Source organism: Bradyrhizobium sp. Leo78, from assembly GCF_059512425.1.
Window position 1 is genome coordinate 1 of the sequence record NZ_JCAMOT010000030.1, and the last position, 57671, is coordinate 57671.

At 62.5% G+C, this 57671-nt stretch carries 48 protein-coding genes (1 of these 48 running past the window's edge); 25 read left to right on the forward strand and 23 right to left on the reverse strand.

Annotation, left to right across the window (positions count from 1 at the left end; genetic code table 11):
* The 5 genes from AC5ZG1_RS30105 to AC5ZG1_RS30125 form a co-directional block, all read right to left on the reverse strand.
* Nucleotides 1-265: hypothetical protein (locus tag AC5ZG1_RS30105; RefSeq protein WP_496134969.1), on the reverse strand; the 265-nt coding region annotated here is incomplete at its 3' end.
* A 134-nt stretch (nt 266-399) separates the two neighbouring features.
* Entirely contained in the window at nt 400-1932 is a 1533-nt protein-coding gene (locus AC5ZG1_RS30110; protein WP_496134970.1) for a L,D-transpeptidase family protein, read from the reverse strand.
* Between the two features lie 228 nt (nt 1933-2160).
* The gene (locus tag AC5ZG1_RS30115; RefSeq protein ID WP_496135024.1) at nt 2161-3123 is read right to left on the reverse strand and encodes an acetyl-CoA carboxylase carboxyltransferase subunit alpha; all 963 of its coding nucleotides are present in this window, start codon (nt 3121-3123) and stop codon (nt 2161-2163) included.
* 208 nt (nt 3124-3331) lie between these two features.
* Nucleotides 3332-4294: a site-specific tyrosine recombinase XerD gene (gene xerD / locus AC5ZG1_RS30120; protein ID WP_496134971.1), complete on the reverse strand. Its 963-nt coding sequence runs from the start codon at nt 4292-4294 to the stop codon at nt 3332-3334.
* Between the two features lie 16 nt (nt 4295-4310).
* Nucleotides 4311-4457: a hypothetical protein gene (locus AC5ZG1_RS30125; protein WP_035690322.1), complete on the reverse strand. Its 147-nt coding sequence runs from the start codon at nt 4455-4457 to the stop codon at nt 4311-4313.
* 140 nt (nt 4458-4597) lie between these two features.
* On the opposite strand from AC5ZG1_RS30125, the gene AC5ZG1_RS30130 reads away from it, so the two are divergent.
* From AC5ZG1_RS30130 to AC5ZG1_RS30140, 3 genes are read left to right on the forward strand one after another with little or no spacing between them, the layout of a single operon-like run.
* Nucleotides 4598-5227: a shikimate kinase gene (locus AC5ZG1_RS30130; protein ID WP_496134972.1), complete on the forward strand. Its 630-nt coding sequence runs from the start codon at nt 4598-4600 to the stop codon at nt 5225-5227.
* Nucleotides 5224-6369, forward strand: coding sequence for a 3-dehydroquinate synthase (gene aroB, locus AC5ZG1_RS30135; RefSeq protein WP_496134973.1), 1146 nt, complete (start codon nt 5224-5226; stop codon nt 6367-6369). The genes AC5ZG1_RS30130 and aroB overlap by 4 nt, the downstream gene beginning before the upstream one ends.
* A gap of 23 nt (nt 6370-6392) precedes the next feature.
* The gene (locus AC5ZG1_RS30140) at nt 6393-7700 is read left to right on the forward strand and encodes an HlyC/CorC family transporter (RefSeq protein ID WP_496134974.1); all 1308 of its coding nucleotides are present in this window, start codon (nt 6393-6395) and stop codon (nt 7698-7700) included.
* Between the two features lie 123 nt (nt 7701-7823).
* Here the strand turns inward: AC5ZG1_RS30140 and AC5ZG1_RS30145 are convergent, their stop codons facing one another.
* Together AC5ZG1_RS30145 and AC5ZG1_RS30150 are read right to left on the reverse strand one after the other, a co-directional pair.
* Nucleotides 7824-8270, reverse strand: a complete 447-nt coding sequence (locus tag AC5ZG1_RS30145) for a hypothetical protein (protein WP_130231177.1) — start codon at nt 8268-8270, stop codon at nt 7824-7826.
* Between the two features lie 177 nt (nt 8271-8447).
* The gene (locus AC5ZG1_RS30150; protein WP_130231181.1) at nt 8448-8723 is read right to left on the reverse strand and encodes a BolA family protein; all 276 of its coding nucleotides are present in this window, start codon (nt 8721-8723) and stop codon (nt 8448-8450) included.
* Nucleotides 8724-8832: 109 nt separating this feature from the next.
* Between AC5ZG1_RS30150 and AC5ZG1_RS30155 the strand changes: the two genes are divergently transcribed.
* Nucleotides 8833-9483, forward strand: coding sequence for a J domain-containing protein (locus AC5ZG1_RS30155; RefSeq protein ID WP_496134975.1), 651 nt, complete (start codon nt 8833-8835; stop codon nt 9481-9483).
* A gap of 47 nt (nt 9484-9530) precedes the next feature.
* Here the strand turns inward: AC5ZG1_RS30155 and AC5ZG1_RS30160 are convergent, their stop codons facing one another.
* Complete coding sequence (locus tag AC5ZG1_RS30160) at nt 9531-10625, reverse strand: citrate synthase/methylcitrate synthase (RefSeq protein ID WP_496134976.1); 1095 nt, start codon at nt 10623-10625, stop codon at nt 9531-9533.
* A gap of 75 nt (nt 10626-10700) precedes the next feature.
* On the opposite strand from AC5ZG1_RS30160, the gene AC5ZG1_RS30165 reads away from it, so the two are divergent.
* Nucleotides 10701-11924, forward strand: coding sequence for a citrate synthase family protein (locus AC5ZG1_RS30165; RefSeq protein ID WP_464348671.1), 1224 nt, complete (start codon nt 10701-10703; stop codon nt 11922-11924).
* A 61-nt stretch (nt 11925-11985) separates the two neighbouring features.
* On the opposite strand, the gene AC5ZG1_RS30170 is transcribed toward AC5ZG1_RS30165, so the two are convergent.
* Entirely contained in the window at nt 11986-12648 is a 663-nt protein-coding gene (locus AC5ZG1_RS30170; RefSeq protein ID WP_496134978.1) for a DedA family protein, read from the reverse strand.
* A 281-nt stretch (nt 12649-12929) separates the two neighbouring features.
* On the opposite strand from AC5ZG1_RS30170, the gene cobS reads away from it, so the two are divergent.
* From cobS to AC5ZG1_RS30220, 10 genes are all read left to right on the forward strand, one after another.
* Nucleotides 12930-13928, forward strand: coding sequence for a cobaltochelatase subunit CobS (cobS, locus tag AC5ZG1_RS30175; RefSeq protein WP_028164232.1), 999 nt, complete (start codon nt 12930-12932; stop codon nt 13926-13928).
* Nucleotides 13929-14075: 147 nt separating this feature from the next.
* The gene (cobT, locus tag AC5ZG1_RS30180) at nt 14076-15977 is read left to right on the forward strand and encodes a cobaltochelatase subunit CobT (protein ID WP_496134979.1); all 1902 of its coding nucleotides are present in this window, start codon (nt 14076-14078) and stop codon (nt 15975-15977) included.
* Nucleotides 15978-16154: 177 nt separating this feature from the next.
* Nucleotides 16155-17225: an esterase-like activity of phytase family protein gene (locus AC5ZG1_RS30185; RefSeq protein ID WP_496134980.1), complete on the forward strand. Its 1071-nt coding sequence runs from the start codon at nt 16155-16157 to the stop codon at nt 17223-17225.
* 91 nt (nt 17226-17316) lie between these two features.
* Entirely contained in the window at nt 17317-18273 is a 957-nt protein-coding gene (locus AC5ZG1_RS30190; protein WP_496134981.1) for a Bug family tripartite tricarboxylate transporter substrate binding protein, read from the forward strand.
* Nucleotides 18274-18344: 71 nt separating this feature from the next.
* The gene (locus AC5ZG1_RS30195) at nt 18345-19457 is read left to right on the forward strand and encodes an NADH:flavin oxidoreductase/NADH oxidase (protein ID WP_456641450.1); all 1113 of its coding nucleotides are present in this window, start codon (nt 18345-18347) and stop codon (nt 19455-19457) included.
* Nucleotides 19458-19607: 150 nt separating this feature from the next.
* Nucleotides 19608-20708, forward strand: coding sequence for an LLM class flavin-dependent oxidoreductase (locus tag AC5ZG1_RS30200; protein ID WP_028164237.1), 1101 nt, complete (start codon nt 19608-19610; stop codon nt 20706-20708).
* A gap of 317 nt (nt 20709-21025) precedes the next feature.
* Entirely contained in the window at nt 21026-21445 is a 420-nt protein-coding gene (locus tag AC5ZG1_RS30205; protein ID WP_028164238.1) for a hypothetical protein, read from the forward strand.
* A gap of 113 nt (nt 21446-21558) precedes the next feature.
* Entirely contained in the window at nt 21559-21879 is a 321-nt protein-coding gene (locus AC5ZG1_RS30210; RefSeq protein ID WP_496134983.1) for a hypothetical protein, read from the forward strand.
* A gap of 288 nt (nt 21880-22167) precedes the next feature.
* A complete protein-coding gene (locus AC5ZG1_RS30215) occupies nt 22168-25587 on the forward strand; it encodes an acyl-[ACP]--phospholipid O-acyltransferase (protein ID WP_496134984.1) in 3420 nt (1139 codons plus the stop codon).
* Nucleotides 25588-25827: 240 nt separating this feature from the next.
* A complete protein-coding gene (locus AC5ZG1_RS30220) occupies nt 25828-26790 on the forward strand; it encodes an alpha/beta hydrolase (protein WP_496134985.1) in 963 nt (320 codons plus the stop codon).
* A gap of 3 nt (nt 26791-26793) precedes the next feature.
* On the opposite strand, the gene AC5ZG1_RS30225 is transcribed toward AC5ZG1_RS30220, so the two are convergent.
* Complete coding sequence (locus tag AC5ZG1_RS30225) at nt 26794-27447, reverse strand: winged helix-turn-helix transcriptional regulator (protein ID WP_496135025.1); 654 nt, start codon at nt 27445-27447, stop codon at nt 26794-26796.
* A 258-nt stretch (nt 27448-27705) separates the two neighbouring features.
* On the opposite strand from AC5ZG1_RS30225, the gene AC5ZG1_RS30230 reads away from it, so the two are divergent.
* Nucleotides 27706-28863 carry an acyl-CoA dehydrogenase family protein gene (locus AC5ZG1_RS30230; protein WP_496134986.1) on the forward strand — a complete coding sequence of 386 codons (1158 nt, stop codon included), beginning with the start codon at nt 27706-27708 and terminating at the stop codon, nt 28861-28863.
* A 352-nt stretch (nt 28864-29215) separates the two neighbouring features.
* On the opposite strand, the gene AC5ZG1_RS30235 is transcribed toward AC5ZG1_RS30230, so the two are convergent.
* Nucleotides 29216-30544, reverse strand: a complete 1329-nt coding sequence (locus tag AC5ZG1_RS30235; protein ID WP_496134987.1) for an OpgC domain-containing protein — start codon at nt 30542-30544, stop codon at nt 29216-29218.
* Between the two features lie 81 nt (nt 30545-30625).
* Complete coding sequence (locus AC5ZG1_RS30240; protein WP_496134988.1) at nt 30626-30826, reverse strand: hypothetical protein; 201 nt, start codon at nt 30824-30826, stop codon at nt 30626-30628.
* Nucleotides 30827-31305: 479 nt separating this feature from the next.
* Here AC5ZG1_RS30240 and AC5ZG1_RS30245 point away from each other — a divergent pair, with 479 nt between their 5' ends.
* Complete coding sequence (locus AC5ZG1_RS30245) at nt 31306-32286, forward strand: helix-turn-helix domain-containing protein (RefSeq protein WP_496134989.1); 981 nt, start codon at nt 31306-31308, stop codon at nt 32284-32286.
* A gap of 327 nt (nt 32287-32613) precedes the next feature.
* Here the strand turns inward: AC5ZG1_RS30245 and AC5ZG1_RS30250 are convergent, their stop codons facing one another.
* From AC5ZG1_RS30250 to rpmB, 5 genes are all read right to left on the reverse strand, one after another.
* Entirely contained in the window at nt 32614-33813 is a 1200-nt protein-coding gene (locus AC5ZG1_RS30250) for an ABC transporter substrate-binding protein (RefSeq protein ID WP_496134990.1), read from the reverse strand.
* Nucleotides 33814-34226: 413 nt separating this feature from the next.
* The gene (locus AC5ZG1_RS30255) at nt 34227-35510 is read right to left on the reverse strand and encodes a T6SS phospholipase effector Tle1-like catalytic domain-containing protein (protein ID WP_496134991.1); all 1284 of its coding nucleotides are present in this window, start codon (nt 35508-35510) and stop codon (nt 34227-34229) included.
* Nucleotides 35511-35747: 237 nt separating this feature from the next.
* Nucleotides 35748-37892 (reverse strand): hypothetical protein, encoded by a 2145-nt coding sequence (locus AC5ZG1_RS30260; protein WP_496134992.1) that lies wholly within the window; start codon nt 37890-37892, stop codon nt 35748-35750.
* Nucleotides 37892-38971: a hypothetical protein gene (locus tag AC5ZG1_RS30265; RefSeq protein ID WP_496134993.1), complete on the reverse strand. Its 1080-nt coding sequence runs from the start codon at nt 38969-38971 to the stop codon at nt 37892-37894. The genes AC5ZG1_RS30260 and AC5ZG1_RS30265 overlap by 1 nt, the downstream gene beginning before the upstream one ends.
* 245 nt (nt 38972-39216) lie before the next feature.
* Nucleotides 39217-39522, reverse strand: a complete 306-nt coding sequence (gene rpmB, locus AC5ZG1_RS30270) for a 50S ribosomal protein L28 (RefSeq protein WP_028164248.1) — start codon at nt 39520-39522, stop codon at nt 39217-39219.
* Between the two features lie 440 nt (nt 39523-39962).
* Here rpmB and AC5ZG1_RS30275 point away from each other — a divergent pair, with 440 nt between their 5' ends.
* From AC5ZG1_RS30275 to AC5ZG1_RS30295, 5 genes are all read left to right on the forward strand, one after another.
* On the forward strand, nt 39963-40742 hold the full coding sequence (locus tag AC5ZG1_RS30275) for a DUF3108 domain-containing protein (RefSeq protein WP_496135026.1): 780 nt from the start codon (nt 39963-39965) through the stop codon (nt 40740-40742).
* Between the two features lie 414 nt (nt 40743-41156).
* Nucleotides 41157-44624, forward strand: a complete 3468-nt coding sequence (locus AC5ZG1_RS30280; RefSeq protein ID WP_496134994.1) for a helicase-related protein — start codon at nt 41157-41159, stop codon at nt 44622-44624.
* A 27-nt stretch (nt 44625-44651) separates the two neighbouring features.
* Complete coding sequence (locus tag AC5ZG1_RS30285; protein ID WP_496134995.1) at nt 44652-44921, forward strand: RNA-binding S4 domain-containing protein; 270 nt, start codon at nt 44652-44654, stop codon at nt 44919-44921.
* A 153-nt stretch (nt 44922-45074) separates the two neighbouring features.
* Complete coding sequence (fdxA, locus tag AC5ZG1_RS30290) at nt 45075-45413, forward strand: ferredoxin FdxA (RefSeq protein WP_496134996.1); 339 nt, start codon at nt 45075-45077, stop codon at nt 45411-45413.
* A 404-nt stretch (nt 45414-45817) separates the two neighbouring features.
* Nucleotides 45818-46603, forward strand: a complete 786-nt coding sequence (locus AC5ZG1_RS30295; RefSeq protein WP_245287293.1) for a CarD family transcriptional regulator — start codon at nt 45818-45820, stop codon at nt 46601-46603.
* Between the two features lie 68 nt (nt 46604-46671).
* Here the strand turns inward: AC5ZG1_RS30295 and AC5ZG1_RS30300 are convergent, their stop codons facing one another.
* Nucleotides 46672-48114 (reverse strand): FAD-binding oxidoreductase, encoded by a 1443-nt coding sequence (locus AC5ZG1_RS30300; protein WP_496134997.1) that lies wholly within the window; start codon nt 48112-48114, stop codon nt 46672-46674.
* A gap of 634 nt (nt 48115-48748) precedes the next feature.
* On the opposite strand from AC5ZG1_RS30300, the gene AC5ZG1_RS30305 reads away from it, so the two are divergent.
* The 3 genes from AC5ZG1_RS30305 (at nt 48749) to AC5ZG1_RS30315 (ending at nt 52174) form a co-directional block, all read left to right on the forward strand.
* The gene (locus AC5ZG1_RS30305) at nt 48749-49504 is read left to right on the forward strand and encodes an outer membrane protein (protein WP_456641434.1); all 756 of its coding nucleotides are present in this window, start codon (nt 48749-48751) and stop codon (nt 49502-49504) included.
* A gap of 561 nt (nt 49505-50065) precedes the next feature.
* Nucleotides 50066-50725, forward strand: a complete 660-nt coding sequence (locus tag AC5ZG1_RS30310) for a hypothetical protein (protein WP_496134998.1) — start codon at nt 50066-50068, stop codon at nt 50723-50725.
* 114 nt (nt 50726-50839) lie between these two features.
* Nucleotides 50840-52174, forward strand: a complete 1335-nt coding sequence (locus tag AC5ZG1_RS30315; RefSeq protein ID WP_496134999.1) for a TAXI family TRAP transporter solute-binding subunit — start codon at nt 50840-50842, stop codon at nt 52172-52174.
* A gap of 51 nt (nt 52175-52225) precedes the next feature.
* On the opposite strand, the gene AC5ZG1_RS30320 is transcribed toward AC5ZG1_RS30315, so the two are convergent.
* From AC5ZG1_RS30320 to AC5ZG1_RS30340, 5 genes are all read right to left on the reverse strand, one after another.
* A complete protein-coding gene (locus tag AC5ZG1_RS30320) occupies nt 52226-53563 on the reverse strand; it encodes an ABC transporter substrate-binding protein (RefSeq protein WP_496135000.1) in 1338 nt (445 codons plus the stop codon).
* Between the two features lie 396 nt (nt 53564-53959).
* Nucleotides 53960-55588, reverse strand: a complete 1629-nt coding sequence (locus AC5ZG1_RS30325) for a GMC family oxidoreductase (RefSeq protein WP_463328205.1) — start codon at nt 55586-55588, stop codon at nt 53960-53962.
* Between the two features lie 172 nt (nt 55589-55760).
* Complete coding sequence (locus AC5ZG1_RS30330; RefSeq protein ID WP_496135001.1) at nt 55761-57011, reverse strand: adenylate/guanylate cyclase domain-containing protein; 1251 nt, start codon at nt 57009-57011, stop codon at nt 55761-55763.
* Nucleotides 57008-57397, reverse strand: coding sequence for a response regulator (locus AC5ZG1_RS30335; RefSeq protein WP_028164261.1), 390 nt, complete (start codon nt 57395-57397; stop codon nt 57008-57010). The genes AC5ZG1_RS30330 and AC5ZG1_RS30335 overlap by 4 nt, the downstream gene beginning before the upstream one ends.
* A 2-nt stretch (nt 57398-57399) precedes the next feature.
* Nucleotides 57400-57671, reverse strand: the 3' portion of a protein-coding gene (locus AC5ZG1_RS30340) for a GAF domain-containing protein (protein ID WP_496135002.1). 2776 nt of this gene lie beyond the right edge of the window; only the last 272 of its 3048 coding nucleotides appear in the window; the start codon falls outside the window, past its right edge; the stop codon is at nt 57400-57402.

Below are 57671 nucleotides of genomic sequence, written 5' to 3' on the forward strand. Positions count from 1 at the left end.
GTGCTTTTTGTTGCACGGGACCCACGGGTGCAACCAGCACCCGGCTTTCCCTGCGCCCTCTGATATCGAGGAGGGTGGAACGTGACGCAGAGCTCGGGCAGCGAATGCCGCGAGAACGCGAACTCACGTCCTCACGCTGTTTGAAAGTTGAATCAGAATCCATCCCCGTCATTGCGAGCGCAGCGAAGCAATCCATCGCGCCACTTGCGGAGAAATGGATTGCTTCGCTGCGCTCTACCCATCCTACGGAATCGCTGTTTGACATTTGAATCAGAACTCTCCGCACGTCATTGCGAGCAAAGCGAAGCAATCCATCGCGCCGCTTGCCGAGGCATGGATTGCTTCGCTTTGCTCGCAATGACGGCAGGAGAAAGCGCTGGCCCCTCGCTGCGCGGGCGCCTACTTCATCGCTCCGAAGCGGTTGTCGAAGGAGTTTGGCTGCACGATCGGCTGCGAGCCGGAGAGCTGCGTGTCCCTGGCGGCCGGCGCGGCTGCGGCGGTCGAGGTGGCCGGCGCATCGGTGACGGTCGGCTTGAGCGCCGGCTTGGCGGCAGCGAGCTTGGTTTCGGTGGGCTTCGGTGCGACGCGAACGACCGGTTGCGACTTGGTCTGAGCAGGCTTGATCTCAGCAGCCTTGGCCTCAGCAGCAGTCTTGGCCTCAGTAGCTTTGGGCTTCGCGGCGGCGGCCGGTGCAGAGGGCGGCACGCTGGTGGCGGCGGCGTTGGCGTCGGCCGTGGCGCCGATCCCGACCTTGCGGGCGATGCTGGAGAAGAGACCTTCCGACTGCTCACCCGACTGCGTGGCGGAAGCGACGCGGGCCGATGACGTCGCCGACGTCGTCGACACCGCCACCACCGGCTCTTCCGGCTGCGCCAGGTTCGGCTTCGGCGGATTGACGGTGGACGGGATCGTGCCGGGCGCGCGCGCCAGCGACAGTGATTGCAGGCTCTGGCTGTCGCCACCCTCGGAGAGGCCGGTGCTGCCCTCCGGCAGCTTGGAGGCGAAGATCTTGTTCATGCCGCCGTCGATGCCGGTGTTTATCCGCGCCACCGGCGTGCCCTTGGATATCAGCTTGGCAACCTCGGTCGCCTCTTCCTGCTGCTTCTGGCGGACCGCTTCGGCGATCTGGTCAGGAATCACATAGGCCGGGCATTTGGCGGACGCATCAAACACCGGATCGCGGGTGGCGCCCGGCGGCTTGGCGGCGTCGAAGACATATTTCTTCTCGCAGAAGTCGACCTTCGGCTCCTGCTTCGTCACTTCGAAATGATCGTAGCCTTCCTTGATCATCTTCCAGAAAGGCATGTTCGGGTTGTTGCGGTGCTTGGCCATGTTCACCGGCGTCATCCGGAACGGATAGGCCTGCAACTGGAATGCCTTCTGGCCGCCAAAGAACGACTCGCGCCCGAGCGAATAGATCTCCGCGATCTGCTCGTCGGTCATCGCGTAGCAGCCGCGCGAGGAGCAGTCGCCATGCACCATCAACTGTGAGCCGGTGCGGCCGAGCGCCTTGTCGAAGGCGTTGGGGTAGCCGGTGTTGAAGGAGAGGTAGTAGGCCGATTGCGGGTTCATCTGGCCCGGGCTGATCGTATAGAAGCCCTCCGGCGCCTGGCGGTCGCCCTCGCGGATCTTCGGACCGAGATCGCCGGACCAGCGGCAGATCGGATAGGTCTTCAAGAGCGCGAACCTGCCGGAGCGGTCCTGCTTCCAGACTTCGAGCTCGGCTTCCTGCTTGAACAGGCGGATCAGGATCGGCGACTGCAGATCCATGTCCTTTTCGGTGATTGCCGCGACCAGCTTCGGCGGCACCGGCTGGTTGGCCTTGGCATTCGATGCAAGTGAGATGTCGTCGCTATTGCAACCGGCGAGCAATACAGCGGCCGCAAGGGCAGCCGAGGCCAGAAGCGCGCGAACCAGCGTGCGGTGATTCAAGTCCAAGCTCCACACCCACCGGGCATTTCGGGCAACCCCAAATCAACCCTTATGCCTTGAAGCGATCGTTAAAATACTAACCTTTGGACTTCCCACCCGCAACCTGAACGGGGCCCGGCGGGCCGGAACCATGACAGGCATGGTCAAGCAAGAGTTAAAGACCGGCCCCGGGGCCGAATTGCGGCCAAACCGGCAGACCTGGAGCAAAATGCCGCGATTGCCGGTTAGCTAGGCGAGCTTGCGGCCGATATCGAGAAACTTCTGGCGGCGCTGCTTGCGGATCGCGTCCGCATCAAGATTTCGTAGGTCGTTGAAAGCCTGGGCGATGGCATCGCCGGTGGATGCGATCATGGCGGCGGGATCGCGATGGGCGCCGCCCGGCGGCTCCTTCAGGATCTCGTCGATCACGCCGAATCGCAGCATGTCCTGGGCGGTGATCTTCATGCTGTTGGCGGCCTCCTGCGCCTTGGTGCCGTCCCGCCACAGGATCGAGGATGCCGCCTCAGGCGAGATCACGCTGTAGATCGCGTGCTCCATCATCAGGACGCGGTTGGCCGTGGTGATCGCGATCGCGCCGCCCGACATGCCCTCGCCGGTGATGATCGCGACATTGGGCACCCCCAGTGACAGGCAGGCGTCGGTCGAGCGCGCGATGGCTTCGGCCTGTCCGCGCTCCTCGGCGCCGATGCCGGGATAGGCGCCGGCCGAATCGACCAGCGAGAGTACCGGGATGCCGAAACGGTCGGCCATTTCCATCAGCCGGACCGTCTTGCGGTAGCCTTCGGGGCGGGCCATGCCGAAATTGTGCTTGATCCGGCTCTCGGTGGAGGCGCCCTTTTCCTGGCCGATCACGCAGATGCTCTCGCCGCGGAAGCGGCCGAAGCCGCCGAGCAGGGCTTCGTCGTCGGCGAATTTGCGGTCGCCGGCCAGCGGCGTGAATTCGGTGATGAGCGCGCTGACGAAATCGGTGAAATGCGGTCGCTGCGGGTGCCGCGCCACCAGCGTCTTCTGCCAGGGCGTCAGGTTGGCATAGAGGTCGGCCAGCGCCTGGCCGGCCTTCTCCTCGATCCGCGCGATCTCGTCGCCGATGTCGCTGCCGGACGCTGCCAGCGCGCGCAATTCGTCGATCTTGGATTCAAGCTCGGCGACGGGTTTTTCGAAGTCGAGGTAACTGCGCATCTGATCCGGCATTACGGCAATATAGGAAGGAACCTGGCGGGCGGCGAAGCGGGTCTGGGGTCTGGAAGAGAAGTTTTGTATCTTCAACAAGTTAACACGCAGCCAAAGCCGAGGCGCGTGGGCTGACCGCAAGCGGTGACGCTCTTTCCTGTGAGAAGCCGCCGAAGTCAAGGCGTAACCCATAGCCCGGCCTGGAAGCGTAATCCGGGGATCGACCGGGCTAAGCCTTCTCCGCCAGCGGATGCAGGTCGCGCACCAGGCTCTTCAGCCGCTCCTCGACCACATGGGTATAGATCTGGGTGGTGGAGATGTCGGTATGGCCGAGCAGGGTCTGGACGATGCGCAGGTCGGCGCCGTTGTGCAGGAGGTGGCTGGCAAAGGCATGCCGCAGCACGTGCGGGGAGACGAGCCGCGGCGCCAGGCCGGAAGCGGCCGCCAACTCCTTGAGGTCGCGGGCAAAGTGCTGCCGGGTCAAATGGCCGCTTTCGCCGAAGGAGGGAAACAGCCATTTCGACGGCGCCGCCTTCTTCTCCGGCTTCATGACTTGCACCGCAGCGAGATAGTCGGCCATCGCTTGGCGCGAGGCCTCGTTCAGCGGCACCAGCCGCTCCTTGTTGCCCTTGCCTCGCACCACGATCATGCGGGCATCGCGCCGCGCCGCCGATAGCGGTAGCGAGACCAGTTCGGAGACGCGTAGGCCAGTGGCGTACAGCACCTCCAAGAGGCAATGCAGCCGGAGCGCGCGCAGCCGCTGCGCCGGCTTGGCGTCGGTCTGCGTGAGTTCCTTGGCCCGCGTCAGCATGCGGTCGACGTCGGCGATCGACAGCACCTTGGGCAGGCTGCGGCCGCGCTTCGGGCCAGAGAGGATCGCGGCAGGATCGTCGCTGCGGATGCGCTCGTTGAGCAGGAATCGGAACAGATGCCGCATCGAGGAGAGCCGGCGGGCGACGCTGGTTGATTTGAAACCGCGGGTGTCGAGGTCGGCGAGGTAGTCGCGCAGCGTCTGGGTGTCGGCGCCGGCAAAGCTCTTGCCGGCATGGGTGAGGAATTCGGAGAGGTCTTCGAGGTCGCGGCGATAGGCGTCGAGCGTGTTTTCGCCCGCGCCCTGTTCGGCCGCGAGCATGTCGAGGAACAGGCTGATCAGCCCGGCATCTGATGTGCTGGAACGTGTCTTGGAACGCATCCCCGGACCATAGCGGCTATTTCTTGAGGAACTTATCCGGCGGGATCGTCACCGTCATTTCCCGCGATTTCGGGGTCACAAAATTGGCCAGTGCGAAAATGATCCCGTAGCCGATACCGCCGATCACGGCGAGGACCGTCAGGAAGCGGAACAGGCTCGGCATATCGAAGGCTCGGGCGGCGAATTAACCATTGGCATCATCCATCATGTTCCCTCAGCCGTTGCAAGGCTCTGGCAACGGTATTGGCGGGGGTAGTATAGGTGACCGGAACGCCGCAAATTCGCCGAGAGACCGAGCTTTAGATGCCAGACAGCGCCGCACCGCTCCCTGTGCTCCCGACCCTGGAGGCCGACATCCTGGCCGTGCTGGGGTCGAGGACGATCGTGCTGGTGGGCATGATGGGCGCCGGCAAATCGACCATCGGCCGGCGGCTGGCCGCGCGGCTGAGGCTGCCCTTCACCGATGCCGATACCGAGATCGAGGCGGCGGCGGGCATGTCGATCCCGGAGATTTTCGAAACCCATGGCGAGGCCTATTTCAGGGATGGCGAGGCGCGGGTGATCGCCCGCCTGCTTAGCGACGGGCCGGCGGTGCTCGCCACCGGCGGCGGTGCGTTCATGCGCGAGGAGACCCGCAACTGCATTCGTGCCAAGGCGATCTCGCTCTGGCTGCGCGCCGATGCCGATGTCATCATGCGCAGGGTGCGGCGCCGCGCCGACCGCCCGCTGTTGCAGACCGCCGATCCCGAGGGGACGGTCAACCGTCTGCTCGGTGAGCGCGAGCCGGTCTACCGGAGCGCCGATCTGACGATTTCGTCGCGCGACGTGCCGCATGACCGGATCGTCGAGGAGTGCTTAGAGGCGCTGCATGCCTATCTCTGTGGCAACGGCACGGCACAACCGGCAACCAACGGAATTAGCATCCCATCATGACTGCGCCATTGAAACACTCTGACCCCATCACCGTCGATGTCGCACTCGGCGACCGCGCCTACGACATCGTGATCGGGCGCGCGGTGCTGCCGTCGCTTGGCGCACGCATCGCGGCGCTCCGTCCGGGTGCGCGCACCGCCATCGTCACCGACCGCACGGTGGCGAAACATTGGCTGGAACGGGCCGAGGCGTCGCTTGCCGCGGCCGGCATCCCGACTTCGCGCATCATCGTCGAGGAAGGCGAGGGCTCGAAGAGCTATGCCGGCTTGACCCAGGTCAGTGAAGCGCTGATCGCAGCCAAGATCGAGCGCAACGATCTCGTCATCGCGCTCGGCGGCGGCGTGGTTGGCGATCTCGCGGGCTTTGCTGCTGCCATCCTGCGCCGCGGCGTCGATTTCGTGCAGGTGCCGACCTCGCTGCTGGCGCAGGTCGATTCATCGGTCGGCGGCAAGACCGGGATCAACTCGCCGCAGGGCAAGAACCTGATCGGGGCGTTCCACCAGCCGGTGCTGGTCGTCGCCGACACGTCGGTGCTCGACACGCTGTCGCCGCGCCAGTTCCGCGCCGGCTATGCGGAGGTTGCCAAATACGGCGTGCTCGGCGATGAGGCCTTTTTCGCCTGGCTGGAAGCCAATCACGCCGACATCTTCTCCGGCGGCGCGGCGCGCGAGCACGCGATCGCAACCTCGTGCCGCGCCAAAGCTGCGATCGTCTCGCGCGACGAACGCGAAACCGGAGAACGCGCGCTGCTTAATCTCGGCCACACCTTCGGTCACGCGCTGGAAGCGGCGACGGGCTTTTCCGACCGGCTGTTCCACGGCGAAGGCGTGGCCATCGGCATGACGCTGGCGGCGGAGTTCTCTGCTTCTCTCGGCATGATTGCGCAAGCGGATGCGGCGCGCGTGAAACGCCACCTCACTGCTGTAGGGTTGCCGACCCGGCTGCAGGATATCGGCGGCTTCGTCCAGGAAGGACTGGCTGATGCCGACACACTGATGGCGCTGATGGCGCAGGACAAGAAGGTCAAGCGCGGCAAGCTGACCTTCATTCTGCTGGAGGCCGTCGGCCGCGCCGCGATCGCGCGCGACGTCGAGCCTGCGCCGGTGCGTGACTTTCTGAAGGCAAAACTGGCCGAGAATTAAAAACGCTCTTCGGATGACGTAGCTTGACCTGGGTTTCGTTCTCAATCGTCGTCGTCTGCCTGTTGGTCTCCGCCTTTTTCGCGGCGAGCGAGACCGCGCTGACCGGCGCTTCGCGCGCCAGCATGTTGCGGCTGTCCAAGCAGGGCAATCGCGAGGCTGGCGTGGTCTCCAGCCTGTTCAACATGCGCGAGCGGCTGATCGGCGCGCTGCTGCTCGGCAACAACATCGCCAATATCGGCGCCTCGGCGCTCGCAACCGGCATCCTCACCGCGTGGTTCGGCGACGTCGGTGTGCTCTATGCGACGGCGGTGATGACGGTGATGGTCGTGATCTTCGCCGAGGTGCTGCCCAAGACCATCGCAATCAACGCGCCCGACCGGATATCGCTCCTGGTGGCGCGGCCGATGAAGGTCACGGTCTATCTGCTCGGACCGTTCCTGACGGTGATCGAGGTCATCGTGCTCGCCTTGATGAAACTCTTCGGCATCAAGGTCGGTGCCAACCAGGCCATCCTGTCGCCGACCGAGCGACTGCGCGGCGCCGTCGATTTGTTGCATCACGAGGGCAAGGTCGAGAAGCAGGACCGCGACATGCTCGGAGGGCTCCTCGATCTGCGCGAATTGCAGGTGTCGGACGTGATGGTCCACCGCACCGAAATGACCATGATCAACGCCGATCTGCCGCCGGAGGAACTGGTGCGCGAGGTGCTCGCCACCGAATACACCCGCATTCCGCTGTGGCGTGACAAGCCGGAGAACATCATCGGGGTGCTGCACGCCAAGGATTTGCTGCGCGCGATCCGCGCCGCCGACGGCGACACGTCGAACATCGACGTCGCCACCATCGCGTTGCCGCCGTGGTTCGTGCCGGAGATGCGGCCCGTCTCCGAGCAGCTCAAGGCGTTTCGCCGCCGCAAGACGCATTTCGCCCTCGTCGTCGACGAATACGGCGAAGTCGAAGGTCTGGTGACACTGGAAGACATCCTGGAGGAGATCGTCGGAGACATTTCCGACGAGCACGACGTAGTGGTCGCGGGTGTTCGTGTCCAGCCCGACGGCTCCGTAGTGGTCGACGGCTCGGTGCCGATCCGCGATCTCAACCGTGCGATGGACTGGCATTTGCCGGACGAGGAAGCCACGACCGTGGCGGGTCTCGTGATCCATGAAGCGCGCTCGATCCCCGAGCGCGGCCAAAGCTTCACCTTCCACGGCTTCCGCTTCCGCGTCCTGCGTCGCGAGCGCAACCGCATCACGGCGCTACGCATCACCGCGCTGCCGCGCGAAGCCGAGGCCGAGGAGCCCAGGCCGAAGCGTGCCGGGACGGCGTTCTAGCACAGGCGCGTCGATTCTCCGTCATGGCCGGGCTTGTCCCGGCCATCCACGCCTTTCTCGCGGCAGCCAAGAACGTGGATGCCCGGCACAAGGCCGGGCATGACGGGCTTGGATGTTGGCGCCCTATTCAATGTCGATGGTGACCCCGGAAAGCTTCCAGGTGCCGTCGGCGGGGATGAAGGCGAGCTGATACTTCACCTGCTTCGGCGTGGTCTCGAAATGGCCTTTCAGGCGCAGCACGCCCTTCTCGTCGATCTTCGCCTCCTCGTCGGCAATGACAGGCTTTGCCACCACGGCGTCGAACACCGCGTGCTTGTCGACGAGATCCTTGAAGACGGCCTGCAGCTTCTCCGGCGGAAACTGCTCGGCGAACGGCTTTGACATCTTGGCGTGCAGGACGGTGAAATTATTGGCGGCGACGGCATCGCTCAGCGTCACCAAAATGCTTTTCACGAGCACTTCCTGAACGAGCGGGCTCGGCATGGCCTGTGCTGCAGCCGGTACGGGCGCAGAGAGCGCCAGCATTGCCATCACGGCCGCGGCCAATCGCAGATGTGCCCAGTGAACCATCTGACAGCCCCTCGCTACAGGTGGCGATGGTGCAATGAGCCTGCCCAATTCCAATGGAACTGTCCATCGCCCAGGCCGCTATCTCTGATAAAGGAAAACAACCGTGGCGTCTTGCGCGACGTTGATCAAAACCGCAGTTCGGTCGTGTTCTTCAGCTAAATTTCCAGGCGGCGCCCCTCAGCGCGGTCGTTCCGCTGGAGCTTGCGCATGGATCGCGAGCGCATGCACGCCATCCGCGAGTTCCTGGGCGAGTGCCGCATTAATCATGCGATGGCGTTCGATCCGGCTCTTCCCTTCGAACGCTTGAGATACAATATAAACACGGAAATGCGTCTCGCCGCCTGGCCGATGCCCCGCGTGGCCCTCATGCAGATGTGATTCATCTTGGACCTCGAGGCTTTCGGGCAAGAAAGCTTCACGCAACTTGTTTATAATAACGTCTCTTGTGCTCATGGCGGCGGCAATAGTTCGAAGGCTGCATTTCGTCAATGGCACATCCGAAGCAGAGGTATTCGCAATGTCAAGACTTGAAGCTTTTTGCATTGCGTAGTCAAAGTCAGTCATGGCGATCGATTCATCAAAATTCTTCGACTCCATTCGCATCAAGCCGACGAAGGTGAGTGCGAAGCGCCAGGCGCAGGCTGGTCAGGAAGCCATCACCTGCGAATGGGCCGGCTGTCAGAACAAGGGTTCGCACCGCGCGCCGAAGGGCCGCGAGAACTCGCGCGAGTATTGGCATTTCTGCCTCGATCATGTTCGCGAGTACAACCAGTCTTACAATTTCTTCCAGGGTATGAATCCTGAGGCGGTGGCACGCTACCAGAAGGATGCGCTGACCGGCCATCGCCCGACCTGGAAGATGGGCGCCAACACCAGCGCCAAGCACGGCAAGGGCAGCCCCGAGGACGATCTCGGCGGCGCCGCCGATCCCTTCAATGTGTTCTCCGAACTCAATGGCCGCGCCGGCTGGCGGCCTGGCCCCGGCGCGCAGGCCAAGCCCGAGGCGCGCAAGGTAATGAACGCCGAGCGCAAGGCACTGCAGGTGATGGGACTCTCCGCCGAAGCCACGCTTGAAGACGTCAAGGCGAAGTACAAGGCGCTGGTGAAGCAGCACCATCCCGACGCCAACGGTGGCGACCGTTCCACCGAAGACCGCCTGATCGAGATCATCAAGGCGTATAACTATCTCAAGACCGTGGTCCGCGAGGCGTAGCGCGGAGCCCTAGCCCCGTTGGCTCCATCCGAGCTACGGGGACTCATTCACACCTTCGGCATCGGCCCCACATAAGACGAGCTTGGCCGGATCAGCCGGCCGGTGCGCTGCTGTTCGCGCGCATGCGCGGTCCATCCCGCCGCGCGCGCCACCGCGAAGATCGGCGTGAAGGCCTGCCGCGGAATAGAAAGCGCGTCGAGCAGGATCGCGGTGAAGAACTCGACATTCGTTTCCAGCGGCCGGTTCGGATTTTTCCGCCGCAACGCCTCGCGGACATAGGCCTCGACCTCGCCGGCGAACGGCAGGTCGGCGCCTTCGGCGGCCAGCCGCTCAATCGCATCTTTCAGCACATCGGCGCGCGGATCGCGTACGCGATAGACACGATGGCCGAATCCCATCAGCCGCTCGCCGCGCGCCAGCGCCGCATCGACCCAGGGCTTGATGCGTTCGCGCGTCCCGATCGCATCGAGCATCTCAAGCACCGGCTCCGGCGCGCCGCCATGGAGCGGGCCGGTCAGCGCGCAATAGCCGGCCGTGACGGCCGCGAACAGGTCGGCTTGCGTCGAGGCCACCACGCGCGTCGTGAAGGTGGACGCGTTCATGCCGTGATCAGAGACCGTGACGAGATAGGCATCCAGCGCCGCGACCTCGCGCGGTTCGGGCTTGCGGCTCAGCAGCATCGTCAGCGTATCCGCAGCGTGGCTGACGTTCGGATCGGGCGCGAGCGGATCGTTGCCCTTGGCCCGCTGCACCAGCGCGCCGGCGATCACCGGAAAGGCGCCGACGATCGTCGCTTCGTGCTCGAGCCCGTTTTCGGCGCGCAAGCCAGCGACTGCGGCGCGGAAGCCGTCCACAATCGACATGCCGCGGGTCGCCGGCAGCACGTCGGGCAATCGGGCGAAGGCGCGCTCGCGCGCGGCCCCAAGCTTGGCGCGCACATTGGCCTCGCTGAGCGTGCTTCCGGTTGCCGCATTCCATAATCGTGCGGTGACGCCCTCGAAGCTCGATGTCGAGGCGAGCACGCTGACATGCTCGCCGGCGATGATCAGTTCGCCGCGCTCGCCGTCGACATGGCTGAGCACGGTTTCGGCGGCGGCAATGCCGTCCAGCCCAATCGGGCTTTTGGTCACCTGAATATTCATGGCGGATCTCCTTTCGTGATCAGGAGAAAGTCGATCCTCTCGACAGATTGATCAATCTTGATTAGCTTAATCAATATGAAAAAATCCGATGGCCTTTATCTCTCCGCCCGCGAGGCGGCGGCCGAGCTCGCGATCTCGCCGGCTACGCTCTACGCCTATGTCAGTCGGGGCCTGATCCGCTCCGAGCCTTCGGCGGATTCCCGCAGCCACCGCTACCGGGCCGAGGACATCCGCGGGTTGAAGGAGCGCCGCACCCCGTCGCCGGAGCCGCGCGGCCTGCGCAGCTTCGATGCCGATTTGCCGGTGATGGATTCGGCGATCGCAACCATCACCGAGGACGGGCCGATCTATCGCGGCGTGAACTGCGTCGATCTTGCCGAGAAGGATACGCTCGAGCACACGGCGACGCTGTTGTGGGATGTCACGGGCGTCGATCCCTTTGCGCCGAACAACTGCCCGTTTGTCTCTGGGGAGATGCGCGCCATCGCCGAGGCCGCGCACCGCGCCGCGCCGATTGACCGCGCCATCGCCGTGCTGGCGCTCGCCGCAAGCGCCGATCCCCGCGCCTTCACCCGCGCGCCCGACGGCCGCGCGATGGTCGGCGCGCGCATCGTCCGGCTATTGGTTGCGACCATGCTGAACCGCGAACCCTCGTCCGAACCGCTGCATGTGCAGATCGCCGGCGCCTGGGCATCCGGCAACAAGCATGCCGCCGACCTGATCCGACGCACGCTGGTGCTGCTCGCCGATCACGAATTGAACGCTTCGACCTTCACGGCGCGCTGTGCCGCTTCGACCGGGCTCAATCTCTATGACGCGGTGATCGCCGGCCTGGCGGCGCTCAAGGGTCCGAAACACGGCGGCGCCGGCGTATTGGCATCGCGGCTGGTGAAGACCTTGGTCGATCAGGATGTCGAGCCGGTGATCCGCGAGCGCGTCGCGCTCGGCGAGCGCTTCGCCGGTTTTGGCCATGGCGTCTACCGGCGCGGCGATCCCCGCGCGCAGTCGCTGTTGGATGCGCTCGCGCGCGCCGGCGCCGCGCGCAAATTCACCAGGGAGGTTCCAGAGCGGATCGCGGAGGCGACCGGCGAGTTCGTCAATATCGACTATGCGCTGGCCGTGCTGGTGCACAGCCTGCGGCTTCCGCTCGGCAGCGAGCTCGCGCTGTTTGCGATGGCACGCAGCGTCGGCTGGATCGCGCATGCCAGCGAGCAATTGCAGCACGGCCGGCTGATTCGCCCGCGCGCACGATATGTCGGGCCGGCGCCCGGACGCAGCGCGGCGGCCAAGAGTATCTGACGTAGCCCCGGTGGAGCCCAACGGGGCGCGCGCGACCCGTTGGCTCCAACCGGGCTGCAGGCTACGTGTGCGGCTTCGCGGCCGGCTCGATTACGCCGCGCCGGCGGCGGATGATCCAGGTCGCAAGCGCCACGACCACAGCGCCGGCGATCACCGTCAGGATCCAGATATGCTTGCCGGCATGATGGTGGTGATATGGCAGCCCGCCATACTCGTGCAGCGCAGAGACCGCGAGCACGCCCGGGAGCACGTGTACGGGTGCCCAGAGCAGAACCGCGGGGATATTGACGCTGTAGAAGCGCGCCGGCGGCATATCCAGCGCGCCGGCGGTGAGTGGCACGAAGGCACGGAACGGCGGCACGAAGCGCGCAAAGAACACCGCGAGTATGCCCCAGCGATGGAAAAACGCCTCGCTCTGCTCGACCACGCGCGGATAGCCCGACAGTGGCCATGCAGCCAGGATCTCGCGCTGGCGGCGATGGCCGATCCAGTAGGCGGAGCCGTCGCCGAGCAGGGCACCTGCGGCAGCGGCGGCCAGCACCGGCCATAGCTTCAGCTCGCCGCCGGGGATCAGCGCCCCCATCGCCACAATGATCGTTGAGCCGGGCACCAGCGACCCCGCTACCGGGACCGCTTCCAGAAAGGCGGCGACAAACAGCGTCAGATAGGCAAGCCACGCATGGGCCGAAACGAAGGTGATCAGGGGGTCGAGGAATGTGGTCACAAAATTCCCGCAGCTCAGGTCTTGCCTGACCTTGAGAGCTAACAACTCGCCCCCGGCCTGGAAAGGGATCGCGGCAGGCCCTCGCGGCAAAGTGCGGCGCGATTCGCAGGGCAGCCCTCCAAAAACCGCGTCCAGCACCTATCTTTATGAAAGAACAACGGAACTTTGATCGCGCCGCGGGCTTCTGCCGGCGGTTGCAGTCTGCTAGGCTTGTGCATAGCACCCAATCCGCAGCCAAACGAATAATCTGGTTTCGGGATTCCCGGGACCTCGGAGGACGAATGACGACCGCCGCCCAAACCACATTGGAAGACACCGCCGGCTTGCCCGACATGAAAGTATCGGTCCGGCAGGTGTTCGGCATCGATAGCGACCTTGAGGTGCCGGCCTATGCGGAAGTCGACCCGCACGTGCCGGAGGTTGATGCGGATTACCGCTTCGACCGCGCCACCACGCTCGCGATCCTCGCCGGCTTCGCCAGGAACCGCCGTGTGATGGTCACCGGCTATCACGGCACCGGCAAGTCGACCCATATCGAGCAGGTTGCAGCGCGGCTCAACTGGCCCTGCGTACGCGTCAATCTCGACAGCCACATCAGCCGTATCGACCTGGTCGGCAAGGACTCGATCGTGGTCCGCGACGGCAAGCAGGTCACCGAGTTTCGCGACGGCATCCTCCCTTGGGCGCTGCAGCACAATGTCGCGCTGGTGTTCGACGAGTATGACGCCGGCCGGCCCGACGTGATGTTCGTGATCCAGCGCGTGCTGGAAGTCTCGGGACGGCTGACGCTGCTCGACCAGAACAAGGTGATCAAGCCGCATCCGGCGTTCCGTCTGTTCGCGACGGCCAACACGATCGGCCTTGGCGACACGTCGGGCCTCTATCACGGTACCCAGCAGATCAACCAGGGCCAGATGGACCGCTGGTCGATCGTCACCACGTTGAACTACCTCGCCCATGACGAGGAAGTCGAGATCGTGCTCGCCAAGGCGAAGCACTACCGCAGCCAGGAAGGCCGTGACATCGTCAACAAGATGGTGCGGCTCGCCGATCTCACCCGCAACGCCTTCGCCAATGGCGATCTGTCGACGGTGATGAGCCCGCGCACGGTGATCACCTGGGCGGAAAACTCCGAGATCTTCGGCGATATCGGCTTTGCCTTCCGCGTCACCTTCCTCAACAAGTGCGACGAGCTCGAGCGGCCATTGGTGGCTGAATTCTACCAGCGCTGCTTCAATGCGGAGCTGCCCGAATCCGCTGTCAACGTGGCGCTCAGCTAGGGGGCATGTCGTCCCGGACAAGCGAAGCGCGATCCGGGACCCATAACCCCAGGATGCAGTTGCGAAGATTGGGGCTTCCTCCGCGCTCAATGATTTCTTCCTGTGGTTATGGGTCCCCGCCTTCGCGGGGACGACGGTGAGAGCGAGATGACCGCATCATCCAACAGCAAATTCCGCAACACGAAGGAAGCGCCGACTGAGCCGTTCAAGCGCGCGGTGACGTCGTGCCTGAAGGCGATCGCGAAGACGCCGGAGCTCGAAGTTTCCTTCGCCGCCGAGCGACCGGGGCTTGCGCCCGGCAAGGCGCGGCTGCCGGAGCCGGCGCGCAAATTGACCAAGCGTGACGCTGCGATCGTGCGGGGACACGCGGACTCCATCGCGCTGAAGCTCGCCTGTCACGATCCCAAGGTGCATCGCAAGCTGATCCCGGGCAATCCGCAGGCGCGCGGCGTGTTCGAGGCGGTCGAGCAGGCGCGCGTCGAGGCGATCGGCTCGCGGCGGATGGCGGGCGTTGCGAAAAACCTCAACGCGATGCTCGACGATCATTTTCATCGCGGCAAGTATGACGAGATCACCGACCGCGCCGATGCGCCGCTGGCGGATGCGCTGGCGATGCTGGTGCGCGAGCGACTGACCGGATTGGCGCCCCCTCAGGCTGCGCGCAAGATGGTCGACCTTTGGCGCCCGCTCTTGGAAGACAAGATCGGCACGCGGCTCGACAAACTGGCGCGCTTCACCGAGGACCAGGCCAGGTTCGGCGACCTCGTGCATGATCTGTTGTCGGCGCTCGACCTCGGCGACGAGCGCGACATGGACTCCGACGAGGACGACAACCAGGATGAAAATCCGGATGGCGAGAGCGATCAGTCCGGCGCCGAAGGCTCGCCTGATTCCGATGCCGCGCAGGAGATGAGTGCCGACCAGGCGCAGACGACCTCGGAAGAGATGTCCGAGAGCGCGATGGAAAGCGCGCAGGCGTCCACCAGCGACACTTTCGACGACGGCGAGCTCGGCGACGATGAGACGCCGGGCGAGGCGACGCGGCCGAATACGCGTGGCAGCAATGAGCCGCGCGGTCCCGAATACCACGCGTTTGCACCGAAATTCGACGAGATCGTCGCCGCCGAAGACCTTTGCGACCATGACGAGCTGGAGCGTCTGCGCTCCTATCTCGACAAGCAGCTCGCGCATCTGCAAGGCATCGTCGCGCGGCTGGCCAATCGGTTGCAGCGCCGCCTGATGGCGCAGCAGAACCGCGCCTGGGAATTCGACCTCGAAGAAGGGATACTCGATCCCGCGCGCCTGTCGCGCGTCGTCACCGATCCCTATCACCCGTTGTCGTTCATGCGCGAGAAGGAAGCGACCTTCCGCGACACCGTGGTGACGCTGCTGCTCGACAATTCCGGCTCGATGCGCGGCCGTCCGATCACGGTCGCCGCCACCTGCGCCGATATCCTTGCGCGCACGCTGGAGCGCTGCGGCGTCAAGGTCGAGATCCTCGGCTTCACGACGCGCGCCTGGAAAGGCGGGCAGTCCCGCGAAGCCTGGCTCGCCGCCGGCAAGCCGGCGAATCCCGGCCGGCTCAACGATCTCCGTCACATCATCTACAAGTCAGCCGATGCGCCGTGGCGGCGGGCGCGGAAGAATCTTGGCCTGATGATGCGCGAAGGCCTGCTCAAGGAGAACATCGACGGCGAGGCGTTGGACTGGGCGCACAAGCGCCTGCTGGCTCGTTCCGAGCAGCGCAAGATCCTGATGATGATCTCCGACGGCGCGCCGGTCGATGATTCCACGCTGTCGGTCAATCCCGGCAACTACCTCGAGCGGCATCTGCGCCACATCATCGAGGAGATCGAGACCCGCTCGCCGGTCGAATTGATCGCGATCGGCATCGGCCATGACGTCACGCGCTATTATCGCCGTGCCGTCACCATCGTCGATGCCGAAGAGCTCGGCGGCGCCATCACCGAGAAGCTCGCCGAACTCTTCAGCGAAACTCATGGCCCGGCGCCCGTCGCTGACCGCCGGCCGAGGCGGCTGCATTCTTAGTGATTCTCTCGATGATGCCGCGAGCTCCGATCCACCTCTCCCCTAGGGAGAGGTCGCGCCGAAGGCGCGGGTGAGGGGTTCAGGTCCCTCGATAGACCGTAACCCCTCACCCGATTTGCTGGCGCAAATCGACCTCTCCCTACGGGAGAGGTGAAAACGGTAGCGGATTCCAAATCCATGTCCCCGACGCTCTCCCGCCGTCGTTTTCTCGCTAGCGCCGCGGCGGGGCTTTCGGCCGCCGCATTGCCGCATCTGGCGCTCGCTCAAACTGCTATTGAGCCGCCGACGAAGCCGATCCTGCCGAGCGAGTCCACGGTGGCGGCGCCGGTCTCGATCGACGTCAATGCGCGGCCGCTGTCGTCCTTCGACATCCGCGATCGCGCGCATGTCAGGTTCGGCGCGCTGGAATATCGCAGCGGGTTGGTGCTGACTTCCTCCTTTCGCGGCTTCGGCGGCCTGTCGGCGTTGCGGCTCGACGCCAAGGGCGAACGCTTCATCGCCGTCAGCGACCACGGTAGCTGGTTCACCGGCCGCATCGTCTACAAAGGCCGCGAGATGACGGGACTTGCGGATGTCGAGGCGGCGCCGCTGCTCGGCCCCGACGGCAGGCCGATCACCGCGCGCGGCTGGTACGATTCTGAATCAATGGCGCTGGACGGCTCATTCGTCTATGTCGGGCTTGAGCGCGTCAACCAGGTGCTGCGCTTCGATTTCTCCAAGGGATTCACGCGCGCACGCGGCGAGGTGGTGTCGCTGCCGCCGGCCGCCAAACGGCTCCCGAACAACAAGGGGCTGGAGGCGCTGCTGATGGTGCCGCAAGGCCTGCCGCTGGCGGGAACCTTGATCGCGATCTCCGAGCGCGGCCTTGATGCGCAGGGCAACATCATCGGCTTCCTGGTCGGCGGCAAGACGCCGGGACAGTTTTCCGTTCGCCGCACCGACAATTTCGACATCAGCGACGCGGTGCTGCTGCCCTCCGGCGACCTGCTGCTGCTCGAGCGCAAATTCTCCTGGGTTGACGGCGTAGGCATTCGTATCCGCCGCATCGCACTTGCGTCCGTAATGCCGGGTGCCGTCCTCGACGGTCCTTCGGTCTTCAACGCCGATCTCGGCAACGAGATCGACAACATGGAAGGCATCGACGCCCACACCACGGCCGAAGGCGACACCGTGATCACCATGATCTCCGACGATAATTTCTCGATGATCCAGCGCACGCTGCTGCTGCAGTTCACGCTGGTGGAATAGAGGATTGGTCTCGGGGTTGGCAAACACACTGGCCCGCTCTGACGGAACGGTTCTTGCAACGCTGGGGCGTCAATCGAAACCGAGAGCCATGATGCGCAAGTTGTTCCCCATTCTCATCGCCGCGAGTTTGTTTGCCGCAGTTGCACAGGCGCAGACCTGGCCCTCGCGCCTGATCAAGGCGACGATCCCGTTCGGCGCGGGCAGTGCCACCGATGTTGTGCCGCGCCTGGTGTTCGATCGGCTCTCGGCAGAGCTCGGCCAGCCCTTCGTGATCGAGAATCGTGCCGGCGCTGGCGGCACGCTCGGCACCGGCCTCGTCGCCAAGGCGGAGCCTGACGGCTACAACGTGCTCGCGCATTCCTCGGCGCTGACGATTGCGCCGGCAATCTTCCCGAATCTCTCTTTCGACGCGACCAAAGACCTTTCATCCGTGCTGATGATCGGCTCCAGTGCCAATGTCATGATCGTGCCGAAGGAGCGGCCCTGGAAAACCATCCAGGATTTCGTTGCCGACGCCAAGGCGAAGCCCGGCTCGATCTCCTTTGGTTCGGTCGGCGTCGGCAGCGCCGTGCATATCAGCGCGGAAAAATTCCTCCTCGCCGCCGGCATCGAAGGCACCCACGTGCCTTATCGCGGCGGCCCCGAAGTGATTGCCGACATCCTGGGCGGGCGCATCGATCTCTATTTCTGCCCGCTCGCGACCGCGCTGCCCCTGATCCGCGACGGCCAGGTGAAGGCGCTGTTGGTGTCGACGCCGAAGCGCGCCGCCGATTTGCCCGATGTGCCGTCTCCGTCGGAGATCGGTTTGACCGGCGCCGACAGCATGAGCTGGTTCGGGATCTTCGTGCCGGCGAAAACGCCGCGTGAGATCATCGAGAAATTTCATGCGGCAGGGATGAAGGTGTTGAACGATCCGGCAACGCAGGCAAGCCTCAAGAAACTTGGTGTCGAGCCGATGCCGATGACACCAGCCCAGATGGACGATTTCATCAAGCGCGAGACCGTCGCTAACCTGCAGTTGATCAAGGCGGCCGGAATCAATCAGTAACCGGCAGGTTGAGGCGGGGCCGGGGCGTGGTTAGATAAGAAGGCAGTTTCCCTCCTATCCGGATCCCCCACATGAGCGCCCTGTTTTCCCCGATCGAGCTGCGCGGCCTGAAATTGCCCAACCGGATCATGGTATCGCCGATGTGCCAATATTCGGCAGACAACGGCGAGGCCAATGATTGGCATTTCACCCATATCAACATGCTGGCGCTGTCGGGCGCGGCGATGTTCTGCATCGAAGCCACGCATGTGGAGGCCATCGGGCGGATCACGCCCGGCTGCCTTGGACTTTATAATGACGCCACTGAGGCCGCGCTGAAACCGATCCTGGCCTCGGTGCGCAAACATTCGAAAGCAGCGGTCGCGATGCAGCTTGCGCATGCCGGCCGCAAGGGGTCGAGCCATCGGCCCTGGGACGGCGGGCAGTTGATCCCGCTGTCCGAAGGCGGCTGGCGGACCGTGGCGCCATCGGCAGTGCCGCACAAGGAAGGCGAGGCGGCGCCGCTCGCGCTGGATGAGGCCGGGCTCAAGCGCATCCGCGACGATTTTGTGACGGCCGCCAAGCGTGCCGACCGGCTCGGCATCGACGCGCTCGAACTGCATGGCGCGCACGGCTATTTGATGCATCAGTTCTTGTCGCCGATCTCGAACAAGCGCACCGACCAGTATGGCGGTTCGCTCGAAAACCGCATGCGCTTTCCGCTTGAAGTGTTCGACGCGGTGCGTGCCGCATTTCCGGATCGCAAGCCCGTCGGCATCAGGGTGTCGGCGACCGACTGGGTCGAGGGCGGCTGGGACATCGCGCAGACGATCGAATTCGCCAAGGAATTGAAGAAGCGCGGCGTCGACTGGATCGATGTTTCCTCCGGTGGCGTTTCGCCATTGCAAAAGATCCCGCTGGGTCCGGGATATCAGGTGCCGTTCGCGCAGGCTGTGAAAGAAGCAACTGGCGTCACCACCATGGCAGTCGGGCTGATCACGGAAGCGAAGCAGGCCGAAGAGATCGTCGCTTCCGGCAAGGCCGACATGGTCGCCCTTGCGCGCGGCATGCTCTACGACCCCCGCTGGGGCTGGCACGCTGCCGCCGAACTCGGCGGACAGGTTGACGCACCGCCGCAGTATTGGCGCTCGCAACCGTCGACGCACAAAGCGCTCTTCGGCGCGACCACGTTCGGAGCGCGGTAAATCATCACCGTTATTGCGAGCGAAAGTGAGACGGCTATCCCGCTCTGCAACGACGAAAGCCACTATTCCGCCGCAACCGGGGTGGGTACTCTCGCTTGTGCATGAGATGCGACGGCAAAGTCGCACCAGAAAACAAGCGAGAGGAAAGCCATGGAACTTGGATATTTCGCGATGCCCTCGCATCCGCCGGAGTGCGGATTGAAGGAGGGCCACGATTGGGACCTGCAGGTGCTCAGGTGGCTGGATGAACTCGGCTATCAGGAAGCGTGGATTGGTGAGCATCACACCGCGCCCTGGGAGCCGCATCCGTCTCCGGATCTGTTGGTCGCGCAGGCATTGCTGCAGACCAAGAACATCCGCATCGGACCCGGCGGCTTCCTGCTGCCCTATCACCATCCGGCTGAACTCGCCAATCGCGTCGCGATGCTCGATCATCTCTCCGATGGGCGACTCAATTTCGGTGTCGCTGCAAGCGGCCTGCCGAGCGACTGGGCGATGTTCAATGTCGACGGCATGTCCGGCCAAAACCGCGACATGACGCGCGAAGCGCTCGAGATCATCCTGAAGCTTTGGAGCGACGATGCTCCGTGGACATACAAGGGCAAATACTGGACGGTGACGAAGCCGGACACGATGTTCGATTTCCTCAAACCCCACCTCAAGCCGAAGCAGGCGCCGCATCCGCCGATCGGCGTCGCCGGCCTCTCCAAGAACTCCGATACGCTGAAGCTCGCGGGCGAGCGCGGCTTCATTCCGATGAGCCTCAACCTCAACCCGGCCTATGTCGGCAGCCACTGGGATTCGGTGGAGGCGGGCGCAGCGAAGACCGGCCGCAAGCCGAGCAGGCAGGATTGGCGATTGGTGCGCGAAGTCTTTGTCGCCGACACCGACGAGGAAGCCTGGCGGCTGTCGACCGGCGACATGATGGGACGGATGATGGGCGAGTACTTCCTGCCGCTACTCGGTCACTTCGGCTTCAAGGACTATCTGAAAGCCACGCCCGACGTGCCGGACAGCGACGTGAACGTCGAATATTGCGCCCGGCACAACTGGATCGTCGGCTCGCCCGCGACCGTGACCGAAAAGATCGAGAGGATCTATCAAGAGGTCGGCGGCTTCGGCGTGTTGCTCGTGTTCGGCTTCGACTACAAGCACAAGCCGGAAGCTTGGCACCACTCGCTGCAGCTGTTGAAGCAGGAAGTGCTGCCGCGGCTGAAGCATCTCGGCAGCGAGTTCGGCCGCGCCGCGTAGCGGCGTAGGGTGGGCAAAGCGACTACACCCACCGCAGCTCACCACAAGTGACGATGAAAGCGTGCCCACCATCACGAGCTGAGTGCTTGATGGTGGGTACGCGGAGCCTGTCATCGGGCGCGCGTTCGCGCGACCCGTTGGCTTTGCCCACCCGACGAGTCTGCAGAAAATCGATAATCGCGGTAATTAATCGCTGCTATCAGCGCAACTTGCGGTGAACGCGGGCCGCCGGACATGTGCAGCGCCACATGCGAACGGTATCTTTCACGCTATTCGAAAGAGGCGTAGCCTGATCATCATCATGGGGGATCGGCACGATGCGGTCCCGCGTACGAAAGTTCGCCCATGTTCTCGAGCGCCTTGGCCTTGCCATGGCGGGAGCCGCGAGCGGCCTGTTCGTGGCGGCCCTTGTCGGGTCAGGCATCGCTGCCTTTACGTCGCAGGGATTTCTTCTGCTCATGATGGTCTGCGGCGCAATCGGCTTCTATGTCGGCATCGACACGCCGCCACTGCCATTCCAGCCGCCGAGCGATGAATCCTCGCGCGGGAATATCGATGCGGCGGAATTCCTGAGCGCGTTCGGGACCTTCCTTGCGGCACTGGTCGCCTTCGTCTCGGTGGTCCTCATCGTGCTTCGCATCGAGCCGCACGTCGCCTGGACGGTTGCGGTCATGATCGGATGGGTGTTCGGCGTCGCCATGCAGATTGTCGCCGGCACGATCGCGCGCATGCGCTAGTCGAAGCTGGACATTCGATGGATTAATTTCAAGAAAAATCAGTGGCTTACCTCGTGGATCGGACGGTTTCCTGCCGACCGAGCATTCGATTTTCGGCCTCGTGAAGAAATTTCTTGAGCGTTGCTCATTTTATCGCTACACGCATGAGCGTTGCTCAAAATGATCCGGAGGCCGCTCACATGGAAACGCTTGTCCTGCAACTGACCCGGCAACTGACCGCGACCTTCTTCGAGGATGTTCTCAAGTCCGTCCTGGAATTTGGCAGGTCGATCGCCCGCGGCATCACTGCGCCGATCAATCGTATTGCCAACGCCTGCGACGTTGCCGGCGTGCTCGAACGCCGCCGGTTCGCAGCACAGATGCGGCGTCGTGCGCGGCAAATGCAGCGTCCGCGCGGGCGTTGGCCGTTCGGTTCGCTCAGCGAACTCACCTGAGACGGTCCAATTCGTCTCGATTGCGGAGCGGGTTCCTAACCAAGAAATCACCATGCTCCGCATGTCGCCGGCGGACGTGGCCGCCCCATAGCCAGGCACAAGGTCTCATACATGTTTGACGTGCATGGTCGGCCGAATGCCGCAACTTGCGACGTCGAACCGCGAGGCAATCAAGAACACTAATAGCAACGGCATCGCTGCTTAACTTTCGCTTTTCCTGACCCCGATAACCCCAAAACGAATTTTACAAGGCCAAGGTTTTCCGGCCGAACTGCCCAGGAACCGATTATGATCAAACAGTTGATGTCGTCGCGCCGTTTCGCGCCATTGTTCTGGGCGCAGTTCTTCTCGGCGCTCAACGACAACGTCCTGAAGAACGCGCTGGTCATCATCCTGCTCTATGGCGCCACCACCGGCGAGAATGCATCGCTGGTAACCGTTGCCGGCGCCGTTTTCATCTTTCCCTTCTTCGTATTGTCGGCGCTCGGCGGCGAGCTTGCGGACAAGTATGTGAAATCGGTCGTCGCGCGGCGGCTGAAATTCCTCGAGATCTTTGCCGCCTGTTTTGCGGCGGCCGGCTTCTTCCTGCATTCGGTGCCGCTTCTGTTCGCCGCGCTGGCGCTGTTTGGCACGGTCGCGGCGCTGTTCGGTCCAGTGAAATACGCTGTTCTGCCCGACCAGCTTTCGGTCGGCGAGCTTGCCACCGGCAACGCGCTGGTCGAAGGCGCAACCTTCCTGGCAATCCTGATCGGCACCATCGCCGGCGGCCTGTTCGTCGCGGGCGCGAGCCACATGGGCTGGATCTCGCTTGCCGTGGTCGGCCTGTCCGTTCTGTCCTGGGCTTTCGCCGCACGCATTCCCGCCAGCACGCCGTCCGCGCCCGAACTCGCCATCACCACCAATCCCTGGACGTCCACGGTGCGGCTGCTCAAGTCGCTCCATGCTGAGCCGCGCCTGTGGGACGGCATGGTGATCGTCTCCTGGTTCTGGCTCGCCGGCGCGGTCGTGCTGTCGCTGCTGCCCGCGCTGATCAAGGAAGGCGTTGGAGGCACCGAAGGCGTCGTCACGCTGTGCCTCGCGACCTTCGCGATCGGCATCGCCGCCGGCTCGCTCATTGCGGCCCAGCTCAGCCATGTCAGGCCCAATCTCGCGCTGGTGCCGATCGGCGCCATCATCATGGGCGTGGTCGGACTCGATCTTGCCGCGGCGATTGGCGCGACCGTGCCGGGCAACGGCGTGACCGCGGCGGCGTTCGCGACCTCGCTCAGTGGACTGCATATGCTGGTCGGTTTCTTCCTGTTCGCCATCGGCGGCGGCCTGTTCGTGGTGCCGGCGTTCGCCGCAGTGCAGGCCTGGACCGCGCCGTCGGAGCGCGCCCGGATCATCGCGGCCGGTAATATCCTGCAGGCCGGCTTCATGGTGGTGGGATCGCTGTTCGTCGCGCTGCTGCAATATGCCGGGCTTTCGATCGCCTGGATCTTCTTCGGCCTTGCCGTCGCAAGCTTTGGTTCAGTGTGGTTCGTGCTCAAGAAGTGGGGCAAGGAGGGTGTGCGCGACTTCGGCGCGCTCTTGTTCCGTGCGCTGTTCCGCGTCGAGGTTCGCGGCATCGAGAACCTGCCGCCCGCGGGTACGCGCATGCTGATCGCGCCAAACCATGTCAGTCTGGTCGACGGCCCGCTGCTGCACGCGACGCTGCCGATCGACGCCAGCTTCGCGGTCGATACGGGGATCGCGAGGGCGTGGTGGGCAAAGCCGTTCCTGAAAATGGTCCGTCACATCACCGTCGATCCGACCAAGCCGCTCGGCGCGCGTGATCTGATCAAGCTGGTCGCCTCCGCTGAACCTGTCGTGATCTTCCCCGAGGGCCGCCTGACCGTGCATGGCTCGCTGATGAAGGTCTATGACGGCACCGCGATGATCGCCGACAAGGCCGATGCCGTGATCGTTCCTGTCAGGATCGAGGGCGCGCAGCGCTCGCATCTCAGCTATCTCAAGAATGGCGAGATCAAGCGCTCCTGGTTCCCGAAGGTGACGATCACGATTCTGCCGCCGGTCAAGCTGCCGATCGATCAGTCGTTGAAGGGCAAGGCCCGCCGCAATGCCGCCGGCGCCGCGCTGCAGGACATCATGATCGAGGCCATGGTGAAGAACGCCATGCTCGATCACACGCTGTTCGAGGCGCTCGCCCATGCCCATCGCGACCGCGACACCGGCAAGGCGGTCGTTGAGGATGCGCTAGGCACGAAACTAACCTATCGCAAGCTCATCCTCGGCGCGCAGGTGCTGAGCCGCAAGCTCGAGCAGGGCACCGCCATCGGCGAGAATATTGGCGTGCTGCTGCCGAACTCGGCTGGCGTCGCCGTCGTCTTCATGGCTCTGCAGACCATCGGCCGCGTGCCGGCGATGCTCAACTTCTCCGCCGGCCCCGTGAATGTGCTCTCGGCGATGAAAGCGTCGCAGATCAGGACCGTGCTCACCTCCCGCGCCTTCATCGAGAAGGGTAAGCTCGACAAGCTGATCGCGGCGATCGCTCCTGAAGCGCGTATCGTTTATCTCGAAGACATCCGCGCCACCGTCAACGCGCTCGACAAGATCCGCGGCCTGTTGGCCGGCACCGCGCCGCGCGTTGCGCGGAGGGCCGATGATCCCGCCGTAATCCTGTTCACCTCGGGCTCGGAGGGGACGCCGAAGGGCGTCGTGCTCTCCCACCGCAACATCCTGGCCAATGCGGCGCAGGCGCTGGCGCGGGTCGACGCCAATGGCAACGACAAGGTGTTCAACGTGCTGCCGGTGTTCCACTCGTTTGGCCTCACCGGCGGGATGATGATGCCGCTGCTCGCGGGGATTCCGATCTTCATGTATCCTTCGCCGCTGCATTACCGCATCGTGCCGGAACTGATCTATCAGACCGGCGCCACCATCCTGTTCGGCACCGACACCTTCCTCGCCGGCTATGCCCGCTCGGCGCATGCTTACGACTTCCGCACGCTGCGGCTGGTGCTGGCGGGCGCGGAGGCGGTGAAGGATCGCACGCGGCAAGTCTACATGGAGCGCTACGGCATCCGCATCCTCGAAGGCTATGGCGTCACCGAGACTGCGCCGGTGCTTGCCATGAACACGCCGATGGCGAACCGCCCCGGCACCGTGGGCCGGCTTTCGCCTCTGATGGAGTACCGCCTCGATCCGGTCCCCGGCATCGAGGAGGGCGGCCGGCTCTCGGTGCGCGGTCCGAACGTGATGCTCGGCTATTTGCGCGCAGAAAACCCCGGCGTGCTGGAGAAGCTCGTCGATGGCTGGCACGACACCGGCGACATCGTCACCATCGATGCCGCGGGCTTCATCGCCATCAAGGGCCGCGCCAAGCGGTTTGCCAAGATAGCGGGCGAAATGCTGTCGCTGTCGGCGGTGGAAGCGATGGCGTCCGCGCTGTGGCCGCAGGCGATCTCGGTCGCGGTCTCCATTCCCGATGCGCGCAAGGGCGAACGCATCGTGCTCCTGACCACGCAGCGCGATGCCGAGCGATCTGCGGTGCAGCGCCAGGCCAAGGCGACAGGCGCCTCCGAGCTCGCCGTGCCGGCCGACATCCGCGTCGTCGACAAAGTGCCGCTGCTCGGCTCCGGCAAGACCGACTATGTCGCGGCAACCGCGCTTGCCAAGGAACTCGCTACCGCGGCGCCGTCGGCAGAGCCGATGGCCGACGTGGCGTAACGGGTCCCGCCTCTGGCGGGCCCGATGACAGGCTCCGCGACGAAGCAATCCATTTCTCCGCACGCGGAAGCATGGATTGCTTCGCGGAGCCTGTCATCGGGCGGCGCCGCGCCGACCCGTTGGCTCGCAATGACGATGGCTGAGGCGGTTGTCCTTCCCGCGTTCCTGTTGTCCAATAAGCTCATAACCAACAACACTCGGGCGGCTCTGCGACGCCGGCCGGAATTTTGGAGGAACTCGATGCCTCTCCCGCTTGATCCCGTGATCGAGAAGATCATCCCGCTGCTGCCGCTGCGCGATCCTAAGACCATGACGCCGCAGAGCGCGCGGGAATCGCTGCGAGCGCTGGCCGCCGCGCGCGCCGAGATCCCGCCGCCGCCGGTCGAGCACGTGAAGGACGTCAACGTCGCCGGCGGCGCCGGGCCGCGGCCGGCGCGGGTCTATCGCAACGGCAGCGGGACCGCACCGACGGTCGTGTTTTTCCACGGCGGCGGCTGGGTCGCGGGCGACCTTGAGACTCATGACCGGCAGGCGCGCAATCTCGCTATCGAAACCCGCGCGGTGGTGGTCTCCGTCGACTATCGCCGCCCGCCGGAGACGCGTTTCCCCGGCGCGTTCGAGGATGCCTTTGCCGCGGTGCGCGACGTGGTCGGCCGCATCAAGGAATTCGGCGGCGACGTAGCCCGCGTCGGCGTCGCCGGCGACAGCGCCGGCGGCAATCTCGCAGCCGCCAGCGCGCTCGCCTGCCGCGATGCCGGGATCAGGCTCGCCGGCCAACTGCTGGTCTATCCCGTCACCGACGTCGTCGGCAATTTCGCAGACACTGCTGAGAATGCGCGGTTTCCGTCGCGGGCCGAGAACGCGGAAGGATATTTTCTGTCGCGCGCGGTGATGGAGTGGTTCTGCGGGCACTATCTCGAAGAACGCGGACATGGCGCGGATTGGCGGGTCTCGCCGTTGCGGGCGAAGGAGTTGAAGGGCGTTGCACCCGCCGTCGTCACCACCGCCTGGTTCGATCCGCTGCGCGATGAGGGCGTGGCCTACGCCAACGCGCTGCGCGAGGCCGATGTGCCGACCACGCATCATGACGGGCAGGGCCTGATCCACGGCTATTTCGGCCTCGTCGACGCCTCCGAGGCCGCGCGAGCCGAGGCGCAGCGCGCGCGGGCGGACTTCAAGGCGCTGCTCGACAAGGGCGCGTAAACGTCAGCCGACGGCGCGCACGCCTTTGGCGAACGGGCTCAAGCCCAGCCATTGCTGCATCGAGCGGGCGATCGCCTTGTCGCCGGTGAGCTCGATGCCGCCGTTTGCCACCTCGCGCTCGAGCGTGGCGATCCCCATCCATACCGCGGTCATCGTTCGCAGCGGGCAGGTCACATAGAGATCGACCTCGTAGCCGGGATCGGTCAGGCAGAGGTCGACGGTGGCGCCGTCGATCACGAGCCACCAGGATTTGCGCTCGCCCGACAGCTCCGGATAGATGAAGTTGATGGTGCAGCGGCGCGGCGGCAGCGGCTCGGGGCGGAGGTTCCGCCGCATGTCCCACATCAAAAGTGAGGGATCGAGGTTCTTCAGCGACAGCGAGGACTCGACCCAGCGCTGGGCCCAGAAGCCAAGCGACATGATCACCTCGCGCAAATCCTCGCCGGCCTGCGTCGGCCGATAATCCATCACGTCCGGCTGGCCCGATGGCGTCACGCTGATCAGCCCGGCCACCTCCAGCTCCTTCAGCCGCTTCGACAACAGCGAGGGTGACATCCGCGGCACGCCGCGCCGGAGGTCGTTGAAGCGCGTCGTGCCGCAGAGCAATTCGCGCAGCACCAGCACGGTCCAGCGATTGCAGACGATCTCGGCTGCCATCGCTACCGGGCAAAACTGCCCATAGCTTCCGCGCTCGGTCCTGTCAGGCAATCGGCTCCTCCTGAAATGCGGTAGTACAGGTATGCTAGCGCGGACCCGGCACCAGGCCGGAAGATGGCGCGAAAAATGTAAGCATTCCGGACGCTGTAGAGACCTCATCGATGGACACGGCGTCGCAGTACAGTTCCTGAACTGGAGCGCCCTTTGCGGCGGAATTAGGCTCTCCCACGGTGGATATTCTCAACGATGGAGAGTGTCATGAGCAGCAACGCAGCACACAGTTTCGATGCGTCAAAATCGCGCAGCGCGGTCGAGATCGCAGAGGAGCTCGGCCCGATTTTCGCGCGGCGCGCCGAGCAAGAGACGAACGAGGACAGGTTCGTCGCCGAGGATTTCGCGGACCTGAAGGCGGCAGGCCTCGTTGAAGCCGGCGTGCCGGCCGAGCTTGGCGGCGGCGGCGTCGAGGTCGACGAACTCGCCGAGATGCTGCGCACGCTGGCCCATTACAGTGGCTCGACCGCGCTCGCCTTCTCCATGCACACCCACCAGGTCGCGGTCCCCGCCTGGCGCTGGAAGGTGCAGAAGGCGGCTCCCGCGGAGCCGCTGCTGCGGCGCATCGCCAATGAGCGCATCATCCTGTTGTCGAGCGGCGGCTCGGACTGGATCGGCGGCTCCGGCCGGGCCGAGAAGGTCGACGGCGGCTATCGCATCACTGCGCGCAAGGTGTTCTCGTCCGGCTCTCCCGCCGGCGACCTCTTGATGACGAGCGCGGTGCTGGAGAGCGAAGGCGAGCCGGCGACCGTGCTGCATTTCGGCGTGCCCATGAACTCGCCGCATGTGAAGGTGCTCGACAATTGGCGCACGCTTGGCATGCGCGGCACCGGCTCCAACGATGTCGTGATCGATGGCCACATCGTGCCGGAGGCGGCGGTCGCAGCAAAGCGCAAGGCCGGCGAATGGCATCCGTTGTTCCAGATCATCGCGACCACCGCGTTCCCGTTGATCTACTCGGTCTATCTCGGCGTTGCCGAGAGCGCGCGCGACATTGCAATCGCGACCGCGAAGCGCAAGACGCCGGACCAGCATGCGATCCAGCTCGCCGGCCGCATGGATACCGAGCTCGCGGCGGCGCGGCTCGCGCGGGAATGGATGCTGGCTGCTGTCAGGCTCAATGCGCCGTCGGCTGCGACCGTCAATCAGGTGATGATGGGCCGCCAGCTCGTCGCGCGGCATGCGATCGCGGCGGTCGAATATGCGATGGAGCTCGCCGGCGGCGCAGGCTTCTATCGCGCAACGGGGCTGGAGCGGCGCTTCCGCGACATCCAGGCGGCGCGCTACCATCCGTTGCAATCGGGCCCGCAGGCGCAATATGCGGGAGCGATGGCGCTCGGTTTGCCGGTCGACCGGGTATATTGAGCACCGCGCTGATGAAGACGACCCGCGGTCGCGCGGCGTTCGTTGTTGCGAGGCAGGCGGTCCTTCACGCCGCCGCCGGCGTCGAATGGATTGCCGCCGCGCTTGCCGAGCACATGATGACGACGGCCCATGCCGGCGCGACGTTCTCGCTTCTGATGTCAAAGAACCGAGGCGATGCGCGCCGGCGTTCTCGCGGCGAAAGGCGCCCGAGGCTTGCGGCCGTTTCACCCTCTTGAGGAACGAACCTTAGGGTGGGCAAAGCGAAGCGTGCCCACCGCCACGAGCCGAGTACGGATGGTGGGCACGCTGCGCTTTTGCCCACCCTACGCTTCTGATTTTGCCCAGTGGACAGTCACACTCCGCTGTCGTCCCCGCGAAAGCGGGGACCCATAACCACAGCTGATCGTTGTGGCGCGAGCGAGCGGTTGCGGCGGAGCAGACTGCAAACGCTTGTGGTTATGGGTCCCGGGACCCGGCTGCGCCAAGACTTCGCCGCGGCGCGCAACCTTGGGACGGCGGGAGGGGGCTCGGTCGGCTGCGGCTGCCTCCAGGTTTTGATCCTGATCGAGCTCAGCAGGATCGCGGCGACGATCATCACCAGGATTCCGCCAAGGCTGACCGCGATCTGCATCGACAGCCCATCCGAGATGTCGAGCAGCGCCACGTGGCTGGCGAACGCCAGCAGAACGCCGAGGCAGTAGATTGGAAGCGAGTTCGCGCCACAGCGTATCGCGCCGCGCATCACCGGCGTCGCCAGCCCTCGCCAATTGTGAGGCACAAACCATACGGCCAAAACCGCAACAGCAAGAAAATGGAGCAGTCGAAATGGACTGAGATTCGATTTGTCGATTGGGAAAAGCAGATTCGTCAGGGTCTGCGGGACCAGCGGTTCCAGCGACGTCATGCGCGAGCTCAATGCGATAACCAGGCTGAAAACCAGATAAAGAACGGCCAGGACCAGCGCCGCGCGCGAGGTCACCCACGGCCGAAATCTGTTTCCCTCGATGACCCACCAGGCGCCAAGCACAAGCAGAAGCTGCCAGGCAAGTGGATTGAAGAACCAGACGTTGTGCGGCCAGGCGGGGACGCTCCAGCCGAAGACGCGCACGAGCCCATAAAGCAACACCGAGGCGCAAAGCGTCACGTTCGGTATTCGCAACAACAGCCACAGAAGCGGCGCGAACAAGACGTGATAAATCACGAAAACCGGCAAGATGTCGGTGTTGACGGGACGGTATTGCAGGATCGCAGCATGCGCGAGCGCCGCGCCCGGATGCTCCAACAGGATGCGCGTATTGGTCTCGTCAGCAAGATGGTCGCGGCCTGCAAGGTAAACCATGATGACGCAAGCGAGCGTGAGGAGCAAAGATGCAGCATATATGTCCCATCCTCGCCGCAGCGAACGGCCGAGCACGCCGCTCCAGCCCTCGCGCTGACGTGCCCTTCCGTAGGCCAGCGCACAGGTGACGCCCGACATGAACATGAATACTTCCGCGGCATCGCTGAAGCCGTAGTGCCGCAGTGTCAGCCAACTTCCGATGTTGCCGGGGACATGGTCAAGAAAAATGCACCATAGTGCGATGCCGCGGCAGGCATCGATCCGCAGGTCGCGGCCAAACCCCTCGAGTTCCGGCGGCGACTCGTCAGCCGATCGCTTGGAGATGTGAGTTCGATCATGCATTTGGTTACCCTGTCCAGCGTGCGGGCGCGCTCTCGGTGGGACACAGGTCGACGAGACAGCCGATGCGGTTACAAGGCCCGGCTATCGGATGGCTTGGGCTTCTTCCGTGGCGGGTCCGCCGTCCCCACCGCTAACCCGATCACCAGGGCCGGGACGATCGCTGGCGTCCCAATTCGCTTTCCGGACTTCGTCGCTCGCAACCGGGATCAGAAGCTGCTGCCGCATTTCGGCGAGGCGGGCGCGGCAATATTCGCGGTAAAGCAGGTCTAATATGATGGACATGATCGAATCCTCGCTTGATCATCACCGTCGACATCCCACGCATTTCGCCCGCGGCCGAAAATGACCTGTGCCGGGGAAGGATCTGCAGATCGATCTGCACCGCGGATCGTTGAGTTCGATCAATCGCGAACAAATTAGTAAAGCTGGACCCGCGCTTGCTGGCGCCAGCAATTTTTGAAAATGGACGTGGTGGCGGCAACGAGAAATAGAGCTATCACGGCTATCTCTCCTTAAAGGAGATTTTTGGCGTCACGACTCTCTTAAGAATAACTATGGGACTGATTTTCCGGCCGCCAAGTGAGCCAATTCACAACAGTATCGATCACGGGTGAGTGAGAGTAGCAGGCGGACGCTGTCGTTTCTTGGACTACTGCGCACCGCGTAACGGAAGGTTGGTGCGCGAATAGCAAACTATAATGCCAGCAGTCGTTTGTTGGAGCACTTTGTCCGAATATTTTATCAAAGCTGGGAGAGTTGCCATGTCTAGCGGCCCAGCCGATTTCGTATCGTATCGATTCTCGACGCGCGAGCTCCCGGAGCGGATGCGCATCCCGATATGGCGCGAGAAGTTTGGTCGAACCATAGTCCGCGCCGATATCGAGCCGTCATCGGAGGTGCCGTTTCAGGCCGAAGCGGCACTACACGCCCTTCAGGGGTTGCGCATGCTGTCCTTGAAGGGCTCTGCAATGCGCTTCAGGCGGTCACAAACGAACATTGTTGATGGTGATGACTCGATCGGCCTCATCGTCAGTCTGCCCGGCAGGAGTCAGCTGTCGCAGCGCGGCCAGGAGTTCGAGCTCCGCGGCGGCGATGCAATTGCTATCCTGCATTCGGAACCTGTCACTGTCACCTATCTGGAAGGATTGCAATTTGGTCTGGCCTTGCCGCGCGATGCGCTTGCCTCGCGCGTGACTGGTGTCGACGACCTCACCATGCGGCCGATTCATCGCCGGACCGAAGCGCTTCGACTTCTCATGACTTATGTGAAGTTGGCATTGAAGGAGGGCGCGCTAGCTGCCCCTAAGCTACGTGATACGATCGTTAGTCACATCCACGATCTCGCGGCGCTTGCAATGAGCGAGCACGCTCCCTTGGGTGAGAGCAACGCGAGCGCAGTCATGGCTGCGCGCCACAGCGCCGCCCTCGACCATATCGCGGCGCACTTTCAGGACCCGGAGCTCACCCTTGAGGTGGTAGCCGATAGGCAGGGCATCTCTCCTCGTTATCTGCAGCGCCTGATGGCGACATCCGGGACGTCGTTCACGGGACGCGTGAATGAGTTACGGCTGCAAAAGGCGTTCATGCTGCTGAGCGAGGCCCACGACAACGCGCGGCGCATTTCCGACATCGCGCTGGAAGTCGGCTTTTCGGATATTTCGCATTTCAACCGACTATTCCGCGCCCGCTTCGGCGATTCGCCACGCCGCGTGCGCAGAGCCGGTGGGAGTAATGGTGAGTGACACGTGACCCCGATCCGCGAGTCGTGCGGCGCTGGCGTCGCGCAACACTTGCATCTGTCGTAGGGTGGGCAAAGCGCAGCGTGCCCACCGCCACGAGCTGAGTGCGGATGGTGGGCACGCTTTCGCTTTGCCCACCCTACGTTTCTGGTTTGCCGGTCAGGCGATCACACTCCGCTGCCGTCCCTGCGAAAGCAGGGACCCATAACCACAGGATCTCGTGTGGGCGTTCACTGTAACTCCGAGTCTCGCGCCACACTTGCGGTCGTGGTTATGGGTCCCGGGTCGCGCTTCGCTTGCCCGGGACGACGGGGAGGAGAAAGCAACGCCTCAATCGTTGCCGATGGTTTCGCCGAACAGCTCCCAGGTTTCGCCATTGAAGCGCTGCAGGCGCATGGCTTCGATCGGGAAGTAGTCGGTCGGTGATGTCTTGAGCTTGATGCCGGGCAGCAGCATCGGCAGCGTCGTGTCGAGATTGGCGGCCTGCTTCATGATGTTCTCGTGCGTCAGCTCGTCGCCGCATTGCCTCAGCACCTGCACCGTGGCTTCCGCCACGACATAGCCGTAGACGATGAGCTGGTCCTGCATGTTGCCGTCAGGGAAATAGGCCTTCATGAAGGAAAGCCATTGCTGGACATCCTTGTCGTCCTTCCACTGCGGATCGTTCGGGTCCTTCAGCGAGTAGGACGAGATGATCCCTTTCGCATGCTCGAAGCCGGCGGGCTTCAGCACTGAGGAGACCGAGGTCGAGGTTGCGGCCAGGAAGAACATATCCGGCTTCCAGCCGATCTCGCCGACCTTGCGGATCGCCTGCGCCGCCTGTTTCGGGATCGCATGCATGAACAGCACGTCGGCACCGGATGATTTCAGCTTCACGATCTGGCTGTCGATGGTCGGATCGGTGGATTCATACGTCGCCTCTGCCACGACCATCTTGGCGTGCTCCGGCCCCAATCCCTTCTTGAAACCGTTGCCGTAATCCTTGCCGGCGTCGTCATTCTGGTAGAACAGCGCGATCTTCGCGTCCGGCTTGTTCTTCAGCACGTATTTTGCGTAGACCGCAGTCTCGGCCTGGTAGGAGGGCTGGAAGCCGATCGAATAGGGGAAGTGCTCGTGGTCGCCCCACAGCGTCGCGCCGGCGCCGACGAAGAGCTGCGGCACCTTCTTGTCGTTGAGATATTTGCGCACGCTCAATCCCGTCGGCGTGCCCAGCGGGTTGAGGATCGCAGCCACTTCCTCCTGCTCGACCAGCTTGCGGGTCTGCTCCACGGTCTTCGGCGGGCTGTAGGCATCATCCAGGCTGATCAGGTTGATCTTGCGCCCGTTGATGCCGCCCTTGTCGTTGATCATCTTGAAATAGGCGAGCTGGGTCTTCGCGATGACGCTGTAGGCGGAGGCCGGCCCGCTATACGGAGAGGTCTGGCCGAGCCGGATCTCGGTGTCGGTCACTCCAGGCCCATATTTCTTCTCCGCCGCCGCGGCTGCCGATGTCACGAGCGCCGCGATCGCGACGAACGCCTGCCATTTCATTGTCTCTCTCCCTTGCTCTTGTTCTGCTTGTTATCGGATCGAGCGCGCCGCACGCGCGGCGTGTCGACAGGATGAGCAAACCAGCGGGCGGAGATCGTGACAAGCGCGCGGGCGGGGAGGTGGCGCCGCGGCAAATGCATGTGATTGGCGAGCATGCCGCGAGAAGGAATTAGTGGTGCTGGCCTGTGGTTTTGCCGCTTGCTCCGCTTCGCCTCTCCCCTTGTGGGAGAGGCCGGAGCGCATGCAGCGAAGCGGAATGCGACCGGGTGAGGGGTCCCGGCCTATCGAGGGACTACGCCTCGCGGAGGCATACCCCTCACCCGGATTTCCCGCTGACGCGCGAAATCCGGCCTCTCCCACAAGGGGAGAGGCGGGAGACTGCGGCGCAGGCGTCGCGCAACACGCGCCGCCGCTCACGCCGCTTCCGGTGGGGCCTGCTCGGTCGGCGCTTCCGGCATCGGGAAGGTCTTGTACTGCTTCGGCAGGTTGATCGGCCGATAGTCCGTCACCGCGTCGATGCGCTTCACCACCGATTCATGGATCACGGCATCTTCAGGAATCAGCCGCGGCTCGCAGTCGGGGATGTAGAAGCCGAAATGCGTTTTGCGCTCCGGCCATTCCTTGTAGGTGGCCTTCTTCGGGATGTATTCGAGCATGCGCCAGCCCCAGGTCATCGGGTCGTGCATCTCGCCCGCCACATCGGGCTTCACGTAAGTGAACGGGCTGCCCCTGCGCTGCACGCCCCAGGCGAGTTGCTTCACCATCTGCATGTTCACCGTCAGCCCGAACTTGGTGGCTTCCTCGATCATCCACAGCAGCGGATATTTCGACAGCGCGCTTTGCGCTTCCGGATAGCCGCCGCCGATGTCGCCATGCACACCAGCGAACCACACCTGCAGGATGTCCTGCGGCTCGGCCTTCTCATCGGGGATGAAGCGGTTGCTGAAGAAGAGCTGCGGCTCGTCATACTTCTTCAGGCGGAACATGCAGCGCCGCTCGTCGATCGAGATCGCCTGGCGGAAGGTGCGGATGCTCGGATTGTGCATCGTGAAGGCGAGCTCTTCCAGGCTCGGCCAATAGAACCGGTCCGGCCGCGGCACGAAGATGCTGGCGACCGTATCCCAGACGCCGACGAAGCGGATGGTCGGCCAGCGCACCGAGAGGATGCGCGCGAACTGCGCCGCGTTGTCGTAGCGGTCCTTCGGCAGCGGCCCGAACTCGTCGCTTGGCGGCGGCAGCGCCCGCAGGCTGGCGTCCGCGCCAGTCTTGTGGCTATCCGAGAACTGCTTGTAGGCGGTGAGCCCGCTGCCGGCGAGGTTGACCTGCTCCGGCGAGATCAGCCCGATCTTGTGGATCAGCCCGGCCAGCACGCGCACGGTATAGGCGCCGCGCGAAAAGCCGAACAGATAGATCGCATCGCCATCCTGGTAATGCTGCACCAGGAATTCATAGGCCGCGAGCACATTGTCATCGAGCCCATAGCCGGTGGTGAGCCCCAGGATCGTGTTGAAGTTCTGCTTCAGCTTGTGCCACGGATCCGGCCGCGACAACGTGCCGACGCCGGGATCGTAATAGACGAACTGCCTGGGCTGCGTCTTCTCCGTCTTGCGCAGGCAGCGATAGAGCTTCAGGACGTTGGAAATATTCTCGTTGATCTCGTTCCCCGTCCCATCGCAGCAAATCACGATGTTTCGCATGGCGGCCACTCACCTGCTAGTTCGATGAGTATAGCAGTATTAGTGAGAACTACATTCACGATTTGGAATCTCAAGATGCACTAATCGCCAGGAATCGGTGAGGCCCTTCGCATTGAGTCTGCACGTGCTGGCATTTACAGCCGATCGCACACACCGGCTGCTCTAGGTCGCAGGTTGGCGAGACTGCTTCCGCAGGCAAAATCCCGTGGAAATTTTCAACACAAATCAATCGCTAGGCTAACCCCCGGTCGCTGACAAGCTTCCGTTTTGAGGATGGCCTGATGACAGCAATAATACCTTGAAGCTCTCCGGTGGAAGGCAAAGCTTGTCTTTCCAAATTTCCGAGTTTCTCAAGTTGGACTTTCGGCCGTCAAGCACCTTTCGCATGATCGAGATGTATCGCCGCCAGTTTTGAGAATTTCTCTCTCTTAGCTTCTTGATTATCAGCGTTAGTATTTCGAGCCGCTTCTCAATCTGGACCAAATCGTTAGACAAGAGCGCTCGCAGCAGCGCCGGAGTTTCATCAATGGCGATAAGCTTGTCGATGCCCTGCGCGATATCAACGCCCTCAATTAATTCTGCTACGGTTACCAAAAGGTGAGGCATTGGATTGGTGCTGTTTCCGTTGTGTCGGACGAATGAAAACAGCTGCCTGAATTCCGTTTCGGAGACTGCATCGTCGCTGACTGCTACCATGGCGGCCGAGTATGCAAGACCTTCAAGGTCAGAGTTTTTCTTAAACGCTTCCAGAACTAAATCGCGAACATGAGGATGTTGGATTCCATCGTCCTCTATATGCGAGAGCAGCATTCCGAGCTTTTCAACGATGTTCCTTCGTTCCCATAGATCTTTTGGGACGGCCATAGCTAGTCTCAAAATTTCGTGCGAAAAACGAATGTTCGCCGCTAGAGCAATGTCCAGAACGAATTCAACGTCTTCCTCGCGAATGAACTGACTGTATGAAGCAAAAAAAACCAACATGGTTGTCGTTTCCTTGAGTTTAGCGCTCACTCCTCTATTTCTGGAGCGTTTGGCTGCCTCAAGAAATTTTCTAATCATGGGCACATTCGGCTGTCGAATGCGTCCAAACGATTCAATCCATGCCGGCATCCCACGTTCGGCGATATTTGCGTCGAACCAATGACTTTCATCGTTTGCGTAAAAGTCATCTTCAACTATCCCCCGAGAACTCCAGCGTCTTTCGGCAGCAAGCCATTGGTCGATATCTCCTCGAGCACCTCCTTCGATCTGATCTGCAATGGTAAGTAGCTGTGCGGGTGTCGTTGATTCGGCGAGAATTGTTGCGATCGGCCAGGGGAATATTCGCTGCATAGCGGGTACGATCGTCGATCCGGAGAATGCCCGAGCGCAGTTTGCCAGTGTTTTCCGACTAGGTGAATCGACAAATGCCTTAAGCAGGCAAATTGCGCTCCACGGGGTCGAGGAAAATTCAGGCCCTCCAAAGCGCTCGAATGCATTTGCGCATTGTATTGGTACAAATTTAGCCGAGTAGGATCCAGGATAGAGATCATCCAATATCGGACAGCTTCGTCGGTTCAGCGTATCGTCGCCTATATAAAGATCAGCGAAGTTCATTCTCCTGAGGAGTGAATAATCAATGCGATCTTCTCGCCTCACCGTTCTTGTAGCTAGCCGATGAGCAAATTCATGCTCACGAACGGCTAAGGTCGGTCCTTCTTTCAGCAGCGAAGAAGCGACGTGATTCGCGACCCTCTGACTGCCGAGGGGGAGAGCTATTTCCTGTAAGGCCCTAAGGTCGATTTTCTCCCCTTGTGGCCAAAATTGAATGATCAGATCATCGGCCCAAGAATGGCCGTGCTGACTTATCTGAAAGAGAAGCTTCCAAGCCGATAAAGCCGCGATAGAGTGTCCCTCGAGAATTTTCTGCCTTGTGATGTCGGCGACGATGTCCGCAACGCTCTCATCGCAAATCCTGGCAAGACGCTCGTCAAACGATTGAGGTCCCAAGTCTAGTTGCTCGAGTGCGTGCTGGAGCAACGGACGTCTAAAATTTGGATGATCTAGTGCCACGCCATCCGCAAGAAGGTCGAGTGCTAGACGAGACCCGTTCCTCACGATCATGTCCGGTTCTGTCGAATCCATTTGTCGTGTGATCTGGGTGATCGTTGGGCGGCGATAATGAAAGCTATCCTCTGCAAAGCACCGACTAGCGGCAATCTGGAAGACGTGTCTCCAATGAGAATGCCCCGCAATGTGCGAGAGACGATGATCCATTATCAGCTGGTCGCCCGATGTAATTGCGGCCGCTGCCATGAATTCTTGCAAGGATCTTACATCGAAGCTGATTGTGCCTTCCACCTGCTGAGATAGAAGCACCAGCCGATGGGTGGCGAGTTGCATCAGTTCGTCAACGCGCCTTGACAGTTCGTCATCCGTGAAACCTTCCGACGCAAGGTAATTGTGTACAAGCTGCCGGAATCGATCTGGCGTAAAGTGGCTTCCTGCTCCTCCCGCGTACTCGCTGTCGGTTTACCTTGGCCTGGACCTCCCATGAGCACAACACGGTTGCGCGGGCGATGTCGTTCGACACTATCTGTCTGCTCTTCATCAGCCGCGAGCGTTTCTGCATCAAGTTTCTCGCGAGCACGATTGACTAGCTGGGCAATGGCGTTGAGTGGAACGTCGCTCTCCTCCTCCTCGTCATCGTCGAAGGGTATGTCCGCGGACGATGGCTGATAGTGATCTTCATCGGTACCGCCTAGTGGTAAGTCCACAATGACCTGACTTGTTCGAATTTGCAGGTCTCCGACGCTTCCAGCGTCTCGCAGTCGGACAAATTGGTCCCGTTGCAATGAGTTTTTGAGGGACCGATTTGTTACCTCTCCAAAGTCGGCTCGTATCGAAGTGAAATGTTGAAGGGCCTTTGTGAGAACATCGCCCGAAGACGTCCACTGGGCATACGATTGACGGATCGATGGCTGGGCTACGAGCAGATCAACCACTTTGTCATGTGGCCAAATATCAAAATCTCTAATTTTTAGCTGAGTCTTCCAGGGCGCAAAGAGCTCTAGCGCTTTAGTCAAGCCTCCTTTTTGTTGTCGCGAAGTTTGTTTCTTAGATGTCCTGTTGTCAGCGCCGGACAGGCGAACATTGGTTACGAGTATGTAGTAATCAGGTTTTCTGAGTCTTGATCCGTGTCGAACATACTTTTCCAATTCTTCTTCAAGTTGAGCCTTCACCCAAGCGATGTCATCCTTCTTTGACAAAACCGGGTCTTTGAATTTCGCCTGAATGATCAAATAGCCTTGCCACCGCCTTCCCTCATAACCTTTGATCGTGCCCTCATACGTGAAGTCGCGGCCTCCGTCGGGTCCTGCGGAGTAGACGGTGCCTGCCGGCCCCATTTGTGCAAAACAGAGAGCTCGAACAAGTCTTTCGAACGCGATGGGATTAAGTCGGCCTAAATCGAAGCCTTCCATGAAGTATCCTCAGCCAATCGTCAGTGCCCAGCGCAGATTGATGTCTTGCCTTTCTTCGTACAATTGTTGGGGTTGTATTTTTCTGTGCAAAGCGCGCTACGAGCGAGTATTTGCCGGGTCTATTTTTCTGACCTGCGCTTGGAGAGCGTGCCGAGGCGTCGCTTTGCCTTCGCAAAACAAAAACGGCCGGGTCTTTCGACCCGGCCGCTCAAACTCTCAAATCGCTACTCTGATACAGCGAGCGCTCAGCTCGCCTTCTGCTCCGCAGCCGCCGTCCGCTTCTTCTCGATCTGGCGCTTCAGGTCCAGCGCGCGGGGCGAGAGGTTTGCGGCGCTCGCCTTCAAGAGGAACGCGTCGAGGCCGCCGTTGTGGTCGACGCTCTTCACCGCGTTCGAGGAGACGCGCAGGCGGATGTTGCGGCCGAGCGATTCCGACTGGAAGGTAATATTGCAGAGGTTCGGCAGGAAGCGCCGCTTGGTCTTGATGTTCGAGTGGCTCACCTTGTGGCCCACTTGCGGGCCCTTGGCCGTCAGTTCACAGCGCCGCGACATTGTTCAAATCCTCTTCCATCCCCGCTAAACCAACAGCGCGCGCCGCGCGCGGCGGGGGTCTAAACCTACGTCCATTTTCCAGGAACCGCGGACGTATAGGGGGTGAGGTGCAAAGCGTCAAGGTTTTATCGGGTTTAGAGCCACTTTCCCTGGTTCCGAAACCCTCAAATTCGGCGCGTTTTCCTCGCGCGAACGGTAAAACCTTATGGCACGCAAAACCGGCACGTTCACAAGGCCGTTCAGCGGTTTAACACACCATATAAAGGGCGTATTCAGGCTGGTTAAGTGGTTCCGTATTCGCCCGCGTTGCTTGCCGGTCATTTCTCCCTAGATGATCTTTCGGCGCCGACGACAGGATCGTTAAGTTTGTGAGCATTTTCAGCAGTTTTCTGCCCTCAGTGAGGGAATCCTGGCTGTTGTGCGCCGGCGCGCTGTTCCTGATGTTGCCGGAGGGCGCGCTCGCGCAGGGCCGGCTGGATGCGCAGTATGAGGCCTCGCTGGCCGGTATTGCCGTCGGCAAGGGAAGCTGGACCATCGAGATCGGCGAAGACACCTTTTCCGCGATCGCGCAGGGTGGCACTTCCGGGCTGCTCAAGGCATTTGCTGGCGCTGGCGGGGTGGGCGGATCCCAGGGGCGCGTGGTCAATGGCGCGCTGGTGGCGGCGGGCTATACCGTCAACTACAACAGCTACAAGAAATCCGAGATCATTCGGATGGCGCTGGGCGGCGGCAGCATCAAGGAAACCGTGATCGAGCCGGAGCCGCCGGTCGATCCGAACCGGATCCCGGTCACCGAGGCCCACAAGAAGAACGTGTTCGATCCGATGACCGGCTCGCTGCTCCGGGTGCCAGGCACGGGCGAGCTGATGAGCCCGGATAGCTGCCGCACCAGCGCGGGCATTTTCGACGGCCGGCTGCGCTACGATTTGAAGCTCGATTTCAAGCGCGTGGAGATGGTCAAGGCGGAGAAGGGCTATCAGGGCCCGGCGCTGGTCTGCGCGATCTATTTCACGCCGATCGCGGGCTATATCCCCGACCGCCCGGTGATCAAATATCTCGCCGAAGCGCGCAACATGGAGATCGCCTTCGTGCCGATCGCGGGCACGCGCATCCTGATCCCGTTCCGCGTCAAGATCCCAACGCCGTTCGGGCTCGCCATGCTGGAGGCGACGTCGTTCGTGACGTCTGCCATGCCACCGCGGGTGGCGAAGACGCAGTGAGGTCGTGCTCCGTCATTCCGGGGCGATCCGAAGCATCGAGCCCGGAATCCATTTCTCCTCCGGCGCATGCGGCCCGATGGATTCCGGGCTCGTCCTGCGGACGCCCCGGAATGACGGAGAGGGCGTGAATCCTGTTGACTCTTTGCCGCTTCTGATTCGACTCCGGCTTTAACAATTTCGCTGTCATCGTGATCGCTGCTAAACCCGATTTGGTGCTGGAACTGAAATGCCGACACGAGATGTTGCGGTGAACGGAGGAGAACACAGGTGGAGTCTGCGATTCGGCCGCGATTCGTTCTCAACTCGTTCCGAAGCTTAAGCGGCGGCATCCGCCGTGTAGCAATCTGAGACAATTTTCCTAGTCGCGCTTTCTTTCATCTCCAAGAAAAGCATCAAGAAAAGCACCTCGAAATCATGGCTCTTTCCTCTCCTCCCTTCGCCCATGAGCGCGCGCCCGGCGCCGGCGTCACGGCTGTGCTCGGGCCGACCAATACCGGCAAGACGCATCTGGCCATCGAGCGCATGCTTGGGCATTCGTCCGGGCTGATCGGGCTGCCGCTGCGGCTCTTGGCGCGCGAGGTCTACAACAAGATCGCCGATCGCGCTGGGCCTGAGAGCGTCGCGCTGATCACCGGCGAGGAGAAGATCAAGCCGAAGTCGCCGCGCTTCTGGGTCTCGACGGTCGAGGCGATGCCGCGCGATCTCGATGTCTCGTTCCTTGCGGTCGACGAGATCCAGATCGCGGCCGATCTCGAGCGCGGGCATGTCTTCACCGACCGTATCCTCAATCGGCGCGGGCGCGACGAGACGCTGCTGCTCGGGGCTGCGACGATGCGTCCCATCATCGAGCGGCTGTTGCCCGGCGCCTCCATCATCACAAGGCCCAGGCTCTCGACGCTCGAATTCGCCGGCGACCGCAAGATCACGCGGCAGCCGCGGCGCACCGCGATCGTCGCGTTCTCGGCGGACGAGGTCTATGCGATCGCCGAATTGATCCGCCGCCAGCATGGCGGCGCAGCGGTCGTGCTCGGCTCGCTCTCGCCGCGCACACGCAATGCGCAAGTGGCGATGTTCCAGAACGGCGACGTCGATTATCTCGTCGCCACCGATGCCGTCGGCATGGGGCTGAACCTCGACGTCGATCACGTCGCCTTCGCCTCCGACCGCAAATACGACGGCTATCAGTTCCGCCGCCTGACACCGGCCGAGTTTGCGCAGATCGCAGGCAGAGCCGGCCGCGCGACGCGCAATGGTACCTTCGGCACCACAGGGCGCTGCGCGCCGTTCGAGCCGGAACTGGTGAACGCGCTGCAGAACCACACGTTTGACAGCGTGAAAATGCTGCAATGGCGCAACTCGAAGCTGGATTTCTCCTCGCTCGGCAGCTTGCAGGTCTCGTTGTCGCTGCCGCCGTCGCATGAAGTGCTGACGAGGGCGCCGATCGCGGAAGACATGCGCGTGCTCGACCACGCCGCGCGCGATGCCGAGGTGCGCGACATGGCGCATGGCGCTGTCGCCGTCGAGCGGCTATGGGACACTTGCCAGATACCCGATTACCGAAAGCTATCGCCCGCGGCCCATGCCGAGCTTGTGACCACGGTTTACGGTTTCCTGATACAAAAGGGGCGTATTCCCGATGCATGGTTTGCTGCCCAGGTCGATCAGGCCGACCGCGTCGACGGCGATATCGACACGCTGTCGGGCCGGATCGCTCAGGTGCGCACCTGGACCTTTGTGGCGAACCGGCCGGACTGGCTGTCCGATCCCGAACATTGGCAGGGGATCACGCGCGAGCTCGAAAATAAATTGTCCGATGCGCTGCATGAACGGCTCACGGAGCGTTTCGTTGATCGGCGTACCAGTGTATTGATGCGCCGCCTGCGGGAGAACTCTGTTTTGAATACTGAAATCGGCAAGACCGGCGAAGTCATCGTCGAGGGGCATGTGATCGGCCGGCTCGACGGATTCACTTTTGCGCCTGACGCGGCGGAAGCGGGCTCAGATGCCAAGGCGCTGCAGGCCGCAGCCCAGCAGGTGCTGGCGCGCGAGATCGATACGCGGGCCGAGAAACTGAGCGCCGCGCCGGACGAAACCTTCGTGCTAACCTCCGACGGTACTATCCGCTGGACCGGCGATGCGGTGGCCAAACTCGCCGCGGCCGACGACGCGCTGCATCCGCGCCTCCGCATCATCTCCGACGAGCGGCTAACCGGCGCGCCGCGCGAGGCCGTGCAGAACCGGCTCGATCTTTGGCTCAAGACGCATATTACGAAATTGCTCGGGCCGCTGTTCGACCTGTCGAAGGCAGAGGACCTGCAGGGGATTGCGCGCGGCATCGCGTTCCAATTGGTGGAAGCTCTCGGCGTGCTGGAGCGGACCAAGATCGCGTCCGAGATGAAGGATCTCGACCAGCCCTCGCGCGCGACCTTGCGCAAATACGGCGTCCGCTTCGGCGCCTATCACATCTACTTCCCGCAGCTCCTCAAGCCGGCGGCGCGGGCGCTGGCCTCGCTGCTCTGGGCCGAGAAGCAGGACAATGTCGATCTGTCGGCGCTGTCGAACGTGCAGCATCTGGCGTCGAGCGGGCGTACCTCGTTCCCGATCGACAAGGGGCTGCCGCGCGATGCCTATCGCGTGCTCGGCTACAAGCAGTGCGGCGAGCGGGCAGTGCGCGTCGACATCCTGGAGCGACTGGCGGATCTGATCCGTCCCGCACTGGCCTGGCGCGAGGGCGCGCCGGGCGAGAAGCCTGCGGGCGCGTTCGACGGCCGCGGCTTCGTGGTGACGCAGGCGATGACCTCGCTCACCGGCTCGGCCGGCGAGGATTTCGCCTCGGTCCTGCGCGCGCTCGGCTATCGCATGGAGCGCCGCCCGCCCCCGCCGCCGAAGCCGGTGGAAGTGGTCGAGGCAGTGTCCGTCGAGACGCCGGCGGTGGAAGCGAGTGCTGAGGCTGCGGCGGAGACGCCGGCGGAAGAAGTATCCGCCGAGCTGCCCGAGCCCAGCCCATCCGCTGCGCTGCTGCCCGAAGTCACCCTGGCGCCGGTGCCGAGCGAGGAACCAGCGGCTGCCGCCGCAGAGCCCGTGGCCGAAGCGCAACCCGGGCCTGAAGTGATCGAGGCGCAGCCAGAGCCGGTGGCTGAACCGCAGCCGGAGCCTGAGGCGATCGAGGCGCAAGCGGAGCCCGTTGCCGTAGTGCAGGCGGACGCGACCGCTCCCGCAGAGGTCCCGGCCGACGCGACGGCAGAGCCGATGCCGACGGCCGCAGCCGAGGCTGCAGCCAGCACCGAGGAAGCTGTACCAGCCGACGCCGTTACCGAGCCGGCCGCAGCCGAGACCCCGGCCGAGCCGCAACTGGTCGAAGTCTGGCGCCCCGGCGGCCGCTCCGAGGAGCGTCGCCCGCGCCATGACCGCAGCCGCCACCGCCATCAGCCGCGCGAGGGCGCACAGGGCGCCGCCGCAGCGGGTGAAGCTGCCGATGGCGCCCAGCGCGACCAGCAGCGCCGTGGTCGCCGCCATCACGAATTCCGCAAACCGCGCGAGGATGCGCCCGTGGGAGCTGCGGCCGCCAGCAATGGCGCCCCGCCTGAGGACAAAGGCGGGCGCCGCGAGCGCTTCGAGGGCAAGGGCCGCGACCGCGACAATGATCGCCGCCGCGATAAATTCTCCGGCGACCGCAAGGATCGCGACCGTGGCGACCGCGAGCGCGGCGGCCGTGATTTCCGCGACAAAGGCGGCCGCGACAAGGGGCGCGAGAGCGGCCCGGCGCTCCGCCAATATGCGAGTTCGGCGCCGCGCGAACGCGAACGCGCGATCGATCCGAATTCGCCGTTCGCAAAACTCGCGGCGTTGAAGGAGCAGCTCGCCGGTAACCGCAAGGATTGAGCCGCGCCAACCCAGGAATGAGGCCGATTGGAGCGCCAGCGTCTCGATAAATGGCTGTGGCACGCGCGGGTGGTGAAGGCGCGCACCAGCGCCGCCGCGCTGGTCGAGGCCGGCCATGTCCGCATCAACGGCGTGCGCGAAAGTGCGCCCGGGCACGCGGTCAAACCGGGCGACGTGCTGACCATCGCGCTCGATCGCAGCGTGCGCGTGCTGAAGGTGATCGGCTTCTCCGAGCGGCGGGGCGATGCGACGGCAGCGCGGGTGCTGTACGAGGATTTGCAGAGCCGCCCCGAGTGATTATCTCGGGCAGGCAATCAGTTGCCCGAAAGACGGCGCCGAAAACCGGCTTGCTTATCTTGCAGCAGCGGTTCTCCTGCGCTACGCAATTTTTGAAACGCAAGCCTTTCAAAGAATGAATCCGCTTTCGGAGTCTTTGGTTCGGAGTCCTGGATGACCTACGTCGTCACTGAAAACTGCATCAAGTGCAAATATACCGATTGCGTCGAGGTCTGCCCCGTCGATTGTTTCTACGAGGGCGAGAACATGCTGGTCATCCATCCCGAGGAATGCATCGATTGCGGCGTCTGCGAACCAGAATGCCCGGCGGATGCGATCAAACCGGATACCGAGCCGGGCCTGGAGAAGTGGCTCGAGGTCAACAGCGAATACGCCAAGAGCTGGCCAAACATCACCCAGAAGAAGGACTCGCCCCCTGACGCCAAGGAGTTCGACGGGCAGGATGGCAAGTTCGAGAAATATTTCTCTACCAATCCCGGAACCGGCGACTGATTCGCGCGCTGTCCCTGGCCGGATCGAGACCGTTTTCAGGCGGAGAAGCACGCCGTCGTTTAACCCTGTTGACAGAGTTATGACCGTCAGCCCCGGCAGGCGACGGGATTCGGCCCTAAATCATTGATTTTTGCGGAAAATGTGCTATATTGGGCACATTGTCAGAGCCGAACCCGGCCATCCTGATCTTTGGCCCCGTTCGTTTCCGCAAAAACACCGAACAGGGGCGTGGCAGTTTCCGCGCGCAGGCTGTGTCACAGAAAACGCGTAAAAAGAGTGCTTCCAAATCGTCAAAGAAAGCCGCTGCAGTTGCCCGCAGCGCAGTCAAGGGTCGTGCCAGGGCGTCCGTGAAGGAAGCCCGTAAGGCTGCGGCTACAAAGTCCTCGAAGAACAAAAGAAGCGTGATGCCAGAAAAGACTGCCAAAACTGCCGCGAAAGCGACAGCCCAGAAGACCGTTGCTTCGAAAGTCGCCGCCAAGACTGCTCCCAAGGCTGCAGCTCCTGCGCCGAAGGCCGCCGTCAAGCCGGCTGCGAAGCCGGTTGCCGCGGCCCCGCGCGTCGAGGAGCCGAAGAAGGTCGTGACCCAGCGTCAGGGATTCAAGGCCAACGAATTCGTGGTCTATCCGGCTCACGGCGTCGGCCAGATCCTCGCGATCGAGGAGCAGGAGATTGCGGGCGCCAAGCTGGAACTGTTTGTCATCAGCTTCATGAAGGACAAGATGACGCTTCGCGTCCCAACCGCGAAGGTCGCCAATGTCGGCATGCGCAAATTGTCCGACCCGGCTCTGGTCAAAAAGGCGCTGGAGACGCTGAAGGGCCGTGCCCGCGTCAAGCGCACGATGTGGTCGCGCCGGGCGCAGGAATACGAAGCCAAGATCAATTCGGGCGATATCGTCGCGATCGCGGAAGTGGTGCGCGACCTCTATCGTTCGGAATCGCAGCCCGAGCAGTCCTACTCCGAACGCCAGCTCTATGAAGCGGCGCTCGACCGGCTGTCGCGCGAGATCGCGGTCGTGCAGCACTCGACCGAGACCGAAGCGATCAAGGAAATCGAGAGCCAGCTCGCCAAGAGCCCGCGCCGTGGCGCAGCCAAGGCCGAAGCCGGCGCCGAGGACGGCGACGGTGAAGGCGACGCCGACGATCTCGACGGCGACAGCGACGACGCCACCGTGGCCGACGAGGCGGCGTAAGCAGCCAGCCCAAGATTTGCAACGAAAAGCCCGGCCGAGCGGCCGGGCTTCTTGTTTTTGCGTCCTTGTCAGGCGGCCGGTCGCTGCGCGGCGGCCGGAAGAACATTTTGATTTAGCCTGAACAGGTTGCCGGGATCGTACTGGGCCTTGAGCGCCGCGAGACGAGCGTAGTTCGGGCCGTAGGCGCCGGACACGCGATCGCTCTCATCCTCCGGCATGAAGTTGACGTAAACGCCGCCGGTTGCGTACGGCGCAGTCTCAGCAAACAACCTGCGCGCCCAGCTAATCGAGCGTTGCTCGTCGCCGCGGTCACGCCACCGCGTATGGACGTTCATGACAAATCTGGCGTCGCGGTGGGGGAACGCCGTCGCGTCGACAGCCACGCGGCTGGTGGCGCCGCCAAGCTGACCAATGAAAATTTCGCTCTCACCGGTCGGCAGGCTCTTTGTATGGCTTACGAGGGCGTCGAGCAGGCCGTCGCCGAGCTCGGCGAAATTGTGCGACTTCCAGTAATTGTAGGCTCCGGGCGTGAGCAACGGGTCGAACGCGCTCTGCCAGCTCGCGAAAGGCTGCATGCCGATCACGTCGGCAACCGGCTCCCCGAGCGCGCGCAACGGTTCCAGGGCGCGGTTACCCTCGTCCTCGCCGCCCGTGTAGCAGACGGCGAACGCGACGATTTCCTTGCCGTGCATTTCGACAGGCAAGAATGGCAGCGGCGGCGCCTGCCGGAGCACCACCCAGATCGTGAGTTCGTCCGGCGCTTTGGCGGCGATGTCGCGATAGCCCGCAAGAAGCTCGTTCGCCCGAGCGAAGGGATGGATGATGAGTCCAGAGAGCACCATTGGGCCGACCGGATGCAGGCGAAACTCGAACGAGCTCACGACGCCGAAATTGGCGCCGCCTCCGCGCAGCGCCCAGAGCAGGTCAGCCTCCTCGGCCTCGCTCGCTCGCACGAGTCCGCCATCGGCCGTCACCACGTCGGCCGAGATGAGGTTATCAGCGGCAAGCCCCAATTTGCGGCTGAGCCAGCCGAAGCCGCCGCCCAGCGTCAATCCCGCAACGCCAGTCGTCGAGTTGATGCCGAGGGGCGTGGCAAGGCCGAAAGCCTGCGCCTCCTTGTCGAATTCGCCAAGCGTTGCGCCCGGCTCCACGCGCGCGGTTCGGTTACGCGGATCGATCCGCACCGAACGCATCAGCGAAAGATCGATCAGCAGCCCCCCTTCACAAACAGCATTGCCCGCGATGTTGTGGCCGCCGCCACGCACGGCGAGCAAGAGTCCGTGGTCGCGCGCAAACCCCACGGCGCGCATGATGTCTGCAGCTCCTTTGCAGCGTACGACCGCGCCCGGGTGGCGGTCGATCATCGCATTCCAGATTGTGCGTGCCTCGTCATAGCCCGGCTCGTTGGGCAGGCAGACATCGCCCCGCAATGTTTGCCGAAAGGCATCGATCGCATCGCTTGCAAACGTAATCGCCCCGCCCTGCAGCGAGGCCAGCCGGATCTCCGTCATGGCATCTCCTCCGTAACTAGCGGTGACTGTTTTTCGGGCCAGCATATTCTGGCCGAGATCAATAAAGAGGCGGGCGCCGTCGATGGCTGTCATTCACAGCCGAGGTAGCGCAAAAAAAGTCTTTTGCCGTCCGTTCGATATAGCGAACGGAGAATTTCCGCCTGGACGTTAGTCCAACCCGGTCAAAGAATGGTTCAACGACGGAATGTGGCGGGGCTTTTAGCGAACGTCGACGGTGCTGGAGACGCTGTAGGGCCGAGCCCGCGTCAAGCAAGCTGCGCCCGCCGCAGCGAGCAGCAATCGCTTGGCCTCGACCAGCTTAATTGTGCCCTCTTCTCTATCGATAACGGGGTCAGCTTTTTCCCGACGTCCACGCCTGCGTTCTGCGACAGGGATGCCGAGTGATCCTGAAGCTGCCGCAGAACGCGGCGGCGATGGCACAAAGCGCATAATCCGAAGTGTCAGAGTGGCTGCCACTTATTCCCGAAACAAAATCCGAGTGTTGCCGTACTAGCACAAGTTTCGCGGGTGAAATGATCTATGCTCGCGGGTGGAATTGGAATGCAGACGTTAATCGCCGCAACAAGTCCATCGGCCGTCCGATCCTTAGGCGACGCCGAAGAGGGGGAACGATATGAAGAAATTTTTGCTGGGCACTGTTGGTTTGATTGCACTCGGCGCGACCGCGCCGGCGCTGGCCGCTGATATGGCGGTCAAGGCGCCGCCACCGCCGCCGCTTCCGCCGGTCTACAATTGGACCGGCTTCTACGTCGGCGCCAATGGCGGCTGGGGTCAGAGCCGCAATTGCTGGAACTTTATCGACGCGTTCGGTGGAGTCTTCAGCGACGGGTGTCGCGAGCGGTCCGGCGGTCTGGTCGGCGGTCAGATCGGGTATCGCTGGCAGTTTGGCGGCGGCTGGGTGGCCGGCCTGGAAGCCCAGGGGGATTGGGCCGATCTCCAGAACACGCGCGCCAGCCTCATCGATCCATTCTTCTCGACGCGCGTGAAAACGGACGGCATTGGTCTTTTCACCGGTCAGATCGGCTATGCCTGGAACACGTCGCTGCTGTACTTCAAGGGTGGCGCAGCGGTGACGAGCAACAGCTTCAGCGTTCTCGATACGCTTACAGGCAGTAGTCTGGCCTCGTTCAGTTCGACCCGCTGGGGCGGTAGCGTGGGTGTCGGATACGAGTACGGCTTCGCACCGAACTGGTCGGTCGGTGTCGAGTACGACCACCTGTTCATGGGCAATGCGAACAATTCGTTCTCGGTGGTCAATCCCATCGTTGCCGGTGCGCTCAATCGGATCAGCCAGGACGTGGACATGGTCACGGTCCGCGTGAACTATCACTTCAACTGGGGCGGTTATGCATCGCCTGCCCCTTACTGATCGACTGTCAATCTCCAGCAAACTTCAAGCCCCGGCATCGTCCGGGGCTTTTTGTTGAGCGGGCCCGATCGTCCTGGCCTGCGGCAATCGGTCATTCGTGCTGTCCTAGAGCGTGATGACTTCTCTTCGAATCGTCATCCCGCTCTAGCCCTTTGTTTGAGCATGATCTTTTCGGAAAACCGGTGTCCACTTTTCCGGATCATGCTCTAGTGATCACGTTTGTTCGCGCAATTCCATTGCACATCCGTCAAGGTCGCTTCTGCTTTCTTGAGCGCTTGCGGCCTCCTCCCGGAGGATTGCTGTCGCCGGCTTCGTCTTGTCGGTTGCAACGCCGGCGCAGGCGTTGAGGCCCGGTCACATTCACTCCGCAAGAGGCGGCGATAACCAGCCCCTTAAGCCCACATAGAGCGTCGCCGTCCTTGACACGTTTGCTTCAGCCGACTGCGAGCGGGAATTATGCTCGCTCGCCCTGCCTTGACCTAAGTCAATGTCAGCCGGATGACCGATCATTGAATCAGGAGCAAGAGCCATTCCGTTGCGCTTCTGATTGGGGAGAGATGAGTGATCAGGACGCTACTCACACTCTCAGCCATTTTCCTGTCGGCGGATTGCGCGAGCATGGAGATTTCGCGCGTGGCCGGTTGCTCCGGAGATGTCTTGAGGCTGCGGGGCGATATCGAAGAGGGCGACTATATACGATTTAGATCTCATTTCAGTGCCCAGCGGCGAGTTCTCGGCATCGATCTCAGCTCGAAAGGTGGAAAACTCGATGAAGGATTCCAGATCGCAATCTTCACGCGTCAGAAGCGGTTGACGACGTACGTTTCGGGAGAGTGCGACTCGGCATGTGCGTTCATTTTCTTGGCGAGCCGGAAGCGCTACGTATCGGAGAGCGCAACGATCGGAGTTCACTCGGTTTCAAACGGCCATGGCGGAGAAGATGTCAAGACGATCCGCGATACCATTTACCTGGCCAGGTTGTCGGCGAAACTCGGCATTCCCCTCTCAACGATTGGAAGAATGGTGACGACGCCCGCAGGAAAGATCTCTTTTCTGAATGAGGACGACCTGTTGGCGCTGAAGGCGATCGTTCGCGATCCTTTTGAGGGCATAGTGGGAGAAAAGAACTCGCCAGAAAACTGCAGCACCAATAAAACAAAAGCAGCTTCGAACCTGAAACAATCGGCTCCAAAAGCGGCCAGCCATTCGACAACGGATTAGCGGAGGTGGGTCACACAGAACAGTCGTAGTGGCGGTGTCCTTAATGACTTGGTTTTCGAGGTTCGCGCAGGGGGAGAGGCAGGTTCGGCCGATGATCATTTGTCGAGAATAGGCATGGACGCAATCAAGCTGCCGATCTGGTTGCGCGTCGCTATGGTGGCCGGGCTGGTTGCCCTGGCCGCGGGGGCAAGTCTATTCGCGTATCGCTGGTATGTCCGGCCGGTCACGCTGTCGATCGCGGTCGGATCCTTGGACGGCGAGGCGCCAAGAGTCGTATCCGCGCTGGCGAGTCGCCTCACCGAGGTGAACGCGCCGGTCCGGCTCAAGGTGGTTGAAACCACTGGCGCACTCGAGTCCGCCAACGAGTTTGCCGCGGGCAAGACCGATCTGGCGGTGGTCCGCGGCGACGTCGGCGACCTGTCGCAGGCGCAAGCAATCGTCGTCCTCGCTCAAGCGGTGGTGTTGCTGGTCGCGCCACCGGGATCGTCGATCACGGACATGAGCGGCCTCAAGCGCGTCACTGTGGGGGTGGTTGGAGGCGAGACCAATCAGAAGATCGTCAGCGCGCTGACCAAGGAATACGCCCTTGATCGCGCCAATGTCGTGTTCAAGAACCTTGCGCCGGCCGACACGCGCCGGGCGGTCGATAGCAAGGAGGTGCGCGTCGTCCTTTTCGTGATGCCCATGACCGAGAAGTATTTGTCGCTGGTGCGGGGACTCTTCTCCCAGAGCGGGAAAGCCGCCCCGGTCCTGATCCCGATCGATGCTGCGGGAGCCATAGCCGAGAAGGAGCGCGCGTACGAGAGCTTCGACATCCCCAAGGGTACGTTGCGAGGCTCCCCTCCGATCCCGGCAGATGATGTCACGACGCTGAAAGTTTCGTTCTACCTGGTTGCCAAGAAGTCGCTTGATAACGATCTGGTTGCTGATTTCACGCAAGCCTTTACGAGCGCGCGCCGAGACCTGTCGGGCGAACTGCCGATCCTGGCGCAGATGAAGGCACCCGATACCGACCCCGGCGCCTATCTTCCGGTTCATCCAGGCGCCGCGGAGTTCTACAACGGCACCCAGCAAAGCTTCTTGGACAAGTGGAGCAACGCGATTTTTCTCACGCCAATGGCATTGGGCGCGCTTGCCTCAATATTGGCAGCGGCCTGGAAATTTCTCAGATCCGGCGAACTCGAGACCAAAGAAGCTGCGCTGGATTCGCTATACGCGCTGGGACAAAGGATCAGAAAGGCTGAAACGGAATCGGAGCTGTTCGAGATTGAAAATCAAATCGACGAAGTTTTGCGTGCGCAGCGTGCCAGAGCGGGGACCGACGACGAAGGCGCCCTTGATGCCGCTACGCTCAATGTCGCCGCCCATCGGCTTGAGAATCTCATCCATGATCGAAAGGCAGTGCTAGCCATAGCAGGCCAACAGACCAAGTTGAAAACCACGTCGTGAGGCTATTAGCAATCGCGCCTGAGTTCGTCGCCATGGATTGCGTGCGTGTCTTCAGCTCCTCATGAAACCTTCGCACTCGGCTTCCGCCCATCCGAGGGTCCTCTCCATTGCTTCACCCTGCGAGTGGCGCAGGCACATCTTGGTCAGCGTCGCTTGCGAGTAGATCTGCTGCGCGACTTTGGGCGGTGCTGGCGAGGCCGCAACTGACAGCTTCTGATGGTTATAGGGGTTCGGATAGTGATAGAGCGTGCCCTTTGGCGGCTCCGCTTCCGCCCAAACCTCCAGTGTCGTGAGGTTCTGGTAGGCCGGCAGATCATAGCCGCCGCTGGCGACCACCAGCTTCTCAATCGATGACGGCTGCGAGAGATGCGCAAGCAGGCTCTTGGCCGCCGCCTTGTTCCTGGAGAATTGCCAGATGGCCCAGAAGAAGGGCACGTAGGGCGCGAAGCGACCTCTTGGGCCGGCCGGAAAGCCGTGGGTCCAGCATTGCTGGGCAACTTGCGGAGCGTCGCGCTTGGCGACTGCCCAGGCGCTCGGCGGGTTCATGATCAGCGCGCCCCTGCCGGAAATCAGCCATTTGTTGTTGGAGGCGTCGTCCCATGCCGCGACGTCTGATGGCAGGAAGGCGATCAGCTTCTTGTAGAAATCCAGCGCCTGCCGGACGGCGTCGGTCCTGACAGTCAGGTTGCCTTTGGCGTCGACGAGTTCTGCGCCGAACGACTGGAAGATCGCGCCGGCGGTATCAGTGCTGTCAGCGGTCTCGCCGACACCGATGCCGAAGGGGAAGCCGCCTTTCTGGCAGGCCTCGGCAGCCCTAAGGAACGTATCCATGGTCCAGTTGTCCGCTTTCGGCGGGCTGCCGGCCGGATACATCTCCTGCACGTCGATATTGGCGTATTTCTTCATCAGGTCGATACGCGAGCAGGGACCCTTGATCTGGCTGCCGACGCACGAGGGAACGGCGAGCCACTTGCCGCCTGCCTGGCCGAGGTATTCGACTGTGTAGTTGACCGCGCCGTTCTGCTGGATGATCGGCGCCATGATGTCGTTGACGGGCTCGAGCAGTTCGGCATTCGCATGCGGCAACCACGTGGCCATGACCAGGATATCGTGGCCGGATTTGGCTTGCGCTTCGGCGGAGACGGTCAGGAGGATCTTGTTGCCCTGGCTGGTGATGTAGTCGATCTGAGCCTCGACCTTTTCCTTTGCAGCCCATTCGTTGACGAGATCGGTCAAGGTCTTGTTGGCGCCCGGCACCCAGTGGTCCCAAAAACCCATCGACAGTTTGCCGGCGGCGTAAGCGCCGCGCACATATGGCGCCGTGATCAGCGCTGCGGACGACATGGCAGTCGCACTTACGAATTGTCGTCGCGAAAGCTTTCGTGACATTGTTCCCTCCATGATGGCCAATTGGTGTTTTGTTTTTCGTGGGCTTCGGCGCAGTGCGCGGAAAAGCGAGCGCGCAAGCCTATGGTGACTTGCTTCGCGTGAGATTGAGTAGAATTGATTGATCGAAACACTGCATCGCTAAACGACTCGCGGCAGCAGCGCATTATTGTGTGAAATTCAATGCCTAAAGTTGTATTGGAGCAAGCGGTATAATCCGACAGCCACCCTGTCCCAACGTTTCTATCCGTCATCGGATCGCTTCAGAACCAAGAAGCGAAAGACTCATTGCTCCGATTGAGCTGCGCCGCGTTCTGCCTGGTCGCGATGGAGGAACGGTCGCTCGCCGGCCAGTCGAGATAACGAGGGCGCCTTGTCATGGCGGCGGCGCCCGGGCCACTATTGTGCCGGGGTCAAGCCATGCGTTTCCAGGACCTGTCCCTGCTGGCCGCGGATCAGATCAGAGGCCTTCTCGGCGATCATGAGAACACATGCATTTATGTGCCCAGATACGATTGTTGGCATGACTGACGCGTCGACGATCCGAAGCGAGGTCGCGCCAAGGACTGAAAGCTGGCTGTCCACGACACTCCCGATTCCGCAAGTGCCGCACGGATGGTTTGCGGTGATCGCCGTGCTTCGAATCCACTGTTCAATATCGCCGTCCGATTGGACGCGCGAAGGTCCGGCTGATTTTCCTGCCAGCGAGGCAACCGCCGGGTGAGCGGCCAATTCGAGACCGATTTTTGCTCCACGCAGCAACGTCGCAAGGTCATCCGGGTGCTCGAGGAATCCGTTGCGGATTCTCGGTGCATCAAGGGGGTTTGTCGATCTCAACGAGACCTCCCCGCGACTTTTTGGATGCAGCAATGTTGGACGGATCGCAAAGCCGTCTTCAAAAGCCGGACGAATCCCTGGGAACCAGACGTAGGGCTGAGCGGCCGTTCCCCGAAACATGAATTCGATGTCCGGCGCCTCGAGCGAAGGATCGGTCTTGACGAACCCGAAGAGATACCTCGGAAGCATTGTCCCAGGTCCGGTCCCAAATAGATAAGCTCGGACCAGGGCTAACGAAATTCGGTCAAGGCGCATCGTCCTGTGGAAGGCACCCGGCGTGGGGCGGCTCCAGTTGAACCATGCAGCAAGGTGATCTTGCAAATTCTGGCCTACCGGCAGATCGATAAGTGTTTCGATCCCAAGAGAGGCGAGATGCTTCGTCGGCCCGATACCCGACAACATGAGCAAATGTGGCGTGTGATACGCGCCCGCACACAGTATGACCTCTCGATTCGCCATCACGTAGGCGCTTCGCCCACCGCTGACGTACCGTACTCCCACCGCTCGGGTACCCTCAAAAACGATTTGAGTCGCTTGCGCTCTGGTATGAAGTACCAGATTTGCGCGCTTCAGCGCGGATCGAAGGTAGGCTGAGGCTGTCGTCTCTCGACGGCCTTTCCAGGTGGTATTTTGGATTATCCCGAATCCCTCGTGCGTTTCTCCATTGAAGTCGTTCGTGAATGTGAAGCCGAGGTCGCGCGCAGCGGCGAGCCAGGCGTCGAACAGCGGATCGACTGAGCGCGAGAACTCGACGTGTATCGGCCCCGATCCGCCGCGCAATACGCTTCCTCCTTCCTGCCACGTTTCACAACGTTTGAAGTAAGGGAGAACATCGCTGTAGGACCATCCTCGGGCGCCCGCGCGAGCCCAGCCGTCATAGTCGGCACGATCGCCGCGCGTGAATGCCATCACGTTGATCGAGTGAGATCCGCCCAACACTTTCCCGCGCTTTGCGGGAATCACGCGGCCATTGAGACCGGCATCAGGCTCAGCCATCAGGCCCCAATCGTAGATCCCATACTCATGAAGCTTTCCTAGTCCGATCGGAATGCGGACCAGCGGATTTCGGTCGTATCCACCTGCCTCGAGCAAGAGAACAGTTGAATTGGCATCCTCGGAGAGACGGCTCGCCAGGACACAGCCCGCGGAGCCTGCTCCAACAACGATATAGTCGTACGATCGTCGTTTCAATTTTTCGACGCTCCAGGACTGCGCTCAGAGGGCGATGCCTGCACCAAGCGGCGCAATGGCCCTGGCGTTAGAAGTAATCAATCAAGAAGAGCCAACAAGCCCGACACCGCAGCGTTCGATGCCGATCTCCGACCATTAGTATGTTTCAGCTGTAACGGAAACGTGCGCCCGGTCAGGCGAGCTCGATGCGGATGCCTTTGGCGCCGTTGAGCAGCCGCCGCAAATGATAGCTGGCGAGCGGATCGTCGGCATGCGTTCCGACCAGTGCGGCGAAAGCCGGCATGGCCGCGGCGTCACCCGACTCGAGCTTGGCAAAGGCGGTCGCATATTGGGTTGTAGCCGGCGCGTCGAATTCCGCCGCCGATAAAGGCTCGTGGGCGCGGAGCGGCTCGCTGCGTCCGCGCAGGACAAGATCACCGATGGGGCGTCCCTTGAACTCCTGTGCCGCGCTTGCGACCGCGTCACTCACACAAATCCGCGTGCCCAGCGCCTTGTTTGCGGCTTCCAGCCTGGCCGCGGTGTTGATCGTGTCGCCGTAGGCGGTGTAATCGAAGAAGCGGTTGCCGCCGAAATTGCCGACCAGCGCCGGGCCGGCGTGCACGCCGATCCTCGTGGCGCCGAAATTCACGCCTCTCTCTTTCCAACGCCCGCGAAACGCCTCCGCCCATTCATCGAGCGCCTGCGCGCAGGCAATCGCACGGGTCGCATAGTCGGGCTGGTCGCCGGGTGCATTGAACAGCACCTGGATGGCATCGCCGATCACTTTCGCCACCGTTCCCTCGTGAGCGAAGACGACATCCGTCAGGCCGCCGACATACTCGTTGAGCAGTTCCGCCAGCACCTCGGGCACGGCCGTCTCGACCAGCGAGGTAAAGCCCGTGATATCGGTGAAGATCACGGCGACCTCGCGCCAGCGCACCTCCATGTCGTTGCCGTCGTCCCCGGCGGCAAGGCGCTTGGCGAGCTCGGGCGAGAAATAGCGCGACAGCGAGGCGTGGGCGCGCTCCGCTTCCATCTGGCGGCGGCGTGCCTCGCGCAGGACTTCGATGTGACGCATCGTCTTTTCGATCGTCATCTCCAGGTCGGCGAAATCGATGGGCTTGGTGATGAAGTCGAATGCGCCGCGATTCATCGCGGTGCGGATGTTGCTCATGTCGCCATAGGCCGAGACGATGATGGTCGACTTCTTGTCCTCTGCCTCCTGCAGTTTTGCCAGCAGTGACAGGCCATCCATGCGCGGCATGTTGATGTCGGAGACGACAAGATCGACATGGGGATGTTGCTCGATCGACTGAAGGGCTTCAAGGCCGTCACGCGCGAAGACGAAGCTCACCAGTCCGTCGCGGATCTGCCGGCGGAATTTCTGGAGCACGAGCGCCTCCAGATCCGGCTCGTCGTCGACTACGAGAATGGTGGCGGTCATGCGGATCGTTCCAGCCTCGCGTCGATCTCCTGGCGGACTTGGCTGAAGTCGATCGGCTTGGTCAAGAGGTCGTCCGCGCCTCGCTCCAGCGCCTTCTTGCGCGTCGCGGCGTCTCCGTAGGCCGTAATCATGATCACGGGAACGTCAGGCCGCCGCGCGCGGACCTCCGGCAGCATCTCGAGCCCGCTCATCCCGGGCATGTTGATGTCGGAGAAGATCAGGATCAGCGAGTGCTCGCCGACGTCGGATATGCGGGTCAGGGCCTCCGACGCCGTCCCGGCAAAATCCATCACAAAGCGCTGGGCGCGAAGATCGCGGCGAAATTGCTGGCGGAACAAGGCCTCCACATCGGGCTCGTCATCCACCACCAGGACCATCACACTCACGGCTAACCTCTGTTACTATCCGAAAAATTACTTCTGCGCGGCAGCAGGATGGTGAACTCGGTAAACGCGCCGGGTTCGGTCTGGACATTGATCGTGCCGCCATGCTGCTTGACGATGATGTCATGGCTCATGGAAAGTCCAAGGCCGGTGCCTTCCCCTGCCGGCTTGGTCGTGAAGAACGGGTTGAACATCTTCTCCTTTACCTCGGGTGGAATGCCGACGCCGTTGTCGCGGATCCGGATCTCGACGTATTCGCCACGGCCGAGTGTGCTGG

Excerpts from the sequence above, each read along its gene's own strand:
- AC5ZG1_RS30115 (WP_496135024.1), bottom strand. The coding sequence starts at position 3,123 with ATGCCGGATCAGATGCGCAGTTACCTCGACTTCGAAAAACCCGTCGCC.
- xerD (WP_496134971.1), bottom strand. The coding sequence starts at position 4,294 with ATGCGTTCCAAGACACGTTCCAGCACATCAGATGCCGGGCTGATCAGC.
- AC5ZG1_RS30125 (WP_035690322.1), bottom strand. The coding sequence starts at position 4,457 with ATGCCGAGCCTGTTCCGCTTCCTGACGGTCCTCGCCGTGATCGGCGGT.
- AC5ZG1_RS30130 (WP_496134972.1), top strand. The coding sequence starts at position 4,598 with ATGCCAGACAGCGCCGCACCGCTCCCTGTGCTCCCGACCCTGGAGGCC.
- aroB (WP_496134973.1), top strand. The coding sequence starts at position 5,224 with ATGACTGCGCCATTGAAACACTCTGACCCCATCACCGTCGATGTCGCA.
- AC5ZG1_RS30145 (WP_130231177.1), bottom strand. The coding sequence starts at position 8,270 with ATGGTTCACTGGGCACATCTGCGATTGGCCGCGGCCGTGATGGCAATG.
- AC5ZG1_RS30150 (WP_130231181.1), bottom strand. The coding sequence starts at position 8,723 with ATGAGCACAAGAGACGTTATTATAAACAAGTTGCGTGAAGCTTTCTTG.
- AC5ZG1_RS30155 (WP_496134975.1), top strand. The coding sequence starts at position 8,833 with ATGGCGATCGATTCATCAAAATTCTTCGACTCCATTCGCATCAAGCCG.
- AC5ZG1_RS30160 (WP_496134976.1), bottom strand. The coding sequence starts at position 10,625 with ATGAATATTCAGGTGACCAAAAGCCCGATTGGGCTGGACGGCATTGCC.
- AC5ZG1_RS30165 (WP_464348671.1), top strand. The coding sequence starts at position 10,701 with ATGAAAAAATCCGATGGCCTTTATCTCTCCGCCCGCGAGGCGGCGGCC.
- cobS (WP_028164232.1), top strand. The coding sequence starts at position 12,930 with ATGACGACCGCCGCCCAAACCACATTGGAAGACACCGCCGGCTTGCCC.
- cobT (WP_496134979.1), top strand. The coding sequence starts at position 14,076 with ATGACCGCATCATCCAACAGCAAATTCCGCAACACGAAGGAAGCGCCG.
- AC5ZG1_RS30185 (WP_496134980.1), top strand. The coding sequence starts at position 16,155 with ATGTCCCCGACGCTCTCCCGCCGTCGTTTTCTCGCTAGCGCCGCGGCG.
- AC5ZG1_RS30190 (WP_496134981.1), top strand. The coding sequence starts at position 17,317 with ATGCGCAAGTTGTTCCCCATTCTCATCGCCGCGAGTTTGTTTGCCGCA.
- AC5ZG1_RS30195 (WP_456641450.1), top strand. The coding sequence starts at position 18,345 with ATGAGCGCCCTGTTTTCCCCGATCGAGCTGCGCGGCCTGAAATTGCCC.
- AC5ZG1_RS30200 (WP_028164237.1), top strand. The coding sequence starts at position 19,608 with ATGGAACTTGGATATTTCGCGATGCCCTCGCATCCGCCGGAGTGCGGA.
- AC5ZG1_RS30205 (WP_028164238.1), top strand. The coding sequence starts at position 21,026 with ATGCGGTCCCGCGTACGAAAGTTCGCCCATGTTCTCGAGCGCCTTGGC.
- AC5ZG1_RS30215 (WP_496134984.1), top strand. The coding sequence starts at position 22,168 with ATGATCAAACAGTTGATGTCGTCGCGCCGTTTCGCGCCATTGTTCTGG.
- AC5ZG1_RS30220 (WP_496134985.1), top strand. The coding sequence starts at position 25,828 with ATGCCTCTCCCGCTTGATCCCGTGATCGAGAAGATCATCCCGCTGCTG.
- AC5ZG1_RS30225 (WP_496135025.1), bottom strand. The coding sequence starts at position 27,447 with ATGGCAGCCGAGATCGTCTGCAATCGCTGGACCGTGCTGGTGCTGCGC.
- AC5ZG1_RS30230 (WP_496134986.1), top strand. The coding sequence starts at position 27,706 with ATGAGCAGCAACGCAGCACACAGTTTCGATGCGTCAAAATCGCGCAGC.
- AC5ZG1_RS30235 (WP_496134987.1), bottom strand. The coding sequence starts at position 30,544 with ATGCATGATCGAACTCACATCTCCAAGCGATCGGCTGACGAGTCGCCG.
- AC5ZG1_RS30240 (WP_496134988.1), bottom strand. The coding sequence starts at position 30,826 with ATGTCCATCATATTAGACCTGCTTTACCGCGAATATTGCCGCGCCCGC.
- AC5ZG1_RS30245 (WP_496134989.1), top strand. The coding sequence starts at position 31,306 with ATGTCTAGCGGCCCAGCCGATTTCGTATCGTATCGATTCTCGACGCGC.
- AC5ZG1_RS30250 (WP_496134990.1), bottom strand. The coding sequence starts at position 33,813 with ATGAAATGGCAGGCGTTCGTCGCGATCGCGGCGCTCGTGACATCGGCA.
- AC5ZG1_RS30255 (WP_496134991.1), bottom strand. The coding sequence starts at position 35,510 with ATGCGAAACATCGTGATTTGCTGCGATGGGACGGGGAACGAGATCAAC.
- AC5ZG1_RS30260 (WP_496134992.1), bottom strand. The coding sequence starts at position 37,892 with ATGCAACTCGCCACCCATCGGCTGGTGCTTCTATCTCAGCAGGTGGAA.
- AC5ZG1_RS30265 (WP_496134993.1), bottom strand. The coding sequence starts at position 38,971 with ATGGAAGGCTTCGATTTAGGCCGACTTAATCCCATCGCGTTCGAAAGA.
- rpmB (WP_028164248.1), bottom strand. The coding sequence starts at position 39,522 with ATGTCGCGGCGCTGTGAACTGACGGCCAAGGGCCCGCAAGTGGGCCAC.
- AC5ZG1_RS30275 (WP_496135026.1), top strand. The coding sequence starts at position 39,963 with ATGTTGCCGGAGGGCGCGCTCGCGCAGGGCCGGCTGGATGCGCAGTAT.
- AC5ZG1_RS30280 (WP_496134994.1), top strand. The coding sequence starts at position 41,157 with ATGGCTCTTTCCTCTCCTCCCTTCGCCCATGAGCGCGCGCCCGGCGCC.
- fdxA (WP_496134996.1), top strand. The coding sequence starts at position 45,075 with ATGACCTACGTCGTCACTGAAAACTGCATCAAGTGCAAATATACCGAT.
- AC5ZG1_RS30295 (WP_245287293.1), top strand. The coding sequence starts at position 45,818 with ATGCCAGAAAAGACTGCCAAAACTGCCGCGAAAGCGACAGCCCAGAAG.
- AC5ZG1_RS30300 (WP_496134997.1), bottom strand. The coding sequence starts at position 48,114 with ATGACGGAGATCCGGCTGGCCTCGCTGCAGGGCGGGGCGATTACGTTT.
- AC5ZG1_RS30305 (WP_456641434.1), top strand. The coding sequence starts at position 48,749 with ATGAAGAAATTTTTGCTGGGCACTGTTGGTTTGATTGCACTCGGCGCG.
- AC5ZG1_RS30315 (WP_496134999.1), top strand. The coding sequence starts at position 50,840 with ATGGACGCAATCAAGCTGCCGATCTGGTTGCGCGTCGCTATGGTGGCC.
- AC5ZG1_RS30320 (WP_496135000.1), bottom strand. The coding sequence starts at position 53,563 with ATGTCACGAAAGCTTTCGCGACGACAATTCGTAAGTGCGACTGCCATG.
- AC5ZG1_RS30330 (WP_496135001.1), bottom strand. The coding sequence starts at position 57,011 with ATGACCGCCACCATTCTCGTAGTCGACGACGAGCCGGATCTGGAGGCG.